Below are 57,671 nucleotides of genomic sequence, written 5' to 3'. Positions count from 1 at the left end.
TTGAGCATATACTATGCCGTCATGAACAAGGGGCTGTTATGGCTGCAATCGGTTATGCAAGAGCAAGTGGTAAGCCGGGGGTCTGTATTGCAACATCAGGGCCCGGCGCGACCAACTTAATCACTGGATTAGCTGATGCTTTGTTGGATTCTGTTCCTGTTGTTGCTATCACTGGTCAGGTGAGTTCTGAATTTATAGGAACGGATGCTTTTCAGGAGATTGATATTTTGGGAATGTCTCTTTCTTGTACAAAACATAGCTTTCTCATTGATTCGCTCGAAAGAATCCCCCAAGTTATGGCTGATGCCTTTACGATTGCCATGAGTGGTCGCCCGGGGCCTGTTCTGGTTGATTTACCGAAAGATATCCAATTAGCTCAAGGTGATTTTCCACCATACCTGGTATCGGAACCCCAAAAATTATCTCTTCCTAAACAAGAGCTTGAACAATCCTATCAACTGCTGGCATCGTCTAGTAAACCCGTTTTGTACGTGGGAGGAGGCGTTGGTATTGCTGGCGCAGTGCCTGAATTGCGTCGTTTTGTTGCGGAAACAGGAATACCCGTTGTTTCCACATTGAAAGGTTTGGGGGCTGCGGATTGTGAACATGATTACTACTTAGGAATGTTGGGAATGCACGGCACCAAAGCCGCCAACTTAGCTGTTCAATCCTGTGATTTATTGATTGCTGTCGGTGCTCGTTTTGATGATCGTGTGACGGGTAAATTGAATACTTTTGCGCCTAATGCCAAAGTTATTCATTTAGATATTGATCCTTCTGAATTCAATAAATTACGTCAGACTCATGTTTCATTATTGGGCGATTTAAAAACCTTGTTACCACATTTACAGCAAACTTTATCGATCCAAAACTGGCAACAAGAAGTAAAACAATTAAAAAGCGAACATGTATGTTGTTACGACTATCAAGGTGAAAAAATTTACGCTCCATTGCTGCTGAAACAAGTTTCTGAGCGTGCGCCATCCAGCACCATAATCACAACCGATGTTGGGCAGCATCAGATGTGGTCTGCTCAGCACATGACATTTAGCCAACCAGAGAATTTCATCACCTCAAGTGGATTGGGCACGATGGGGTTTGGTATTCCAGCCGCAATTGGCGCACAGATGGCTCGTCCGGAAGATATGGTTATCTGCATATCTGGTGACGGCTCTTTTATGATGAATGTTCAGGAGTTAGGCACGATCAAGCGCAAGCAGTTGCCAGTCAAGATGATCTTATTGGATAACCAGCGTCTGGGCATGGTTCGTCAGTGGCAGGAACTATTTTTTGAAGAACGTTATAGCGAAACGATCTTAACGGATAATCCCGATTTTCTGACGTTGGCACGCGCTTTTGATATTCCGGGGCAGCACATTACTGATAAATCACAAGTAGATGATGCCTTGGATGCTTTATTCAGCAGCAGGGGTGCATATTTATTACACGTATCCATTGATGAATTAGAGAATGTCTGGCCGTTGGTTCCACCAGGCGCAAGCAACGCAACCATGCTGGAGAAGTCATTATGATGCAACATCAACTTGCTATTCAGGCGAAATCTTGCCCTGAAATTTTAGAGCGAATTCTGAGAGTTACCCGTCATCGTGGATTTCAGGTATGTGCATTGAATATGGATCGTATAACAGATAGTGATAATGTAAACATTGAACTCACAGTATCCAGCCAGCGTTCTGTCAATTTACTGTTTTCTCAGCTGATGAAATTAGTGGATGTTGCCAGGATCGAGATCAAACACAAAGAATCACAATTAATAAGCGCATAGGGCGCAATGAAAGGAAAACTGAGAATGACAAAGCAAGCTGATTATATTTGGTTCAATGGGGAAATGGTGCCTTGGGCAGATGCGAAAGTTCATGTTATGTCCCACGCCCTGCATTATGGCACTTCAGTGTTTGAAGGAGTTCGTTGCTATGACTCTCACAAGGGACCAGTGGTTTTCCGTCATCGTGAACATATGCAGCGCTTGCATGACTCAGCAAAAATTTACCGTTTCCCTGTGAGCCAGAGTGTTGATGAGTTAATGGAAGCATGTCGTGCGACACTCCGTAAAAATAAATTAGTCAGTGCTTACATTCGCCCATTGGTATTTATTGGTGATGTCGGAATGGGGGTAAATCCTCCCGCAGGCTATAAAACCGATATTATTATTGCGGCTTTCCCTTGGGGAGCATATCTCGGAGAAGAAGCTTTGGATCAGGGCATTGATGCGATGGTTTCTTCATGGAATCGCGTAGCAGCAAATACGATCCCAACAGCTGCAAAAGCGGGGGGTAATTATCTTTCTTCTTTGTTGGTGGGAAGTGAAGCCCGACGTCATGGTTATCAGGAAGGTATTGCACTGGATGTGCATGGTTACATTTCAGAAGGAGCGGGTGAAAACTTATTTGAAGTGAAAGATGGAATTCTATTTACACCTCCATTCACTTCATCTGCCCTGCCTGGGATCACTCGTGATGCCATCATCAAATTGGCGAAAGATCTTGGTTTGGAAGTACGTGAACAGACTCTTTCCCGTGAATCACTCTACTTGGCGGATGAAGTATTCATGACAGGGACAGCAGCGGAGATCACACCGGTTCGTAGTGTTGACGGTATTCAGGTTGGCATTGGCAAATGTGGCCCTATTACCAAAAAAATCCAAAACGCATTTTTTGGCCTGTTTGATGGCACGACAGAAGATAAATGGGGTTGGTTGGATCCAGTTAATCCTTAATAAAAATATAAAATTCCACAGGTGGTCGTTCCCCGCCTGTGCTGATTGCTGAAGTTAATTAGATAAGACAGATATGGGAGTAAAAATAATGCCTAAATACCGTTCTGCCACAACAACACATGGCCGTAATATGGCGGGAGCCCGCGCCTTATGGCGAGCGACAGGTATGACTGATGCTGATTTTGGGAAACCGATCATTGCAGTTGTTAACTCATTCACTCAGTTCGTGCCGGGGCACGTACATCTGCGCGATCTTGGCAAATTGGTGGCAGAAGAGATAGAGGCATCAGGAGGAGTTGCAAAAGAGTTCAATACGATTGCCGTTGATGATGGTATTGCGATGGGGCATGGCGGAATGCTTTATTCACTGCCTTCGCGTGAATTAATCGCTGACTCGGTAGAATATATGGTCAATGCCCACTGTGCTGATGCGATGGTCTGTATTTCTAACTGTGACAAAATTACACCGGGGATGCTGATGGCATCCCTGCGTCTGAACATTCCGGTTATTTTTGTTTCCGGAGGCCCGATGGAAGCGGGTAAAACTCGCCTGTCTGATCAGATCATCAAACTGGATTTAGTTGATGCCATGATTCAGGGAGCCAATCCGAATGTCAGTGATGAACAAAGTGATCAAATTGAGCGTTCGGCTTGCCCGACATGTGGTTCTTGTTCTGGGATGTTTACGGCCAACTCAATGAATTGTCTGACCGAAGCGCTGGGGCTTTCTCAGCCCGGTAATGGTTCATTGCTTGCTACGCACGCGGATCGCAAGACCCTGTTTATCAACGCAGGTAAACGCATTGTTGAACTGACCAAACGTTACTATGAAAAAAATGATGATAGCGCCTTACCACGTAATATTGCGACTAAAGCGGCATTTGAAAATGCGATGATACTGGATATTGCGATGGGCGGCTCAACTAATACCGTTTTACATTTATTGGCAGCAGCTCAGGAAGGAGAAGTCGATTTCACAATGGCAGACATTGATCGTCTGTCTCGTCAGGTGCCTCATTTATGCAAAGTCGCTCCAAGTACCCAAAAATACCATATGGAAGATGTGCATCGTGCTGGTGGTGTGATGGGTATTCTTGGTGAACTGGATCGGGCAGGGCTTTTACACCGCAATGTGAAAAATGTTTTGGGATTGGATTTACTACAAACTTTGTCACAGTACGACATCATGCTAACAGCAGATGAAGGGGTGAAAAGCATGTACTCAGCCGGGCCGGCAGGAATTCGTACAACTCAGGCCTTTTCGCAGAGTTGCCGTTGGTCATCGCTGGATATTGATCGTGAAGAAGGGTGTATTCGTGAATATGCGCATGCTTACAGCCAAGATGGGGGATTGGCGGTTCTGTTTGGCAACATTGCTATGGATGGTTGTATCGTCAAGACTGCGGGTGTGGATGAAGGAAGCCTGACTTTCAGAGGCTTGGCCAAAGTTTATGAGAGTCAGGACGACGCAGTAGACGCAATACTGGGCGGAAAAGTGGTAGCGGGAGATGTAGTTGTCATTCGCTATGAAGGGCCGAAAGGGGGTCCTGGAATGCAGGAAATGCTCTATCCAACGACTTATTTAAAATCGATGGGATTGGGTAAAAGTTGTGCATTGATCACTGATGGCCGTTTTTCAGGAGGAACATCGGGTCTGTCCATTGGTCATGTTTCCCCTGAAGCGGCGAATGGTGGTCTGATCGGGCTGATTCAGGATGGTGATATCATCAATATTGATATCCCAAATCGTAGAATTCAGTTGGAAGTGAATGACACAGAACTTGCTGCGCGTACACAGGCCGAATTATCTCGCGGAGATAAGGCATGGACACCGAATTCCCGTGAACGTCAGGTTTCTTTTGCACTACGCGCCTATGCTTCATTGGCGACCAGTGCTGACAAAGGCGCAGTGCGCGATAAAACCAAGCTGGGGAATTGATTGTGGCGGTTTATCCTCTTAATACAGAACCAAAAGGGGCGGAATATCTCAAAGCCGCATTGAGTGCACCCGTTTATGATGTTGCTCAAGTTACCCCGTTGCAGGAAATGAAAAAAATCTCGGCCCGTTTAGATAATACAATTTTAGTCAAACGGGAAGACCGTCAGGTAGTGCATAGTTTCAAATTGCGTGGTGCATACGCAATGATTGTGGGTTTGACGGAAACTCAAAAATCCAAAGGTGTCATTACGGCTTCTGCCGGCAATCATGCGCAAGGTGTTGCGTTATCAGCCAGTAAGGTTGGTATGAAAGCCATCATTGTAATGCCAATAGCTACAGCGGATATTAAAGTCGATGCCGTGCGTAGCTTTGGCGGAGAAGTGTTGTTACACGGTGCGAATTTTGATGAAGCGAAAGCGAAAGCAATCGAGATGGCAAAAGAGCACGGTTACACTTTTGTACCCCCTTTTGATCATCCTGCCGTGATTGCGGGTCAGGCAACATTGGCGATGGAATTATTACAGCAGGATGTCCACCTTGATCGCATTTTTGTGCCGGTGGGTGGTGGTGGATTAATTGCGGGTGTCGCTGTTCTCATCAAACAACTTGTACCAGAAATGAAGGTTATCGGTGTGGAAGCCGAGGATTCTGCCTGTTTGAAAGCAGCATTGGAAGCGGGGCATCCAGTTGATTTACCCAGAGTTGGGCTATTTGCGGAGGGCGTGGCAGTTAAACGCATTGGCGACGAAACATTCCGTTTATGCCAGCAATATGTTGATGATGTTATTACGGTGGATAGTGATGCGATTTGTGCTGCCATGAAAGATATCTTTGAAGATGTCAGAGCGATTGCGGAACCTTCGGGTGCATTGGCATTGGCGGGCCTGAAAAAATATGTCCAACAACATCAGATTCAGGGAGAAAGACTGGCACATATTCTTTCTGGCGCTAATGTGAATTTTCATGGCTTGCGTTATGTTTCTGAACGCAGTGAACTGGGAGAACAGCGCGAAGCCTTACTGGCAGTCACTATTCCTGAACAAAAGGGCAGTTTCCTGCATTTCTGCCAGATATTGGGTCCTCGTGTTGTGACCGAATTCAGTTATCGCTATTCGGATGTCACGGATCTGAACAAGGCCTGTATTTTTGTGGGTATCCGATTAAGTCGCGGGAATGCTGAGCGTTGTGAAATCATTGAGGCATTAAAAGTATCGGGATATCAGGTGGCTGATTTTACCGATGACGAAATGGCGAAATTACATGTCCGTTACATGATAGGCGGCAGGCCATCAAAGCCATTGCAGGAGCGGTTGTTTAGTTTCGCCTTTCCTGAATCTCCGGGGGCTTTACTGAAATTTTTACAGACTCTGGGCACACATTGGAATATCACTTTATTTCATTATCGTAGTCACGGCACAGATTATGGTCGTGTATTGGCAGCTTTTGAGCTTTCAGAGCCGGAAGTGCGCTTTGAGCGCCATTTGGACATGCTGGGCTATGAATATCATGATGAAACGGATAACCCTTCGTTTAAGTTATTTTTGACTTAAGTCACCAATCGCAAAATAGCTCCTTTGATAAATGGGCTATTTTGCTGATTATCGCGTCGTCAGTATTATTTAACTAACGATTTAGCACAAGAATATCTGGAGAGGTGTTTGATAGTAAACAGTAGACGAAATAATCTGTCATCAAACGGACTGTTTCTGAGTCAAGGTAAGTAATATTTGAATTTTTAATTTGTGTAATAGAAAATGATATAGAGGATGAACTGGATCTACCAGAAAGTTGAAACAGGTTTTATTTTTAGATGTAATCTATGTTTAATATTACTGGCAATAATGAAACCTTTTACTTGTCGAAATTCCCATTCAGTATCAATTTTTAGCTGAGAATAATCAAATGAAACACTTAATTGAATACAAAGATAGCGATGCCATTCTGTTCCCATATTATGAGAAAGCGCTAAATATTGTTTGTGATATTCATAAAACCTGACAGCTTCAAGGTAGCTATTTATTTTGTGTTGCATATAAAGAGAATCTTATTTTCCAATTTACAGTTTCTGAAGTTATAACAGATCCCAAAATGCTTTAACCAAAGGTTCATTCAAGCGCTTGCTTAGTGCACAAACTCCCAATTCAAATGGCTCAACCAACGAAATATTTTCCAGTAATGAGACACGGTTACGTACAGGTTCAGGACTATTTTCGATAACAACCGCAGGTATCAGGGCAATCCCACAGCCCAATGCCACCATAGAAACAATCGCTTCATGGCCGGAAACTGTTGCGTAAATAACAGGATGCAGGATCTTATTCCGGCGAAACCAAAGTTCAATGCGCTTACGTGAAGGCCCATGCTCAGGCAGGATAAACGGAATAGTATTCCAGTCTGGCTGCTCCTGTGTTGCAAGCATTTTCACCGCACAAGGCAGAGAGGGGGCGATTAATACTAATGGTATTTCACCTATTTTGGTAAAGCTGACATTATCAGGTAGTTTCTCTGGCTTTCCTGCAATGCCTAAATCGGCGGTATCGGATTGGATCTTATCAACGGCATCTGCGGCATCTCCTGTTGTCAGTTTAATTTCCACCAAGGGATGCTCTGCCCTGAATTTATCCAACACTTGTGGAAGATGGCTATACGCAGCAGTAACCGAACAGAACAGACGTAATTCCCCCGTCAGTGATGGGCTTTGATGATTTAATGAGTTTTGTAGCTGCTTATATTGCAGGAGCGTTTGTTGGGCAAATTGTTTGAGCTGTTCACCGGCAATAGTGAGTTTGACTGTTCGGTTATCTCGTAGAAAAAGCGGATGTCCCAATAATTCCTCAAGGCGCTGGATTTGGCGTGAAAGCGTGGATGGGCTGACATGCATAGCCTTGGCAGTTCGCCCAAAATGACAACTTTCCGCAAGGTGTAAAAATAGTTTTAACTCACGTAGATCCATCGCTTTTTAGCCTTTTGCCCAGAGATTTTTGCTGTAAGAAGGTCTATTGCATAAACTGCAAGATAGTCTTGTGAATATATCAATTTAAGCAAAGGCTTTCATGTCATATATTGATTTCATACAAATGACCTCACAGACAGGGTCAGGAAAAAATAAAAAATAGTTGCTGCATATAATTAATATGCGAAGCACAAAACTAATATGCGAAGCACAAAACAAATAAGCAAACACACAAATCATATGAAAAATAAATCATATGGAAAAATAAACATCGGAGTCACCATGGCTAATTATTTTGATACGTTGAACTTACGCCAACAATTGGCGCAATTAGGCAAATGTCGTTTTATGGCGCGGGAAGAATTTGCTGACGAGGCGGGATATTTAAAAGGCCAAAAAGTGGTGATCGTCGGTTGTGGTGCGCAAGGGCTGAACCAAGGGCTTAACATGCGTGATTCTGGTTTAGATATTGCCTATGCCCTGCGTAAGGACGCGATTGCAGAAAAACGTGCATCATGGCGCAAAGCAACCGAAAATGGTTTCAAAGTCGGTACTTATGAAGAGTTGATTCCACAGGCCGATCTTGTTATCAACTTGACGCCGGACAAACAGCATTCAGCGGTAGTTCAGGCTGTTCAGCCCTTAATGAAAGAAGGCGCAGCGTTAGGTTATTCCCATGGCTTCAATATTGTCGAAGTGGGCGAGCTGATACGCAAAGATATCACGGTTGTAATGGTTGCTCCTAAATGTCCGGGGACAGAAGTTCGTGAAGAGTATAAGCGTGGATTCGGTGTTCCTACTTTAATTGCCGTGCATCCAGAAAATGATGCCAAAGGTGAAGGAATGGCGATCGCAAAAGCGTGGGCTGCTGCAACAGGTGGTCATCGTGCAGGTGTACTGGAATCTTCTTTCGTAGCGGAAGTGAAATCTGACCTGATGGGTGAGCAGACCATTCTGTGTGGCATGTTACAGGCTGGTTCTTTGTTATGCTATGACCAATTGATTGCTGATGGTGCTGAACCGGGCTATGCAGGGAAGTTAATTCAGTTTGGCTGGGAAACTATCACCGAAGCTTTGAAACAAGGCGGGATTACCCTGATGATGGATCGTCTCTCCAATTTGGCTAAACTGCGTGCTTATGCTCTTTCTGAGCAATTGAAGACGCTCTTGGCTCCGCTGTTCGAAAAACATATGGACGACATTATTTCTGGTAAATTTTCTTCCACAATGATGACTGATTGGGCGAATGACGACAAAAATTTGCTGACTTGGCGTGAAGAAACAGGAAAAACACCATTTGAAAATTATCCTGAGTACAATGGCAACATCGGTGAGCAGGAATACTTTGACCACGGTGTACTGATGATAGCGATGGTCAAGGCTGGCGTGGAACTGGCATTTGAGACGATGGTGGATTCCGGTATTATTGATGAGTCGGCTTATTACGAATCTCTGCATGAATTGCCGCTGATTGCAAATACCATTGCCCGTAAACGCTTATATGAAATGAACGTAGTTATTTCAGATACTGCGGAATATGGTAATTATTTGTTCTCTTACGTTGCCGTTCCATTACTGAAAGAAACATTCATGGCGACGCTGCAAGCCGGGGATTTAGGGAAATCAGTTGCAGATCGTGGTATCGACAATTCCCAGTTACGTGATGTGAATGAAGCGATCCGCAACCATCCGATTGAAGTTATAGGCCGTACTTTACGTGGTTACATGACTGATATGAAACGCATCTCAGTCGGCGGATAATAAGTTATTTATTTTGCCCGGTGAAATAACATCGGGCAGAATATTTCCGACCCTACAAACCAAATCTTGATTTCAATTCATCAATAGCTTGGCGCTGGAACATTTCGAATCTTTCTTTTGGCTGCTGCAATTGAATTGCATTGAGTATAGGATCGTTGACTTCAGTACGAATACCACTTAACTCTTCCATAACGGCTAAACCACAGAAAGGGACATAAGCTTCTGTGTATCCTCCCTCATGAACCATAACCAATTTGCCATGACATAACTCATCTGCTGCCTGTTGTATTTTGTGAGTCATTTCGCGGAAACTGCCACTATGTAGTTGCATTCGAGCCAGAGGATCGTAAGCATTGGCATCATATCCGCAGGCAACAATAATCAATTCAGGTTGGAAACGTTGCAAGGCAGGGAGTACAATCTGCTCCATGGCATAGAGATAACTATTGTGTCCAGCGCCGGCCATCAATGGAATATTGATATTGAAACCTTCTCCCTCACCCGCACCGATATCATCTTCGCCACTGTAACCTTCGGGATAACAGCCATCCTGATGTAGTGAAATAGTCAAAACATCATCACGTTCCCAGAAAATATTCTGAGTTCCGTTACCGTGATGAACATCCCAGTCAATCACAGCAACTTGTCCAACGCCAATTTTTTCCTTTGCGTGCTCAATGGCAAGAGCAATGTTGGCAAGGAAGCAGAAACCCATCGCTCGATCAGGCAGGCAATGGTGACCGGGCGGACGGGAAAGGCTGTAAGCATTATCCAATTCACCATTCAACACGGCTTCTACTGCTGCATAGGTAAGCCCGGCAGATAACTTGGCAATTTCATAGCTGCCTTGTCCCATCGGTGCTTCAGGCCCTAATACTCCTCCGCCATTATCACTCATAGACTTAAAACGCTGTAAATACGCTTCGGTATGAACCAGCTTTAATATTGCATCATCAAGAGGCTCAGCACTACGTAAGTATAGAGAACGACTTAAACCGGAAACATCCATTAAGTTTTTCATTCTGCGTTTAGTCTCGGGGGATTCGGCATGTCCAGCACTATTGGGTGGTTGTACCCACCTACTAACGGGAAAAGTGACGACATGTTGTAATGCAGAATTGTGCCAGAAACAAAGTTCATCAAAGAAAAAGCCTGTCTTACGTTGCATTTATATCCTCCTTATTACTGATTTAAATAGGCTATTCAGAATAGTGATACACACAAATTATGAGGTTCCCTTATTTCTCGCAGCGCGAGGAGTAAGGAAGTGATCTACAATTTTGAATTGCTACTTAACATTAATAAGAATTGTTATAACACTAATGAACTTAAGCAAATGTTATGTATTTCAATTAATAGAAAAAACTGTTTTATTCTGGCGGCTGCATAAAATTTTGCTAAAGAGATAGGCATTTATTTAAGAATTAAGCGTATTTTGGGAAATTATATTTTCCCTTCTTTTTATTAATCCATTAAAAAATAAAAGGCAATTGTAGTAGATATTTAAATTCCCAAAATAGTATAAATGGGTTTTCATCATAGTGATATACTCAAGTTATGAGGATTTCTTATTCCCTCGCGTGGCGAGGAGTAGAAAATGATCTGAAATTTTGGAAGGCTATTTATATTTCCACTTCGATTTATTTTGTCTTGTAATAATTCACTTACGCAAAGAAAACCGCCTCTTAGTCCTGCTTTCTGCTACAATTTCGTTCCCTGAACTTTCATCCTGATATAATTTTCGAAACGATATGCGATTAAATCCAAGCCAACAACAAGCAGTTGAATTTGTTACGGGGCCTTGTCTGGTTCTGGCGGGGGCAGGTTCTGGCAAGACCCGGGTGATTACCAATAAAATTGCCCATTTAATCCGCAATTGCGGTTATTTGCCTCGCCATATTGCAGCGGTCACCTTTACCAATAAGGCGGCCCGCGAGATGAAAGAGCGTGTAGCGCAAACCTTAGGCCGCAAGGAAACGCGAGGGTTGATGATCTCAACTTTCCACACCTTGGGCTTGGAGATCATCAGGCGTGAATATAAGACGCTGGGTATGAAGAGCAATTTTTCGTTGTTCGATGATCACGATCAGATGGTTTTACTGAAAGATCTCACGGCAGATCTGTTGGAAGAAGATAAAGATCTATTGCAAAAGCTTATTTCCAGTATTTCTAACTGGAAGAATGAATTAATGTCACCAGAGCAGGTGATCAGGATGGTTCGTACGGCGCAGGAGCACCAATTTGCAGAGTGTTACCGCCGTTATGATTTACATCTGAACAGCTGTAACGTTCTTGATTTTGATGATCTGATTACTAAACCTACTCTGTTGTTAATGTGTGATGAAGAAGTCAGGGAGCGCTGGCAGAATAAAATTCGTTACCTGCTGGTGGATGAGTATCAGGATACGAATACCAGCCAATACCAATTGGTGAAATTGCTGGTGGATAATCGTGCTCGTTTTACCGTGGTCGGCGATGATGATCAGTCCATATATTCATGGCGTGGTGCCCGCCCACAAAACTTGATCCTGCTGAAAGAAGACTTCCCGCAGTTGAATGTGATCAAACTGGAGCAGAATTATCGTTCATCAGGGCGGATATTGAAATCAGCTAATATCCTGATAGCCAATAATCCCCATGTATTTGAGAAAAAACTCTTTTCAGAATTGGGCTATGGTGATCCTCTCCGAGTGATTGAAGCCAACAATGAAGATCATGAAGCTGAGCGGGTAGTGGGAGAACTGATCGCCCATCACTTTATCAATAAAACAGAATATAAAGATTACGCCATTCTTTATCGTGGCAATCATCAGTCCCGTATCTTCGAAAAAATGTTGATGCAAAACCGGATCCCTTACCGCATTTCGGGAGGGGCATCGTTTTTTTCTCGGCCTGAGATCAAGGACTTACTCTCGTATCTGCGTGTTTTGATTAATCCAGAGGATGACAGCGCGTTTTTACGTATCGTCAATACACCCCGGCGAGAAATCGGGGCGGTGACAATCCAGAAGTTAGGTGTGTGGGCGAATCAACGTAATAAGAGTTTATATCAAGCCAGTTTTGATTTTGGCCTGGAGCAGTATCTGACAGGACGTGGTTTGGCTGCATTGCAGCACTTCACTCACTGGATGGATGAAATATCCCGACAGGCGGAGCGTGAACCGTTATTGGCTGTAAGGGACTTACTGCGTGGTATGGATTACGAAAGCTGGTTATATGAAACTTCCCCCAGCCCGAAAGCAGCTGAAATGAGAATGAAAAATGTCAATCAGCTCTTCACTTGGATGAGCGAAATGCTTGAGGGAAATGATTTGAATGAATCAATGAGCCTTTCTCAGGTAGTGGCGCGCTTTACTCTGCGGGATATGCTGGAGCGTGGGGAAGAAGACGAAGAGCTGGATCAGGTTCAGCTGATGACGTTGCATGCTTCTAAGGGGCTGGAATTCCCTTACGTTTTTCTGGTTGGCATGGAAGAGGGATTGTTACCACATCAGAGCAGTATTGATGAAGATAACATTGAGGAAGAGCGCCGTTTGGCTTATGTCGGCATTACTCGTGCGCAGAGAGAACTATTTTTTACTCTGAGCAAAGAGCGTCGTCAGTATGGTGAATTGATCCGCCCTGAACCAAGCCGATTTTTGCTCGAGCTACCACAAGATGATCTGGATTGGCCACAAGGTAAACGCGTGGTTAGTGCGGAAGAGCGAATGAAACAGGGGCAGTCGCGTCTTGCAGATATTAAATCACGTTTAGGGCTTGGTCAGAAAAACGTGGGTAAGTAAGTATCTGTCCCATGAGTTATTCTGTATTCGTAATGAATACAGAATAACTAAAGTAAAAGCTTAACTTAAATAGCGATTGTTTTGTTCTTCAAGGAACAAAGACCACTGAACATAACTCTGCCATTTTATTTCTTGCTGTAATGCTTCAGCCCTGAGAGGGTGCTGCATCTGCCATTGATAAGGCAAGGTGATAATGAGAGTTTCATTTTCTACATGTAACCGCAAGGCAGGTAAAGCGTCATCGCATCGGCGGCTGGCGAAAATAATTGCTAGGCGCAATAAACGACATAGACGTTGTGCTTGTAGCAGTGGCAGAGCATTTTGCTGACTGAGTGATGCTAAATCGATAGGGCCGCTTTGATTCCTCAACAGAGCCGCCAACAGCCGTTTTTGGGCGGGGGTATAACCGGGCAGATCTAAGTGGCTGATCAGGTAAGCTGAGTGTGCTGTTCCCTGACGAAAATCAATGCATAAACCTATTTCATGGAGCAAACATGCACTGCTCAATAATTCTCGGCAGCGTTCGTCCAAATTCCAAGGTTTGGCGATCTGTTGGCAAAAATATTCAGTCAGTTGTTTGACTCTCTGTGCCTGCTCAGTATCCGATTGAAAACGTTGTTGAATATTATGCAAGGTTCTTGCGCGAATATCTTGTCCAACCGGTAAATTCAGCATCCCGTATACCAGCCCTTCACGCAGTGCTCCACCGGCCAGTATCATGTTTTCGATATTCAATGCTTGAAAAATAGCGATTAAGATTGCTAATCCGCTTGGAAAAACCAATGCCCGTTCAAGTGTCAGTCCATCTATTTCAAGCTCTTCAAGCTTGCTGCATTCAATGGCCCAGTGTTTGAATTGTTGGAGTTTCGGCAGGGTAATCAACTCATCCATGCCCTGAGCAATCATAATTTCCTGCAAGGTCTGTACGGTGCCGGAAGCACCTACACATATTTTCCAGCCTTGTTCAAACAGAACAGGGATAACCGGACTGAGAATATTATGGGCGGCAGATTCTGCTTTGGCAAAATTCTCTTCTGTCAGGCTGCGGTCATTGAAATAGCGTTCCAGCCAAGTAACACAGCCCATTTCAAGGCTGAATAGCTGTGTGGCTTCGGCACCTGTACCTGTTACCAATTCTGTACTGCCCCCACCAATATCTACGACAAGCCGCTTTTCAGATCCGCCAGTAGTATGGGCTACACCTTGATAAATCAGCAGAGCCTCTTCTTCACCGCTGATAATATTAACGGAAATACCCAATATTTCTGAAGCCTTCCCGATAAACTCATCGGAATTTACTGCAAGTCGCAAAGTTGCTGTTGCAACAACACGGATATGTGTGGCAGGAATATCCTGCAAGTATTCGGAAAAGAGTCGAAGACATTGCCATCCGCGCTCCATAGCCTGCTGTGATAAATGGTTGTTCTTATCTAACCCTGTGGCCAGCCTGACCTTGCGCTTGATACGGTTGACCACTTGAACTCTGCCGGATATTTCACGGACAACCAGCATATGGAAACTGTTTGAGCCTAAATCGATAGCAGCATAGAGCGAAGAAGAACCCAGCATAGTATTTATTCCGACATGTGTTATTTCAGCGCCATATTGTATTAACTCGGGCGTTGACGGTTGCGTGTTGGATTTCCACGGCGCGGCATATTAGAGCGGCGTGGGTGTCCCCCTGAGCGTGCGCGGTTACGGCGCTTAGGAACTGGCAGATCTTGTAATAACGCATCACTATTATATTTGCTGACCGGTATTTGGTGCTGGATATACTCTTCAATGGCCGGCAAGTTCAATACATACTCTTCACATGCCAGACTGATAGAATGCCCACTTTCTCCGGCGCGCCCTGTCCGGCCAATACGGTGAACATAATCTTCACAGTCATCCGGCAGATCATAGTTAAATACATGTGTCACCGACGGAATATGCAGTCCACGGGCGGCAACGTCGGTAGCTACCAGAATATCCAGATTACCCAGACTGAATTCCTCGAGAATACGCAGGCGCTTTTTCTGGGCGACATCACCTGTCAGAAGACCGACACGATGACCATCAGCAGCCAGATGGGCCCAAATATCTTCACAGCGGTGTTTGGTATTGGCAAAAATAATGCAGCGATCAGGCCACTCTTCTTCCAGCAACGTCTGTAACAGACGCATTTTTTCTTCATTGGAAGGGTAAAATAGCTCTTCTTGAATACGGTGCCCTGTTTTTTGCAGGGGTTCTACTTCCACATATTCAGGATTATTCATCTGTTCAAAGGCCAGTTCACGCACCCGATAAGACAGCGTTGCAGAAAAGAGCAGATTCATTCTTTCCGTAGCTGCCGGAATACGGCGGAACAGCCAGCGAATATCTTTGATAAAACCCAAATCGTACATGCGATCTGCTTCATCGAGCACGATGACTTGAATCGCACCAAGGTGAATATGACCTTGTTTTGTATAATCGATCAAACGACCTGTTGTGCCAATGACGATATCGACGCCAGATTCCAGCACCTTAAGCTGTTTATCATAGCCGTCGCCGCCGTAGGCAAGACCCATTTTTAATCCAGTAACTTCTGACAGTTCTTCTGCGTCAGAGTATATCTGGACAGCTAATTCGCGGGTAGGTGCCATAATCAGCGCTCTTGGCTGATTGATTTTATGTTCTTTCCCCGCAGGGTGAGTCAATAAGTAATGAAAAGTAGACGCTAAAAATGCCAGCGTCTTGCCTGTTCCGGTTTGTGCTTGTCCCGCAACATCTCGGCCTTCGACAGTAAAAGGCAATGTTAGCGCCTGTATTGGCGTGCAGTTGGAAAACCCTTTTTTATCAAGAGCTACCAAGATCTTGGGGTGCAATGCGAAGTCGGAAAACTTCTTTTCTGTCAAATGTGTTTTGCTCATAGTGTGGTAAGAATATCAGTTAACTATTGCTTTAAGAAAGTGTATCCGCTGAAATAAAGACACCCTAGTGTTGGTTAAGGTACACTTACACTGTAAAAGATTTTACTTTTGGAGCAAAAAATGAATGAAAAAATTGTGAACGATGAAGTTGTGAATGCAGGTATCGTTCATTTGGCTGACAGTGATTTCAACGAAGATAAACTGAATGTAAAAGGTCCTGTCCTCGTTGAATTCTGGGCTGAATGGTGTGGCCCTTGTAAAATGATTGCTCCTATTTTGGATGAAATCTCCTCAGATTATGCTGGTAAACTGAAAGTTGCCAAGCTAAATGTCGATGACCACACTGAAACAGCACCAAAATTCGGTATTCGCGGTATCCCAACAATGATTCTGTTTAAAGATGGTGAGAAGGTTGCGGTAAAAGTGGGCGCACTGTCAAAAACTCAACTGAAAGAGTTTTTGGAACCACACCTTTAATTTAGAGTCAGGTCACAGTAATTACGGGCGTTTAGCATATAGGATGATTTATCTTATTGACCGCTAGACGTCCGCTACGAAGCATGGTAAGTTAGCTATTACATGCTCGTATAAAACATTTCATGAGTGAATTCTTTATTTGATATAAAGGTTTATTGGTGTAAAGAGTTGACATTATGCATGTTGCATACTAAAAAACCTGTAGTATCTGATAAATCTGTTATTTCTGGATCACCTGAAGTATCTGATAGCATATCGCATTTGGTAAATTCGCTGAGTCTATATACAGGATATTTAGTATATGGCTTGGTTCGCTGATAGCGTTCTGATACTGAACATCTCTAAGCAGGATGTTTTTGTAGTTATAATTTTTATAGTTATAAACAGTGCTCATACCAAGATAATGCTTATGCTGAGATAGTTCTTATATTGAAACTAACCACGTTTAGTTATTATCTCAGTCGTGTTTTGACAGTTTGTCAGTCTTATTTTGCAATCAATCTGAGTACTTCAAGCTACTGCCTTGTAATATAAATATGTTAGAAGGTTTTATTCGTTTCTGGTACAAATAAACAGGCACCGATAACGTTGCCATACCATTCACGTTCAGAGTTCGAGATATACCCCGAGTTAAAGAACCCACCATTATGAATCTTACCGAATTAAAGAATACGCCAGTATCTGAGTTGATTACTCTTGGCGAAAATATGGGGCTGGAAAATCTGGCTCGTATGCGTAAGCAAGACATCATTTTCTCTATTCTCAAACAGCACGCAAAAAGTGGAGAGGATATTTTCGGAGATGGTGTGCTGGAGATATTACAGGATGGATTTGGTTTCCTCCGCTCCGCAGACAGTTCTTACCTTGCAGGTCCCGATGATATCTACGTTTCCCCTAGTCAAATCCGCCGTTTCAACCTCCGTACCGGTGATACCATTTCAGGGAAAATCCGCCCACCCAAAGAAGGTGAACGCTATTTTGCCCTGCTGAAAGTTAATGAAGTTAACTTTGACAAACCTGAAAATGCCCGCAGTAAAATCCTGTTTGAAAACCTGACTCCACTTCATGCCAATAACCGCCTGCGCATGGAACGTGGTAATGGTTCTACTGAGGATCTGACCGCTCGTGTGCTGGATTTGGCTGCTCCGATTGGTCGCGGTCAACGTGGTTTGATCGTTGCCCCACCAAAAGCGGGTAAAACCATGCTGCTGCAAAATATTGCAGCTAACATTGCCCATAACTACCCAGACTGTGTTCTGATGGTACTGCTGATTGATGAGCGTCCAGAAGAAGTGACCGAAATGCAGCGTCTGGTAAAAGGCGAAGTCATTGCTTCAACTTTTGATGAACCAGCTTCTCGTCACGTTCAAGTGGCTGAAATGGTGATCGAAAAAGCGAAACGTCTGGTTGAGCATAAAAAAGATGTCATTATCCTGCTGGATTCCATTACCCGTCTGGCTCGTGCATATAACACTGTCGTTCCTGCATCCGGTAAGGTATTGACTGGTGGTGTGGATGCGAATGCCCTGCATCGTCCAAAGCGTTTCTTTGGTGCTGCACGTAATGTTGAAGAAGGCGGTAGCCTGACCATTATCGCCACTGCGCTGGTTGATACTGGTTCCAAAATGGATGAGGTCATCTACGAAGAATTTAAAGGTACAGGTAACATGGAATTACACCTGTCCCGTAAAATCGCTGAAAAACGTGTTTTCCCTGCTATTGATTATAATCGTTCTGGAACACGTAAAGAAGAGCTGCTCACTACACAGGATGAGCTACAGAAAATGTGGATCCTACGTAAAATTATTCACCCAATGGGTGAAATCGATGCGATGGAATTCCTTATCAACAAACTGGCTATGACCAAAACAAACGAAGAATTCTTCGACTTTATGAAACGTTCATAGTTCCTTGAATGAATTAACTGTTTTGTGAATAAATTGATAGCCCTGTAAGGGAATTCATAACACAGCAAAATTAGCTACTTTGTTAAAACGCCACGTTTTTGTGGCGTTTTTTTTATCTGAAGCTACTCTATTCGCCTGAAATGGTACATATTTTGCATGCTTTTCTCGTGATTAAAAGCGTGTTTTATAAACAAACGTTTTATAATTATTCCATAAATAATTATTGGACACGCCCACAGTTAGCATGACCTACTTTATTAATTTTTATAAGTCAGGGTGCCTTGTTTTGTTAACAGGGAACTTATGGATTTGGTGTCAAATGGGACATCCATAAGTCAATGAACAATAGATGTTCCATCATTATTTTTACAGAGAGTTGTTATTGTGAATATCCCTAGCATGAGTATCGAAATTTTCTGCGTATTTATATTCTCATTCTTGTTTTTGTTTGTAGCTCGGAAGGTAGCAAAAAATGTCGGTTTAGTTGATAAGCCGAACTATCGTAAGCGTCACAATGGATTAGTGCCTTTAGTGGGTGGAATATCTGTGTTTTTTGGGTGTTGTTTCGCATTTGTTATAACTAAAGAGTTTATACCTCATAAGTGGTTATATTTGTCTTGTGCCGGAATATTGGTTTTTATCGGAGCATTAGATGACCGTTTTGATATCAGTGTGAAGATTCGGGCAACCATGCAGGCACTGATTGGTATCAGTATGATGTATTTTGCAGGCCTTAAGCTTGAAAGCTTAGGTAATGCTTTCGGTCCATGGGAAATGACACTGGGACCATTCAGCTATGTTGTGACTTTATTCGCTGTCTGGGCCGCTATTAATGCTTTCAACATGGTGGATGGCATTGATGGCCTGTTGGGTGGATTATCCTGTGTTTCTTTCGGTGCGCTAGGCGTTTTGTTGTACGAAAATGGTAATACGGGACTCGCATTTTGGTGTTTCACGTTTATTGCAGGAATTTTACCTTACATTTTTTTCAACCTTGGGTTACTCGGAAAGCGTTTCAAAGTATTTATGGGAGATGCAGGGAGTACCCTAATTGGCTTTACCATTATCTGGTTACTGACGGAAGCGACTCAAGGAGAGAACCGTTCTATTAGCCCTGTGACAGCATTATGGATCATTGCCATCCCATTAATGGATATGGTTGCCATTATGTATCGTCGGTTGCGCAAGGGGATGAGTCCGTTTTCTCCTGATCGCCAGCACATTCATCATTTGATTATGCGTGCTGGTTTCACCTCTCGTCAGGCATTTGTCTTGATTACTTTGGTGGCAGGTTTGTTGGCATCTGTTGGAATTATTGGAGAACGATTAAGTTTTGTCCCTGAATGGGTGATGTTGGCATTATTCTTGCTTGCATTTGTGCTGTATGGTTACTGTATCAAGCGAGCATGGCGGGTAGCCCGTTTTATCAAACGGTGCAAACGTCGCATGCGTCGGGAAGCAAGTCATCATTAATGTATTGACTTATCAAAGAGGTTTTGTGCAGTGATAAACTCAGAAACGAAATCTAAACAGGATCAACCTGCTATAGAGTATGAATTGGATATTCGTACGTTGTGTCATACTCTATGGCTTGGAAAGATATGGATTATTGCACTGGCAATGATTTTCGCTGCCGTCGCTCTGGCTGCATCATATCTGATGCAGCAAAAGTGGAGCGCAACCGCTATTGTGGACTTACCGACAACCAATAATTTGGGTAGTTATTATTCGCAACAACAATTTTTGCGTAATCTGGATACTCACATCAATGCCTCGCCAGAGGCACAATTGCCGACTATTCCGGATGGTGCATATAAAGAATTTATGACACAGGTGGCAGCGTATGACACTCATCGTGAATTTTGGCTTCATTCTGATTATTACAAACAGCGCAAAGAAGGGAGAGCCAAAGCTGATGCTGTACTGCTGGATGAATTGATCAATCATATTCATATCATGCACAGTGACGGCAAAAATGCGCAGAATGACAGTATTAAATTGACAGCGGAAACGGCTGCTGATGCTAATCAGCTTCTACGCAAATATATTGCATTTGCTAATCAGCGGGCGAACGAACACCTGAATAATGAAATAAAAGGTGCATGGGCGACGCGTACCCAATCGATGAAAGCATTGGTCAAACGTCAGGAGATGGTGGCCAAGGCAATGTATACACGCAAATTGAATGTGTTGCAGCAATCACTGAAAGTGGCAGAGAAGCAAGGTATCCACCGTAACCAAACAGACATTCCTATCGAAGAATTGTCAGAATCCAAAATGTTTATGTTGGGTACATCATTGTTACAGTCTCAGATTGAAACGTTGGAAGCTACCGGTGCCAACTACAGCATTGATTATGATCAGAATATAGCGATGCTGGCGACATTGAATGTCGGCCCAACCCTGCAAGACTCTTTCCAAACTTACCGCTATCTCAGAACCCCTGAGGAACCCGTTAGCCGGGATAGTCCCCGCCGTGTTTTCATGATGGTTATGTGGGGCGCTGTTGGCATGTTGTTTGGTGCAGGCTTTGCTTTGGTAAGGCGTCAGCGTTCCATCAGTTCAAATAAATAGCCGCATTTAAATAACTCATAGGTTTTATTTAAGGTAATAGGAAAATAATGACTGTTTCCGGCAGTCTGCATTCTGTCTGCGGATTGATCGGAAGCAGAGATGGAAATGGCAATGGTAATTAACCATGCTTTTTCTTGGAGTTATCTACAATGATTGACAAAATGAGAGAGCCACTGTGAAAGTGTTGACTGTGTTTGGTACTCGGCCGGAAGCCATTAAAATGGCGCCGTTGGTACACGCATTGTCTAGGGATGCTGCCTTTGATGCAAAAGTGTGTGTTACTGCTCAGCATAGAGAGATGCTGGATCAGGTTTTGCATTTGTTTGGGATAACGCCCGATTTTGATCTCAATATCATGCAAAAAGGGCAGGATCTTACGGATATTACATGCCGAATCTTGCAAGGTATAAAGCCTGTACTGGAAGAATTCAAACCAGATGTAGTCTTGGTACATGGTGATACCACGACGACCATGGCAACCAGTCTGGCTGCGTTCTATCAGCATATTCCGGTCGGTCATGTTGAGGCAGGGTTGAGAACGGGAGATTTGTATTCCCCGTGGCCGGAAGAAGCGAACCGCAAGATCGCCGGACACTTGGCAATGTACCATTTTGCCCCGACGGAGAATTCTCGGAATAATCTTTTAAAAGAGTTCATTGCAGAAAACCGAATTTTTGTTACGGGCAATACAGTGATTGATGCTCTGCTCTTGGTACGTGACCGTATCATAAATGATAAAACGATGTATGGTCAGCTTGCGGGACTTTACCCTTTCATTGACCCGAATAAAAAGATCATTTTGGTGACAGGCCACCGTCGTGAGAGCTTTGGTAAGGGGTTTGAGCGGATTTGCGAAGCATTGGCGCAGATTGCCAGAGCACATCCTGATGTTCAGGTTGTGTATCCTGTTCATTTGAACCCGAATGTGAGTGAACCCGTTAAGCGTATTCTGCATGACATTGATAACGTTATTTTGATCAAACCGCAGGATTACCTGCCATTCGTCTATCTGATGAACCATGCTTACATAATCTTGACGGATTCAGGAGGAATTCAGGAAGAAGCTCCTTCTTTGGGAAAACCTGTTCTGGTTATGCGTAATACCACTGAACGACCGGAAGCAGTAGATGCGGGTATTGTGCGATTGGTTGGAACAGAAACCCAGACTATCGTTGCAGAAGTGACTCGTCTATTAAGGGATGACATCGCCTATCAACAAATGAGCCATGCCCATAACCCTTATGGTGATGGCCAGGCTTGCCAGCGAATTCTTGAAGCATTGAAGAAAAATCAGGTGACATTATGAGTTTTGGAATAATTTCTGTGATCGGCCTTGGTTATATTGGCTTGCCCACTGCCGCGGCATTTGCCTCTTGCCAAAAGAGTGTCATCGGTGTTGATGTCAATCAACATGCTGTAGAGACGATTAACCGTGGCGCGATTCATATTGTTGAACCTGATTTAGATAAAGTTGTAAAGGTTGCGGTCGAGGGAGGCTACCTGAGAGCCGTGACTGCACCACAAGCTGCGGATGCTTTCTTGATTGCTGTACCTACTCCCTTCAAAGGAGAGCATGAACCGGATATGGCTTATGTGCGTTCTGCTGCTGAATCAATAGCGCCAGTCTTGAAGAAAGGCGATTTGATTATTCTGGAATCGACTTCGCCGGTTGGAGCGACAGAACAAATGGCTGAATGGTTGGCTGCGGCACGTCCTGATCTCTCATTTCCTCAACTGGCAGGCGAGAACTCAGATATTGATATCGCTTATTGCCCTGAGCGTGTTTTGCCGGGTCAAGTGATGGTGGAATTGATCAAAAATGATCGGGTGGTGGGAGGTATGACTGACAAATCATCCCGCAGGGCAAGCGAACTGTACAAAATATTCCTTGAAGGCGAATGTGTTATCACCAATGCCAAAACGGCGGAGATGTGCAAGTTGACTGAAAACAGCTTCCGTGATGTCAATATTGCCTTTGCCAACGAACTCTCTTTAATCTGTGCTGAGCAGGGAATCAATGTTTGGGAACTGATCAGCTTGGCAAATCGTCATCCACGTGTAAATATCCTGCAACCCGGCCCAGGAGTAGGAGGGCACTGCATCGCAGTCGATCCGTGGTTTATCGTATCCCAGAATCCTGAACAATCCCGCTTGATTCATACTGCTCGTTTAGTGAATGATAGCAAGCCACGTTGGGTTGTTGATCAAGTAAAGGCCGCAGTAGCTGACTGTCTGACAGAGAGTGGCAAACGGGCGAATGAGGTCAAAATCGCCTGTTTCGGATTGGCCTTTAAACCTAATATTGATGATTTACGTGAAAGCCCTGCGGTTCATATCACTGAAATGGTTGCACAGTGGCATGTGGGGCAAACCGTGGCTGTCGAACCTAATGTGCATGAATTGCCCAATTCGCTGAAAGGTTTAGTGGAACTGTTGGATGTGGGGCAGGCATTGGAAGAAGCCGATGTTTTGCTGATGCTGGTAGATCACAGACAGTTTAAAGCCATTGGTGGTGATGCAATAAAACAAAAATGGGTTGTTGATACAAAAGGAGTTTGGCGTTGAAACGAATTCTTATTACAGGTGGTGCAGGTTTCATCGGCTCCGCAGTTGTTCGCCACATAATCAACGAGACTGAAGACAGTGTCATCGTCGTCGATAGTCTGACTTATGCCGGCAATCTTGAGTCATTGGCTCCGGTTGCCGTCCATCCTCGTTATACATTTGAGCAGGTTGATATCTGCCAGCGTGACGAGTTGGATCGCGTGTTTCAGCAATATCAACCGGATGCCGTCATGCATCTGGCAGCAGAAAGCCATGTTGATCGTTCTATTGATGGCCCTGCGGCTTTCATCGAAACCAATATTATTGGTACTTATACTTTGCTGGAAGCGGCGCGTGCATTTTGGCAGCAGCTGGATCAGGAAAAACAGTTGGCATTCCGTTTCCATCATATCTCAACAGATGAAGTCTATGGTGACTTACACGGCGAAGACGGTTTTTTCACTGAAACTACGCCTTATGCTCCGAGCAGCCCTTATTCTGCCTCAAAGGCTTCCAGTGATCATCTGGTCAGGGCATGGCATCGCACCTATAGTTTACCGACTGTAATCACCAATTGTTCGAATAACTACGGGCCTTATCATTTCCCGGAAAAACTGATCCCATTGGTGATTCTGAATGCGCTGGCAGGTCAGCCGTTGCCGGTTTACGGCAAGGGGGAACAAATCCGTGACTGGTTATATGTGGAAGATCACGCCCGGGCGTTGTATTTGGTCGTAACCAGAGCTGAGTCTGGCGAAACCTATAACATCGGTGGGCATAACGAGCGCAGAAATATCGATGTCGTGGAAACGATTTGTGAATTGCTGGAAGAACTTTGTCCTGAAAAAAGATGGCCTGAAAGACCTGAGGGTATTATGTATTACCGGGATCTGATTACTTATGTAGCAGATCGTCCGGGACATGACATGCGTTATGCCATTGATGCAGCAAAAATTGAGCGCGAACTGGGTTGGACGCCACAGGAAACATTCGAATCCGGTATTCGCAAAACTGTACAATGGTATCTGAAACATGAGAACTGGTGGCGCAGGGTGCAAGATGGTTCTTATGCAGGAGAACGTCTTGGGCTGGGAAATGAATAAGCCCGTCAGGGGGAGAACATGAAAGGAATTATACTGGCGGGAGGCTCTGGCACCCGCTTATACCCAATAACCCGCGGTATTTCAAAACAGCTATTGCCCATTTATGACAAGCCGATGATTTATTATCCGCTGTCAGTTTTAATGCTGTCGGGCATACGCGATATCCTGATTATATCCACACCGGAAGATTTATCTGTTTTTAAACGGCTATTGGGCAACGGTGAGCAATTTGGCATCAATCTCAGCTATGTAGAGCAACCTTCTCCTGATGGCTTAGCACAGGCATTTTTGATTGGTGAAGAATTTATTGGTGATGATGCATGCTGTTTAGTTCTTGGAGATAATATCTTTTTTGGTCAGGCATTTAGTCCGAAACTGCGAAGTGTGGCAGCACGCAAGGCCGGGGCTACTGTCTTCGGTTATCAGGTAATGGATCCTGAGCGGTTTGGTGTCGTGGAATTTGATGAGCAATATCGTGTGCTTTCCATTGAAGAAAAACCGGTGCAGCCTAAATCCAACTGGGCGGTGACCGGACTCTATTTTTACGACAACAAAGTGGTGGATTTTGCTAAACAAGTGAAACCTTCCGCCCGTGGTGAACTGGAAATCACCAGCATTAATCAGATGTATCTGGAATGCGGTGAATTGAACGTCGAATTGTTAGGGCGTGGTTTTGCGTGGTTGGATACCGGCACTCATGACAGCCTGATTGAAGCCAGCACTTTTGTTCAGACGGTCGAAAAACGACAAGGCTTCAAAATTGCCTGTCTGGAAGAGATAGCATGGCGCAATGAGTGGTTGAATTCGGATCAGGTCAAAGCGGCTGCCGTAGACTTATCAAAAACAGGTTACGGCAAATATTTAATGGATTTGCTCAATGTCTATTCACGCTAATCTTGAACCACTGGTTTGGGATAGCCAGTTTTTTGGTTTGTCCACCGCCCGCCTGAATTTATCACCGGAAGCGGCAGTGGTAACAACCCCCCATCTGGATAAATATGCACTGGTGCAGGCAAAGGTGCCTGCCCAGCAGACGGCGATTATTGATGAACTGTCTGTTCTGGGCTTTTCTCTGGTAGAAGGTGAGGCAGATTTACTGTTATCGCTTGATGCCGGGGGATTGGCAGGTACTCAAACCGGACAAAATTCAGCATCAGAACTCATTACTGCAAAACCACAAGATATACCTGCATTGAAAGCGGTTGCGGAGAAGGTATTCAAGGCAAGCCGCTTCCGTGCACCGTGGTATCAAACGGGTGACGGCGGCCGGTTCTATGCGATGTGGGTCGAAAAAGCAGTTTTGGGCACATTTGATCACGAATGCCTGATTATTAATGATGAATACGGTCAAATGATGGGATTTGTCACCTTACGAGATATCGGTAGCCATGAAGCGCGTATTGGCTTACTGGCCGCTGTACCAGGCAATCATCATCAAGGGATTGGGAAAAAATTAATGTCGGCGGCGCAGCAGTGGTGTCATCATCATCAGATTCATCGGCTGAGAGTGGCAACACAAATCAGTAACATCGCTGCCTTGCGTCTTTATACACGTCGTGGTGCCATCATCGAGAGCACTGCATATTGGTTATACAGAGGATGAAATGATTCCATTTAACAAACCACCGGTAGTCGGCACTGAACTGGAATACATGAAACAGGCGATGGCCAGTGGTAAATTGTGTGGTGATGGTGAATTTACCAAACGTTGTGAAACGTGGATGGAACAGCGCTTTGGTTGCCCGAAAGTGTTGCTGACACCTTCTTGTACAGCATCACTGGAAATGGCAGCTATTTTGCTGGATATCCAGCCGGGTGATGAAGTCATCATGCCGAGCTATACCTTTGTTTCGACTTCTAACGCTTTCGTCCTGCGTGGCGCAACCATTGTGTTCGTAGATATCCGCCCTGATACCATGAATATTGATGAAACCCACATTGAAGCAGCCATTACAGAAAAAACCCGAGTTATTGTGCCAGTGCATTATGCGGGCGTAGCCTGTGAAATGGATACCATCATGGCATTGGCGGAAAAATATAACCTGTATGTGGTCGAAGATGCGGCACAAGGCGTCATGTCTACCTATAAAGGCCGCGCTTTGGGTACGATTGGGCATATTGGTTGTTTCAGTTTTCATGAAACTAAAAACTACTCAGCGGGTGGTGAAGGCGGTGCGACGTTAATTAATGATAAATCCTTAATAGAACGAGCTGAAATCATTCGCGAGAAAGGCACCAATCGGAGCCAGTTTTTCCGTGGGCAGGTAGATAAATATACTTGGCGCGATATCGGTTCCAGCTATTTGATGTCTGACCTGCAAGCGGCTTACCTGTGGGGACAGCTGGAAATGGCTGAGAAAATCAACCAACGCCGTCTGGCTTTATGGGATAACTATTATCAGTCACTGAAACCACTGGCAGATGCCGGGCATTTGATTCTGCCAATTGTCCCGGAAGGTTTAGAACATAATGCCCATATGTTCTATATCAAGCTGAAAGGTATCGGAGAACGCAGTGAATTCAGTCGTTACATGAAAGAAAACGGAATCTTGAGTGTCTTCCATTACGTTGCATTACACACTAGCCCGGCGGGTGAGAAATGTGGTCGTTTCCACGGTGAAGATCGTTTCACGACCAGCGAAAGTGACCGTTTAGTTCGTTTGCCGATGTTTTATAACATTACCGACGAAGAGCAGCAGGTTGTAATAAACCGCATCAAGGAATTTTTCGCCTGATATGTCACTTGCTAAAGCTTCTGTCTGGACTGCGGGTTCCACACTGATCAAAATCGGTGTGGGATTGCTGGTCATTAAACTGCTCGCAGTGTCTTTTGGCCCAACAGGTGTGGGGCAAGCAGGCAACTTCCGCCAACTTATTACCGTACTGGGCGTATTGTCTGGCGCAGGGATTTTTAATGGTGTTACCAAATACGTTGCGGAATATCATCAGCAACCAGAAAGGCTTAAATCTGTATTGGGTACATCGTCCTCGATCATTCTGGGTTTTTCGACCCTTCTGGCAGTAATTTTTCTCTTGTTCAGTGATGCCATCAGTGCGGGATTGTTTGGTCACAACCGTTACAAAACGGTTGTGCAGGTGCTCGCATTTATTCAGATGGGGATCGCATACGCCAATTATTTTCTGGCAATCTTGAAAGGTTTCAGAGATGCTCAGGGCAATGCACTTGCCATTATTCTTGGCAGCTTAGTGGGTGTCATTGCTTATAGCCTTTGTTATTGGCTGAGAGGTTATGAAGGGGCATTGGCTGGGTTGGCTTTGGTACCTGCGTTGGTGGTTTTGCCTGCGGGGGTGATGATCCTACATCGTAAGGTTATTGCCTTTTCGGCATTGAAACCCATGTGGGATCGCGCTATTGCGAGCCATTTGGGAAAATTTACCCTGATGGCGCTGCTGACTTCCATGACTCTGCCAGTCGCTTATATCATGATGCGGAACCTGCTGGCGGCACGTTATAGCTGGGAAGAGGTTGGAATTTGGCAGGGGGTGAGTAGTATTTCGGATGCTTATTTACAATTTATTACTGCATCTTTTACTGTCTATCTCTTGCCGACACTCGCTCGTTTGGAAAATAAGCAAGAAATCAGCCGCGAAATTGTGAAAGCGCTGAAATTTGTTTTACCTGCTGTTGCGGTGGCCAGCTTCTCAGTCTGGTTGTTGCGTGACTTTGTTATTTGGCTGTTGTTTTCCGATGAATTTACCGCAATGCGGGATTTATTTGTATGGCAGTCGGTAGGCGATATGTTAAAAGTGGGTGCCTATGTTTTTGGTTATTTGGTGATAGCGAAAGCTGCCCTGCGTTTTTATGTACTGGCTGAAATCAGTCAATTTCTTCTGCTGACGGGGTTCTCCCATTGGTTAATACCGATGAACGGCGCATTGGGGGCGGCTCAGTCATATATGGCAACTTACATTGTTTATTTCATTCTTTGTTGTAGCGTATTTATTATTTATCGCAGGCGAGCATGACAACCCTAATTCACGTTTTGGGATCGGATATCCCGCATCATAATCAAACGTTACTGAATTTTTTTAATGACGTTTTGACCCGAAAAATGAACTTCCCAGTCAAACCGTGTTTTATGGTGGTATCTAAAGACCACACATGGCTATCAAATTATCCTAACTTGGCAATCTCGGTGTATGACAGCAAATCTGCTCTGTCACGGGCAGTGATCGAGACAGCACAAGGAAACAGAACAACCCGTTTCTTTTTCCATGGTCAGTTTAATGCTGCTTTATGGATAGCCCTATTGATGGGTAAAATTAAGCGACATCAATTTTTGTGGCATATATGGGGAGCTGATTTATATGAAGAGTCCCGCCAACTGAAATTCCGTTTGTTCTATTTGTTTCGTCGTTTGGCACAAAAGCGGGTAGGGCATATTTTTGCCACGCGCGGTGATCTTCAGCATTTTTTCCAGCATGTTTCCCGTTATTCTGAGCAGTCAAAACCAGATACGCCATCATCATTACTCTATTTCCCAACTCGCATGGACTCTGCGCTCACGGTAACGGAAAAAATACTCTCTCCTGAAGGGGTCACTATCTTATTAGGAAATTCAGGAGATCAATCCAACCGCCATATTGACGCCTTACATAAGATCCAACGCCAGTTTGGTGATGAGGCGCGGGTCATCATGCCAATGGGCTATCCCGATAATAACCAAGTTTATATCCACCGTGTGGAGCAAGCCGCATTGTCACTGTTTCCAGAACAAAATGTCCGTATCCTGAAAAATCAAATGGCGTTTGGCGAATATTTATCATTATTGCACCAATGCGATTTGGGTTATTTCATTTTCAACCGCCAGCAGGGTATTGGAACACTCTGTTTGTTAATTCAATTTGGTATTCCGTTTGTTTTGAGCCGCCAGAATCCATTCTGGCATGATTTAATGGAACAGCAGGTTCCTGTTCTGTTTGATGGTGATGAACTGAGTAAACCCTGGGTGCAGGAAGCACAGCGTCAGATGCTGTCCCTCGATAAAAAGGCGATAGCTTTTTTTGATCCCAATTTTATTGAGGGGTGGCAAGCTGCCCTATCGGCTGCATCTGGAGAGTATCAATGACCTTGACACAATTCGGTGGGCTATTTGTCGTTTACGTGATCTCGTTGGTCTTTATCCTGACTTTGACGTATCAAGAATTTCGGCGTGTCCGCTTTAACTTTAATATTTTCTTTTCCTTGTTGTATTTGCTGACATTTTATTTTGGCTTCCCGCTGACGAGCATGTTGGTTTTCAAGTTTGATGTACAAGTTGTGCCAGTGGATTCTTTGCTGCAGGCAATGTTAGCGTCAGGCTGCTTTTATGCCATTTACTATGTGGCTTACAAGACCCGTATTTCTTACAAGAAGCGTATAGTTTATAAAACTGGCAGAAATAGTGATATAGAATCAGAAACATCATCAGTATCTGGGTTGCGTAAGCCTCTGTTCACTATGAATCGGGTGGAAACTAATCTGACTTGGCTGTTACTTGCTGGTATTGCTATCGTTACAGTGGGTTCGTTCTTTATGCAGAATGGTTTTTTGCTGTTCAAATTGCAGTCTTACAGCCAGATATTTTCCAGCCAAGTTTCCGGCGTAGCACTCAAGCGATTCTTCTATTTTTTCATCCCTGCCATGTTGGTGGTATTTTTCCTGAAACCGACCAAAATTCGTTGGTTGTGTTTTCTGGTAGGAACGGTGGGGTTTGGGATTCTGACTTATGTGATAGTCGGGGGAACACGGGCTAACATTATTATCGCGTTTGCACTGTTCTTGTTTATTGGCATTGTCCGTGGTTGGATCACGCTGTGGATGTTGCTTGCAGCAGGTGTTATGGGGGTCGTTGGCATGTTCTGGCTGGCCTTGAAACGTTATAGCTTGGACGTGAGTGGCGCAGAAGCCTTTTATACTTTCCTGTACCTCACCCGGGATACTTTTTCGCCGTGGGAAAACTTGGCGCTGTTACTGGACAATTACAACAAAATAGATTTTCAGGGGCTGGCACCGATTGTCCGTGATTTTTATGTCTTTATTCCCAGCTGGGTATGGCCAGAGCGGCCTGGTTTGGTCTGGAATACGGCTAATTACTTTACGTGGGATGTGCTGAATAATCATTCTGGCCTTGCTATTTCACCAACGCTGATTGGCTCGCTTGTAGTTATGGGGGGAGTATTTTTTATCCCTCTGGGGGCGATTGTTGTCGGTTTTATTATCAAATGGTTTGATTGGGTCTATGAAACAGGAAAACAGGAAAGTAATCGCTATAAGGCGGCGATTTTACAAGCCTTCTGTTTTGGTGCAATTTTTAACATGATCGTTCTTGCCCGAGAAGGTGTGGATTCTTTTTTTTCTCGTGCCGTGTTCTTTTGTATTGTCTTTGGCCTCTGTCTGGTTATGGCTAAATTGCTGTATTGGTTATTTGAAAGCGCCGGGCTGATTCGCAAGTTGGTTGTCAGTAATTTGACTACTCCACAAAAAACATCTGTTGTTTTGGATGTAAGGAAGAGAAATGGTGTTGAATAACATTCCTAAATATCGCATTCGTGGCCTCAATATCTGGGGATTTCACAATATGTCGAATTTCCTTGATCATCTTTTTCAGGATGGGCAGGTAAAAACAGGCACATTGGTTGCGATCAATGCAGAAAAAGTCCTCACAGCAGAACAAGATAATGCACTGAATATGTTGCTGGATGAGGCTGAATACCTATATGCAGACGGAATTAGCATTGTCCGTGCTATTCGTCGTAAATACCCTGATGCAGATGTATCTCGTATTGCAGGTGCGGACTTGTGGGAAGCCTTGCTGGAACGGGCGGGTCATGAAGGAACCCCCGTTTTTCTGGTCGGCGGGAAACCGGATATCTTGGCTCAAACTGAAAGCAAATTACGTACTCAGTGGAATGTCAATATTGTGGGTAGTCAGGATGGTTATTTTACGTCAGAGACGCGTGACGCGGTATTTGAACGAATCCATGCCAGTGGTGCAGCAATTATTACTGTGGCCATGGGATCACCTAAACAGGAAATCTTCATGCGTGATTGCCGCAGGATACATCATGATGCTCTGTATATGGGCGTTGGTGGGACGTATGACGTTTTCACCGGACATATCAAACGTGCCCCGAAAGTTTGGCAGAATTTAGGCCTGGAGTGGCTGTATCGTTTGCTTTCACAACCAAGCCGTATCCGCAGGCAGATTAACTTATTAAGATTCCTCGGTTATTATTACGGTGGGAAGCTCTAGTCCAGTAATACTTCTGTTTTAATCCTGCTGCTTCAATGATGTGTTATTCATATGCAGCAGGTTTTCATCTCATTTTTCATTTTTTGTTCGGTCGGCCTCTTTGTATTTGTCAAAACGAAATTTGGCAAAAACGTGAAATAACCACCTTGTTGGCAGATCAAAAAATCACCATGATTGAGTTATTCTTTCCGATCACGATGCCGAATCAAGCAGGCATTGTTCCAATTTTATAATTTTTTATTTCACTGATCGGCAAAACGTGTTTTGATCCCAGCCTTTTTTACAATGATTGATTATCAATGCCTGTATTTTTTCTGTTTGCAAATATAAACATCATAAAAGTGGATAGGGAGTTTTATGAGTGATTCAAAACAGAGCCTGCAAAGGGGACTTGAGGCACGTCATATTGAGTTGATTGCGCTGGGTGGCACCATCGGTGTAGGGCTGTTCATGGGTTCAGCAAGTACTTTGAAATGGGCTGGTCCTTCTGTTTTGCTGGCCTACATTATTGCCGGGCTTTTCGTCTTTTTCATCATGCGTTCAATGGGAGAAATGCTGTTTATTGAACCTGTGACGGGTTCATTTGCTTCGTTTGGACATAAGTATCTCAGCCCGTATTGGGGATGTCTGACCGCATGGGGATACTGGTTTATGTGGGTCTCAGTGGGGATCTCGGAAATCACAGCCATAGGAGTATATGCCGAATTCTGGTTCCCAGAACTGCCTCAGTGGGTTTCTGCGCTGGTGGCGGTAGGGTTAGTTGCCTTAGCTAACTTAGCGGCTGTGCGACTGTATGGTGAATTGGAATTCTGGTTCGCCATGATCAAGGTCACGACGATTATTGTGATGATCCTGATTGGTCTTGGTTTGATTTTTTTCGGTTTGGGTAATGACTGGCAACCTCTTGGTTTGGGTAACTTGACCTCACATGGTGGTTTTTTCTCTGGGGGCTGGAAAGGGTTCTTATTTGCGCTTTGTATTGTTGTCGCCTCTTATCAGGGCGTTGAATTGGTAGGTATTACTGCTGGTGAGGCGAAAAACCCACAGGTGACTATCAAAAAAGCGATCAACAATATCCTATGGCGTATTTTGATTTTCTATGTTGGTGCTATCTTCATTGTTGTGACGCTGTTCCCATGGACAGAAGTGGGTTCGCACGGTAGCCCGTTTGTGATGACTTTTGCTAAAGTTGGTATTGTTTCTGCGGCGGCAGTCATTAACTTTGTTGTTCTGACGGCAGCACTTTCGGGATGTAACAGTGGAATGTACAGTGGTGGCAGGATGTTGTATGCCCTGGCGCAAAACCGTCAATTGCCAGCATCATTGCTGAAATTGTCAAAAAATGGGGTACCGGTGAAATGTGTAGCAATCACTATCGGTTTTTTGATCGCGGGTTCCAGCCTGAATTATATAATCCCAAATCCACAGTCGGTTTTTGTTTACGTTTATAGTGCCAGCGTATTGCCCGGTATGGTGCCATGGTTTGTCATTCTGGTGAGCCAGTTACGTTTCCGTAAGCATCATGAAGAAGCTCTGAAGCAGCATCAGTTTAAATCGATTCTATTTCCTTACGTCAATTATCTGACGTTGATTTTTCTGTGTTGTGTATTGGTAGGAATGGCGATTAATCCAGATACACGTTTCTCACTCATGGTCGGGGGCGCATTTTTGTTGCTTGTATCGTCAGCCTATTGGTTTATGAAATTAATTTGCAGAAAAAATTAAATGAATTTTTAAGGCTGATTATTAACCAGTAAAATCAGTTGCGGTGGAAAATGATGCCTTTATCAGCTAAATGAACAAAGCGTAATCAATCGCATCATTTCTTTAAAAAAGCACTGGACAGTACGACATTAAATCCGTACTATCCTCCACCGCAACGGCGTTAAGCGCCCGTAGCTCAGCTGGATAGAGCGCTGCCCTCCGGAGGCAGAGGTCTCAGGTTCGAATCCTGTCGGGCGCGCCATTTAAAGCGTGCAAGAGCAGTGGCAATGAGTTATCGTGGTAAGATTACGTTGTAAAATAAGTAGTATTTAAAAAGAAGTACTATTTAAAAAGATAGTAGTTATGGTGGCTATAGCTCAGTTGGTAGAGCCCTGGATTGTGATTCCAGTCGTCGCGAGTTCGAGTCTCGTTAGCCACCCCATCTTTTTTATGAAACGCGAGGGTGGCGGAATTGGTAGACGCGCTAGCTTCAGGTGTTAGTGTTCTTACGGACGTGGGGGTTCAAGTCCCCCCCTTCGCACCATAAAAAAGAGATTTAAAAGATATATTTCGGCGAGTAGCGCAGCTTGGTAGCGCAACTGGTTTGGGACCAGTGGGTCGGAGGTTCGAATCCTCTCTCGCCGACCAGATTCTGAGGAAGCCCCGCAATAGCGGGGCTTTTTCTTATTTCTTCTTCTGTATTTTTTCCTGCCTATAAAACGTTTTATTTTCTCTTCTGTTCCCCTTCGATTTCTTTATATTGTTTCAAATGTGAAGTTGAATATCATCATTTTTGTTAATCCATTAACGGTTTGTTTTAAAGGTTATATTTAAGTGATGTTGTGTTTCGACGACAAACTATATTCCAAATGTCTCAAATAGAAGACATTTAACTGATTGTTTTTAAATGTATATTATCAATGGGCTTGCATAGCGTCTCAAATGAGAGACGGTGTTTTTGTTACGCCCTAGTGAAAGCAAAATGTTGATAACGGAAAGTCAGTTACTGCCTGGATAGGAAGGATTTATTTTGAGTGAAAAAGTTGGCATGTTAAATGCATTACTAAAACTTGTAGATGCTCATCCTACTCCTTATGACAGTATTCACTTCATAAACCTCGGGATGATGTAGAGCTGATTATCGGTGCCTATGGTCCACGTTATAGATGAGTAAGTATCACTGTCTTTTCATCACAAACCGGACACAACGTTGAGTGAGGCACTATCCGTCTGTAGACCTGATTGTATTTATACACCTGTCTTTTTGATAGGTGTTTTTTTTGTCTATAGGAAAGTGGAGATTGATTTTCAACCAGATTATGGTGGTGAAACCTCAGCTAACGATTCAATGCGAATCTGAATATTTATCGTTAGCCGAAGGATAAATAACACGTCTTATGCTTCTGCGTTGCTATCGCGTTTCAGGGTCAGCATAAAGCCTTTGCTACGTGTTTGGGTGGCTTCTTCGCGTTTCTGCAATTTATCGAGTGCATCGGCAAGCCATGCGTAATCATGGGCATCTGGTCGCTGAGCAAGGGCTGCCTTAAACGCTGTTTCAGCACTGACCCATTCACCATGATGTAGTGCAACTTGTCCCATAGTACTGTTGAGCAAAGGTATTGTACCATGTTGTTTGAACAGGTGAACGAGGGTTTTTTGCACGGCTTCGGTATCATTCGCCTTAAGATGTGGAATTAATAGCAGGAGGCGCTCGTCATATTGCTGCTTTAATCCATCCAGAATGATTTGTTGGGCAGTATCGTGCTCATTGCATTCAATTAAATGTTCTGCCATAGAGACTTGCAGCACGATATCATGTCGGATTTTCCGACTTTGGTCTTTCCACCAGACTTTCAGTCCTGCGCAGCCTTTTTCGGCGATGGTTTTATTCATTAATCCAACATAGGCCTGCTGCCGTATTTCATGAATTTTGTCTTCATTATGCAGTTTGGCCTTCATCATTGAAGGCAAGATATCAATCAGCGATTGATAAGCCCCTGAAAGTGAATAAGCCTGCTCAGCTAATCGCAATACTTCAGGATGACGGGGAGCGTGATTCAGTAGTTTATCCACACCATTGCGTGCCGCATGAACGTCACCTTGTGCCAATTGGATACGTACACGGGAAATATCGACAGGAAGCTGATCTTTTGCAGCAACTTCTGCGGCTCGCTCAATATATTGGTTGGTACGGAAATAATCCCCGCGCTGCTGGGCGGCTTCTGCTGCCAGTAAATAGTTCACGACAGGATATTCGGAATGGTCAATATTGCGTGTCATCAGATGTTCAGCCTGCTTGAAGTCACCTTCAGCGAATTTCAGCAGTGCTTGTCTGGTTTGTGAACGAGCCCGATTACGTTTATATCCACCAAAGATCCAACTATGCGTGGATGAGCTGGTACGTTTTAATCGACGATAGCTCCAACCGATGAAAATCAGCAGGAACTGTAACAGGAGGAACATAATTACCAGAGCAGTAATGCTGGTGGTAATATTGCGACTGTCCGTCTGGATCAAAACATATCCTTGATGCCCGGACATTACAGGACCAAGAACGATACCCACAATGAGGATAATGAAAAGTAATAATACTTTCAGCATGATCAACTCTCCTCAACGGATATTTCTGCCTGACCAGATTTTTCTATAATGGTCGGCTGTTGCGGCGGCATTTCTGGTTTAGCATGAGGTTTATCTTCTGATTTTTTCTGTACAGAATGCGGTAAATTATAGATACGCTTACGCACTAAATCCGCCAGTATCGGCTGGCTGCTCAGTTGCTCAGGCACCTCAATAGAAAGTGGTCGTTGTACCAGTAAATTAACATTTTCTAAGAAAGCTATTGCATCTGGAGTTGAGGTATCAAAATAAGCCGTTACCCATTTTCCAACGTGTTCTAATGCGTCCTTATAAATTTTACTCTGATGACGGGGAACTGATTGTGCTGCGATTAGCAGCTTAGAACGGATGTTTTCACGCAGATAAATATCCTGATTAGGTGCCAGCAACGGTTCTTTACTGTTATCACGAGGCGTGATAGTAATGAAGTTATCCATAAAGCTGTGCCAGCTATTCGTCAGATTTTCACGCCAGTCAGAAAGTGAAGATGTGACATCACGGTTGTTGCCCACTTCTGGCCCGGTTTTTTTCACTTCATCAGCCAGACGTAAGTGATCAACTTGGTTGGATAATTGATTCAGAGTCAGGATAATGCCATCCAGATCAAGCTGTTTGATTTTGGTCAGATCATCAATATCAACTCTGATCGCTGTGCGGGCGTAATTTAGGCTGGGATCATTCATTTCAGCAAGATTCTGGTCAGCATCTTTCAGCAAGGCAATGGCTGTAGGGACATCTTGTTCACTCCATATTTTTCGACCCGCCATTTTAACCAGAGCACTTGCTTGAGCCAGTCGCCAGTTTTCGATATCTGTATTTGAAATTGCCGAAACACGGGTTTGAAGCGTGGCTATATGGTTATCTAGCTGCTGGTTTTTATCTTTGGCTTGTTGTAAGGAAGTTTTTAACTCTTCTAGATCAGTGTCAAAATTTTGTTTATCGGCAGATTGCTGCTGTGCCATAGAGGTTAATTGCTGCTGCAAAGCGGCATTTTCTGTGCTCAAGGTCACATTCTGTTGTTTATTGTGATAATAAATATAAAAACCACCAACACCGATTGCCAAAGAAATAGCGATTGAGAGAGTATGACCCACCCATCCATAGCGTTTGGGTTTATGGGGAGCCGTTTCAGGCTGCTGAGGGTGTTTTGTCTCAACCGCATCGGTGGATTGCTTTTGTTCCGTCATAATGGACATCCCATCTTGGTTTATTCCAGCGCCTGCATTAAGGCGTCATTATCTGCACTTTTGGCTATTTTTATCACTTGCCAGCCCAATGAGCGGGCGATACCAGCAAGGCGTTCGCTTACCACAATCAGGCAGCAACCCAATAACCACGCTTTTCCATCGCTATCAGTTACTAAGTTATATAACAGTTGCAGCATTTCGCCACTTGTTACGACGATGGTTTTTATACCATATTGCTGCCAGTGACGACTGAAATTGGCAGCATGGTATTTGACTGGTTGTCGTGAATAACATTCACAGTAATCTACGTCTCCCCCCCGCATTCTTAATGTAGAGGCAATCACTTCGCGGCCACCATTGCCCCGGAGCAATAGCACCTTTTTATTGCTCATTTGCTGTAATGAAGGGAGTTGCAGTAAATCTTCGCTGGTTTCACCTTTCTCAGACCAAAAAATTTCCAGTCCGGTTTGTCGCTGAAACAGCAGGGAAGTTGATTTGCCGATACCATAATAAGATAGCTTATCGGGCCATGACTGGTCTTCTTGGATAAGCTGCTCATTGGCATAATGAACGGCATTTTTTGATAACAGGAAAACCAGATCTCCCGCCGATAGCCATTGCATTTTTTGTGACAGCGATGGCAAATCCACCCCCGGATAAATTTCAATGAGCGGCACACTGAAGGCTGTTTTCCCCACAGTTTGCAATCGCTTGACCAACTCATCTCCTGAGGGGGCAGGGCGGGTGATCAGAATACTCATTCAGGTAAATTCCTCTGATATACGCAGGTCAGAATCTGACGCGCGCCTTTTTCCAATAATTCCTCTGCCAATTCCACTCCAGCCTGACGGGACTCTTCTGGTGATACTACTCTTTCACCACGTACTATCACTGAGCCATCAGGTGCACCAACTAGCGCACGCAGCCAGATTTTATCTTCCTGCCAGATGGCATAACTGCCAATCGGGACCTGACAGCCTCCTTCAAGGCGGGTATTCATGGCTCGTTCAGCCAGAACACAGATTTCCGTTCTGGCGTGATTCAAAGGTTCCAGTAGCTCGCGGGTTTGCTGATCATCAAGCCGACACTCAATGCCTACCGCACCCTGACCAACAGCTGGCAGCAATAATTCCGGTGCCAATGGCATGCGGATTCGTTCTTCCAGCCCCAGCCTTTTCAGACCAGCAGTTGCAAGGATAATGGCATCATAATCGCCGTTATCGAGTTTACCCAGACGAGTACCGACATTACCGCGCAAGTCGTGGATCACAAGATCTGGGCGTAACTGACGGATTTGGCACTGGCGGCGTAAACTGGATGTACCAACAATACTGCCTGCGGGCAGGTCATCGAGAGAAGCGTATTCTACTGAAACAAAAGCATCCCGTGGATCATCCCGTTCGCAGATTGTGACCAACCCCAAACCGTCGGGAAATTCGACAGGGACATCTTTCATGGAGTGGACGGCAATATCAGCCCGTTTTTCAAGCAGTGCCAGTTCCAGTTCTTTAACAAACAGCCCCTTGCCACCTACTTTTGCTAATGGTGTATCGAGGATAATGTCACCGCGGGTGACCATCGGTATTAGCTCGACTTTCAGTTCGGGATGAAAATGTTCCAGTTGCTTTTGAACATAGTGGGCTTGCCACATAGCCAATGGGCTTTGGCGAGTAGCGATGCGAATGGTTTTCATTGTCATAGATAAGTATATTAAGCATGGCGGATTTTTAGCCGCCAGTTAGCCACTAATAAGTGAGAAAATAGTGTCAGTTTTAACATTTCAATGACTTTTTTTCCAGTGATGCGAACGCCAGAAAAAAGCTAAATAGTATACGGATATACAGTTTATAAGATAAAAAGAATTTTAAATATTAAAATAATATTTTATTTAAATAGAGAAAATAAACAAACAGATTGATTTAAAAGCAAATCATTATTTAGAGTTTAGCTTGATGATAAAGAACTGCGGATAATATTTAACAATAAAAAATATTATTTGAGGGGATATTTATAGAAGCCTGATGATTTACAAAGCCTTGCATCCTTTATATGAAAAACCATTAACTATAATGCCTATTCTAAAAAAACAAATTACTGTATCTATTTCGTGATTAACTTAATATTTTACAATGAGTTAATTGTATTTCGGCTATTGCAGTGGAGGCGAAAAGATGGTATTGCGTACTTTACGCTTCGACTGCAAGGTGTTAAATTGATCACGTTTCCGACAATAAGTTTGTAAAAATAATTTTAAATAATCTTGCTTTGACAAGTTATTGGAAACAGGGGACCACTGTGGGCACTGGAACAGATATCAGGCGAAACTCTTGTATCTCTATATTGAAACGCTGAAACAGCGACTGGATGCAATTAACCAACTTAGGCTAGAGCGCGCTACTAACTCAATGAGTGCTGCTTTTAAGCAAGTTTATAGTTTAATTCCAGTATTATTACATTATCATCATCAAATGATGCCAGGATATATCAAAAACAACGTTCCTCATGGAGTTTGTTTTTTTACGCCTGATGAATCACAACAGTTTTGGATTAATGATCTGGAAGGCCCGCTTTCTGGTGTCTTATCATATGCTTCCAATGGTGAATTGCCGATTACGGGAATTTATTCAATGGGCAGCACCTCCTCAATCGGGCAAAGTTGTTCCTCTGATATTGATGTTTGGGTTTGTCACCAATCTTGGCTGGATCATGATGAAAAAGCACTACTGGAACAAAAATGCTCTTTGATAGAACAATGGGCCGCTTCGCTCGGTATTGAAGTCACTTTTTTTCTGATTGATGAAAACCGCTTTCGCCATAATGCCAGTGGCAGCCTTAATGGTGAAGATTGTGGTTCCACCCAACATATCCTTTTACTTGATGAATTTTATCGCACAGCGGTCTGTATGGCTGGTAAACGTTTGCTGTGGGCGATGGTTCCGGTGGAAGAAGAAGCACACTATGATGAATATGTTCTTTCCCTCTATGCCCAAGGTGTTCTGACACCAAATGAGTGGCTGGATCTGGGGGGCTTGGGTGAACTGTCAGCAGAAGAATATTTTGGGGCGAGTCTTTGGCAGCTTTATAAAAGCGTAGACTCGCCTTATAAAGCGGTATTGAAAAGCCTGTTGCTGGAAGCCTATTCATGGGAATACCCTAACGGCAAACTGTTGGCAATGGAAATGAAACAATATTTCCATGATGGCGCGATTGTTTCCTTTGGTCTTGATGCTTATAGCATGATGCTGGAGCGTGTCACACGTTACCTTACTGCTACGAATGATCTCACCCGCTTGGATTTGGCGCGCCGCTGTTTTTACCTGAAAGTGTGTGAAAAATTGCTGGAAAGCAGTGATGACAAAGGTTGTACAGGATGGCGTCGTCAGATTATATTTCAGTTAGTAAGTGACTGGGGTTGGGATGACAGTAAATTGGCTATGCTGGATAACCGTAATTCATGGAAAATTGAGCGGGTGCGTGAAGCCCATAATGAATTGCTCGATACCATGATGCAAAGTTATCGCAACCTGATCCGTTTTGCCCGCCGTAACAATTTAAGCGTCAGTGCCAGCCCACAGGATATTGGCGTATTGACCCGCAAATTGTATGCGGCTTTTGAAGCCTTGCCCGGTAAAGTGACGCTGGTGAATCCACAAATATCCCCGGATTTGTCAGAACAAGATCTGACTTTCATTTATGTTCCTCCGGGGCGTGTAAACCGCAGTGGCTGGTATCTTTACAATCATGCCCCCACGATAGAATCGATCATCGGTCATCAACCGCTGGAATATAACCGTTATCTGAATAAGTTAGTGTCCTGGACATATTTTAATGGTCTATTAACTAAAGAGACCCAGATTTATATGCATCACGGGGAAACTCAGTGTGACAGGTATAAACTGTGTGATTTGGTGAATGATATTGCTACCCATTTTCCGATCCGTTTACCTGCACCTACGCCAAAAGCGTTATACAGTCCTTGTGAAATTCGCCATTTGGCGATCATCGTTAATTTAGAAAAAGATCCAACAGTCGAATTTTCCAACCAAGTCGTTCATTTTGATTTAAGGAAGCTGAATGTTTTCAGTTTTGGTGAATCACAGCAATGTTTGGTGGGTAGTATTGACTTGTTGTATCGCAATTCATGGAATGAAGTGAGAACTCTGCATTTCAGTGGTGAGCAATCGGTATTGGAAGCACTGAAGACAATATTGGGCAAAATGCATCGGGATGCTGCGCCTCCGTCTGGTGTCGAAGTTTTCTGTTATAGCAGACATTTGCGCGGGCTTATCTGTACCCGTATCCAGCAATTAGTATCAGAATGTATAGAGTTACGCCTGTCCAGTAATCGCCAAGATCCCAATCGTTTTAAGGCGTTGCGTATTTCAGGCCAAACATGGGGTTTATTCTTCGAGCGGTTAAACGTTTCGGTACAAAAATTGGAAAATGCAGTGGAGTTCTATGGTGCAATTTCCAATACCAAGCTACATGGTTTGCCTGTAAAGATTGATACCAAGGAAAAACACTTGCCGCCTGTGATAGACGGATTTGCTTGTGAAGGTATTATCCAGTTTTTTTTCGAAGACATTGAACAGAAACAAGGGTTCAATATTTATATTCTTGATGAGTCAAACCGAGTGGAAATTTACTCGCATTGTGAAGGCAGCAAAGAAGAGTTGGTGCGTGATATCAGCCGTTTTTATTCCTCTTCGCACGATCGCTTTACTTATGGTTCCAGCTTTATCAATTTCAACTTACCGCAGTTCTATCAAATTCTTAAGAAGGGCGAGCGTACCCATGTAACTCCATTCGTGGATGGTACATTCCCATTGGATGATTCGGAAGCCAAGGATACAAGGTTCAATATTGATGGGCACCTGGAAGAGGCTTGTGGGGCACATGATCCTTACCGTTCTTTGTATCACTATTGATATTAAGAATAGTTAATAAACATAAAGTGATATATACCCGTCGTCTTTCAAGTTGTTGCTTCCTTGCTCTCGCGTTGCATCCCGAAATTCATTGGGTATAACGTGATACGGCTCTTCCAGAGTAAGGAATTAAGCGCCTTATTTTTCAGGCGCTTGTCTTGTGAAAATAAAAGGCAATCACGAAAACTGGAATGACTCGCCACTTTGTTCTGTAATGGCTTGAGCCAGCACAGAGATAAAGCCATTACTGCTGCGGTCACAAACCCACTGGTTATCCCGATAGTCAAAATGATAACCGCCATTCTTGGTTGCCAGCCAGATCTGATGGAAAGGTTCTTGGCGGTTAATGATGATTTTGCTACCGTTTTCAAAACTGAGAGTCATCACGCCACCGTTGGTTTCACAGTCAATATCTGCATCCCCATCGTAATTATCCAGTTGTTCTTCAATATGAAACATCAATTGATCGGCCAATTGATGAAATTCGCTATCGTTCATGTTTATTTCCTATTTGCTTTTCAGGGCCTAGCTGCGATTATAGAGAGTATTGGCGCATGAATCACAGGCATTAATATGATGAAAAAACAACTCCGTTGGTCACTGGCCATCATAACATTACTCTCTCTGGTTGGTTGTGGCTTGAAAGGCCCCCTATATTTTCCACCTGTTGAGACATCAGACGCACACTCCTCTGTCAAAAAGGTGGATACAGCACAACCAGCAGATGCGAAGCAACCTATTATAGGTGCCCAATAATAATGAGTCAGTAATGTGATTGAGCTTGGGGTCGTATATGCAGTTCTCCAAAATGCATGGTCTTGGCAATGACTTTATGGTCGTTGATGCAGTAACCCAGAATGTTTATTTTTCTCCAGAGTTAATCTGCCGTCTGGCCGATAGGAATACGGGGATAGGCTTTGATCAGCTTTTGGTTGTTGAAGCTCCCTATGATCCTGACTTAGACTTCCACTATCGCATTTTTAATGCTGATGGCAGGGAAGTTTCCCAATGTGGCAATGGGGCGCGTTGTTTTGCTCGTTTTGTTCGTCTTAAGGGGCTGACGAATAAACGCGATATCAAGGTTAGTACGCAAGCCGGTCAGATGGTATTGAGCATCACAAATGATGATCAAATCTGTGTCAACATGGGAGAACCAAATTTTGAACCGCAGCGCGTTCCCTTTCGTGCCAATAAGGCTGAGAAAACTTATATTATTCGTGTAGCTGAACGTACGGTGCTTTGTGGTGTAGTGACAATGGGAAATCCCCACTGCGTCATACAGGTTGAAGATGTGGACACAGCCGAAGTGGACGTTTTGGGACCGGTGTTGGAAAGCCATGAACGTTTTCCTGAGCGGACGAATGTTGGTTTCATGCAGATAATGAGCCGTGGCCATATTCGATTGCGTGTTTTCGAACGTGGTGCTGGTGAGACTCAGGCCTGTGGCAGTGGTGCATGTGCGGCAGTGGCTGTAGGTATCCAGCAAGACCTGCTGGATAATCAGGTACGGGTTGATCTTCCGGGCGGTTCCCTGCAAATTCACTGGGATGGGCCGGGTAAACCGCTCTTTATGACAGGGCCTGCAACCCACGTTTATGACGGTATGATTCATTTGTGATTGATTCAGTATTTATTGAGTCATTCTTGAAATATGGGGCATTGGAAAATGGGTGAAAAAAACGATCCATTGCATATTGAAAACAGGGTGAATGATCAAACAGTAGTGGATTATTTGCTGAGTAATCCCGATTTTTTCATCCGCAATGCCAATATGGTCGAGAGGATACGCGTTCCCCATCCAGTGCGGGAGTCCATCTCTTTGATGGAATGGCACATGAATCGTCAGAGGAAACGTATCCGTTATCTGGAAGACGATCTTATTCATTTGGTGGAGCAGGCTAAACAGAATGAAGTGCTGTTTAGTCATCTATTGCAATTACTGTCAGACCTCTCTGGTGCCAAGAGTTTGCAGGGTTTTATTTCCTGTCTGAGTTCATGGTCAAAAACATTGGGGTTAAGTAACAGTTACATTCGGCTGTTCAGTGATAGATGGTATCTCGGCGCACCACTGAACTCTCCAGAATTGGCAATTTCCCGCTATGCTTTTGAACCTGTACGCATTAAGCGATTCGGGGATAGTAATCATTATCTTGGGTCATTGCACGGCCCAGAAATTTTGTTGTTGATGCCACAGGCGCGTCATGTTGGCTCGGTGGCGATTTCCCTTTTAGGATCACAAGGGGATTTGGGCATGGTAATTTTCAATAGCCATGATAAACAACATTATCACGATGGCATGGGAACTGACCTTCTCGATCAATTGGCGAAGCTGTTGCCAGGATTATTGTCCCGATGGATTGAACGCACATGACTCAGCTAATCGATCTTCTGTTAGAGCCAGTGGATGCTTTCTTACACTACTTGCGGGTTGAGCGGCGCTTAAGTCCCTTGACGATCACCAATTATCGTCGCCACTTGGCGGTTATGGCGGAAATGTCATTAGAAATGGGGATACGTGAATGGCAGGGACTTGATCCGGCTAAAGTCCGGATATTTGCTTCCCGCAGTCGTCGGGCAGGATTGGAATCTGCCAGTCTTGCCTTGCGTCTTTCTGCTTTGCGTAGCTTCCTTGATTGGATGGTTATGCAGGGAAAACTGGGTGCCAATCCCGCTAAAGCGGTCAGTGCACCCCGTAAGAAACGCCACTTGCCTAAAAATATGGACGTGGATGAAGTAAACCAACTCCTGAACATCAATTTTAATGATCCTTTATCAGTCCGTGACAGAACTATGCTTGAAGTAATGTATGGGGCGGGGTTACGTTTATCTGAGCTGGTTGGTCTTGATTGTCACCATTTAGATTTGGAAAGCGGGGAAGTCTGGGTACACGGCAAGGGCAGTAAAGAACGTAAAGTGCCTTTCGGTCGTGTGGCGCAGGAATGGCTTCAGCGTTGGTTGGAAATGCGTGAGTTGTTTGAACCGGAAAGTGACGCGGTTTTCATTTCCAGCAAGAGCGGGAAACGGATCTCTGCCCGTAATGTACAGAAACGATTTGAACAGTGGGGTATCCGGCAAGGTGTTAACAGCCATATCAATCCCCATAAATTGCGTCACTCTTTTGCCACGCATATTCTGGAGTCCAGTGGCGATCTGCGTGCGGTACAGGAATTGCTTGGTCATGCTGACCTGTCAACGACACAGATCTATACGCATCTGGATTTTCAGCATTTAACCAAAGTTTATGATGTGGCGCACCCCAGAGCCAAACGAGGGAAACCATAATGCGTTTTTATCGGCCTCTCGCGCCGTTTTTTGCGATGACATTCGATTTGGATGATACACTTTACGATAATCATCCTGTAATCGATAAAACCGAAAAAGAAGTGTTGTGTTTTATCCAGCAGTACAATACCAAGTTCCGTCACTTTGAGCGCGAAGATTTGCATATATATCGTCAGGCGGTTCTTGAACGGGAACCTGATATTTACCATGACGTCACATCATGGCGCAGACAATCTGCGGAACTCATGTTCAGTCATCATGGTTTCGATCATCAAGAAACGATCCGGGGCACGGATGAGATTATGGCGTGTTTTATGTACTGGCGTAATCAAATTGCCGTGCCGGAATCGACCCACGACACCTTGTCTGCACTGGCGAAAAAAATGCCGTTGGTTGCGATCACCAATGGAAATGCAGAACCCGCAGCATGTGGTCTCTCCCCTTATTTCGAATTTGTATTGAAGGCGGGAGTGGATGGGCGTTCCAAACCTTGTCCGGACATGTACCATCTGGCGGCAGAACGACTGAATCTGCCCATTAATCAGATCCTGCATATAGGAGATAATCTGAAAACGGATGTAGAAGGTGCGCTTTACAGCGGAATGCAGGCTTGTTGGCTCAACATTGAAAATAAAAATCTGATGCAAGAGCCTGAGGGGCGTTTAGTTCCACATGTAGAGATTTCTGATTTGGCTTCTTTGATAGCACTGTTATAATTTCAGATTGTAATCTGTATAAAAAAACAGTGCCACTTACACAACTGATGGTAATTATGGACGTTTCTTATCTGCTCGAAAGCCTGAATGATAAACAACGCGAAGCGATCGCGGCATCCCGTATTAATATGCTGGTGCTGGCCGGGGCTGGCAGCGGTAAAACGCGCGTATTGGTTCACAGGATCGCTTGGTTACTGTCAGTTGAAAATACTTCCCCGTTTTCCATCATGGCAGTCACGTTTACTAACAAAGCTGCCGCAGAGATGCGTCATCGCATTGAAAACCTGATTGGTACCAGTCAGGGAGGTATGTGGATTGGTACGTTCCATAGTCTTGCTCACCGTTTACTGCGTGCACACCACCTTGATGCGAACCTGCCGCAGGATTTTCAGATCCTTGATAGTGAAGATCAGCACCGCCTGATCAAACGCATTATCAAGGCCATGAATTTGGATGACAAACAGTGGCCAGCCCGTCAGGGCATGTGGTACATCAATGGTAAAAAAGATGAAGGTTTACGTCCGCAGCATATCGAAAGTTATGGCAATCCAGTGGAAGCGACATGGCTGAAAATCTATCAGGCCTATCAAGAAGCGTGTGATCGCGCAGGGTTGGTAGATTTTGCTGAGCTGCTGCTTCGCGCACATGAACTATGGTTAAATAAGCCGCAGATTTTACAACACTACCGCGAACGTTTTACCAATATTCTGGTCGATGAGTTTCAGGATACCAACAGTATCCAATATGCGTGGATCCGCCTGTTAGCGGGTGATAGCGGTAAAGTGATGATTGTCGGAGATGATGACCAGTCTATTTATGGCTGGCGTGGTGCTCAGGTAGAAAATATCCAGCGGTTCCTCAACGATTTCCCTGGAGCGGAAACCATCCGTTTGGAGCAGAATTACCGTTCCACCAGCAATATCCTCAAGGCAGCCAACGCCCTAATCTCCCATAACAGTGATCGCCTGGGCAAAAATTTGTGGACAGAAGGGAGTGAAGGCGAGCCTATTTCACTGTACTGCGCTTTCAATGAATTGGACGAATCCCGCTATGTTGTTGGTCGTATCAAGCATTGGTTGGATAATGGCGGGGCTTTGAAAGAGTGCGCTATCCTGTACCGCAGCAATGCTCAGTCCCGTGTTCTGGAAGAAGCCTTGTTACAGGCTTCTATGCCTTACCGCATTTATGGTGGTCAACGCTTCTTCGAACGTCAGGAAATCAAAGATGCTTTATCCTACCTGAGATTAGTGGCAAACCGTCATGATGATACCGCTTTTGAACGCGTGGTGAATACACCGACACGCGGCATCGGTGACAGAACGCTTGATGTTGTGCGTCAAATGGCACGTGATCAGCAAAAAACTTTATGGGAAAGCAGCCTGTTACTGATTCAGGAGAAAGTACTGGCAGGGCGGGCAGCATCGGCATTACAACGTTTTATTGAATTGATTGAAGCGCTGGAGACAGAAACTCAGGAAATGCCGTTGCATGCGCAGACCGATCGCATTATCCGCGATTCTGGACTGTGGGCGATGTATCAGCAGGAAAAAGGCGAAAAGGCGCAGGCGCGTATCGAAAACCTTGAAGAATTAGTCACGGCGACCCGTCAATTCAGTTATCAGGATGAAGATGAAAATCTACTGCCATTGCAGGCGTTTTTGTCTCATGCAGCGCTTGAATCCGGGGAAGGTCAGGCAGATGCCTATCAGGATGCCGTTCAATTGATGACGTTGCACTCAGCAAAAGGTCTGGAATTCCCACAAGTCTTCATTGTGGGAGTGGAAGAAGGAATGTTCCCGAGCCAAATGTCCATTGAAGAAGGTGGAAGATTGGAAGAAGAGCGTCGACTGGCCTATGTAGGTGTCACAAGAGCGATGGAAAAATTGACACTCACCTATGCTGAAAGTCGTCGCTTATACGGAAAGGAAGTGTATCATCGTCCATCTCGTTTTATTGGGGAGCTGCCGACAGAATGTGTGACAGAGGTTCGTCTGCGGGCAACAGTGTCCCGCCCTGTCAGCCACAAGCGGCTTGGTACACCCATCAGCGCCAATGATAGTGGTTATGCACTTGGGCAACGTGTACGTCACCCCAAATTTGGTGAAGGGACGATTATCAATATAGAAGGCGATAAGGAACATTGCCGCTTACAAATCGCGTTTCAGGGAGAAGGCATCAAATGGCTGGTAGCCGCCTATGCCAGACTTGAAACCGGCCAATAATCCGGTCGAATGTTGACAGGCTTTTTCTTCTAAGCGTAACATTCGCGCCTTACGATAAACGTAGGGAGTTTCAGGAGACTTATGGTACATGCTGAACGCATTTAAATTAGAGAATAATCGCCTGCTCCGCCTTGAATTTGAAGAAGGTGATAAGTTATCCGACTCCATGTGGGTAGATTTGGTTGGATTGGGGGATGATGATCGTCTCCGTGTCCAAAATGAACTTGGGCAAGTTCTGGCAACCCGCACTGAATTGGATGACATCGAAGCATCGGCACGTTTTTTTGAAGATGAAGATGGTATGCACGTCCACTCATTCTTCTACTTTGAAGATGCCGAAGATCATGCTGGTAACTCGACAGTCGCCTTTACCATTCGTGACGGTCGTCTCTACACATTGCGAGAGCGTGAACTCCCTGCATTTCGATTATACCGAATGCGCGCCCGTAACCAGACCATGGTTGACGGGAATGCCTATGAATTGCTGATGGACTTGTTCGAAACCAAAATCGAACAGTTAGCTGACGTTATTGAAAACATTTACAGCGTACTTGAATCCCTGAGCCGGGTCATTATGGAAGGTAAGCAAGGGGATGAATTCGACTCCGCTCTCTCTAACTTGGCAGAGCAGGAAGACATCGGCTGGAAAGTTCGCTTGTGTCTGATGGATAGTCAGCGTGCTTTGAACTTCCTTGTACGCCGTGCCCGTTTGCCTGCAAATCAGCTTGAACAGGCCCGTGAAATCCTGCGAGATATCGAATCTCTGCTGCCGCACAATGAATCCTTGTTCCAGAAAGTTAACTTTCTGATGCAAGCGGCGATGGGCTTTATCAACATCGAACAGAGCCGCATTATCAAAATTTTCTCCGTTGTTTCCGTGGTATTCCTGCCTCCTACGCTGGTGGCATCCAGCTATGGGATGAACTTCGAATTTATGCCGGAACTAAACTGGACATTCGGCTACCCTGCGGCCATCGGGTTGATGATAGCTGCGGGACTGGCACCTTATCTCTATTTCAAACGGAAAAATTGGCTGTAATAAACCCCTCAATTACAGTATAGAACGGTGTAGATACATACGCCCACAGAAGGGCGTATTAGCTTTACTTATTTCCGCAAGCGGCGCTGAGTATAAAGCGCATCCAGTGTAAACAGGATCAATGCCGCCCAGATAAACCCAAACGTCACCAAACGATCTGGACCGATCTTTTCTCCATAAACCAATGTTGCCAGCAAGAACATCAGAGTAGGGGCAAGATATTGGAAAAATCCGAGTGTGGACAAACGCAGATGACCAGCGGCAACGGTGAAAAATAACAACGGCACTGTAGTAATGATACCCGCAGCAATCAATAACAGATTCAGGGATAGGGGATTATTCAGCATATTGCTGGTTGGTGTATGTGTGAAAAACAGGAGGTAAACCAACGCAACAGGAAACACCCAGATTGTTTCAATCAACATACCGGTTTGTGCATCTACTCCCAGTTTTTTACGAATCAATCCATAAAGCGCAAAAGTTGTTGCTAAATACAGACCAATCACCGGTATAGAGCCAAACTGCCATATCTGGATAAATACTCCCGTAAATGCCAACCCCACGGCGATCCACTGCATACGACGGAATCGTTCACCAAGGAATATCATGGCGAACAGCACACTGACCAACGGATTGATGAAATACCCAAGGCTTGCTTCCAGCATATGATTATTATTAACTGCCCAAATATAAGTCAGCCAGTTACTGGCAATCGTAAAGGCCGTGATACCTAACAGTAACAGGATCTTCGGCTGTTTGATGGCAGTCAAAACCTGACGCCAGTGACGGGTTACCGTCAGCATCAGCACCATAAAGAAAACTGACCATATAACACGATGCGACACGATTTCATCGGGTGGCACGTGCCGTATTTCCTTGAAGTAGATGGGAGCCAACCCCCAAATAATATAGGCGCCCAAGGCATACAGGATACCTTTGACAGTCTGTTGGTTACTCATAATATCCTTGAATGTTTAGATAGTTAAGAAGAGATGCAGGGGTATTAGGCCCATGAACCTATACAATTTGGCATCGGCTAGCATGATTTACAAGTGGTTAATAGCATGAGTAATAAATTAAATTATCCCACGTATCTAAATAGCATTTTTTGCTAAATTGCTATGCTCAGGAAAGAAAGAGTTATCTATGTTTATATAATCTACCTCTGCTTCATATTTTCCTGTTCCGTCAGTAGCGTCGCTCCTTAAATATGATCTTGTCTGGGTGAACTGGCTCAGGCATTTGAATTTCATGATTCCTGCTGGCGATACAGTTAATATAATTAATACAAGACATTATGGAAGGAATAGCTGGAAGTGCATGCTCTTTATCTGCAAATGGTAATTTGGGTTAGGGTATCCCAACGAAATGCTGTTGTTAAAGTCCTTTTATATAGTAAAGGTTCACTTGCATAAGTTTTTCCATACCTTATCTTTTTTTAAGAAAACATACTATTAAATTCCTTTTTTCATAAGGAGTTATACTCAAGGAATTTCAATATACAGCGCTTATGTCTTGGGATGAATCCCATAGAATATAGATAATTTTATATTTATCGAAGGCCTATCAATGTCTTAAACGATGATTCCAGTTTATCAGGACAATCCGTACTCTTTACTTTTACCGCTTTATCATTATTTCTTAACTCATTACATAGCTGAGCTATATCTTTAGGTGTCCAATATATATTTTTTGCATAACCTATTCTTTGAACTAGGTTCAGCAAATTTTCCACACCACCAGCTTTCAGTATTCTCGCAACCATTGTTGAGCAATTTTTATAAATACCATTATAAGTGGGAGCAAAACGTAAGTTCCCATACATTTTTCCATTATACATTTCATTCTTCTTTCTTTGCATTGCTGGAACATCTAAGTCCAACAGGTAATATTCCAAATGGGGTGACTGGACGAAATCATCGTAAAGATGGCTAAAAACACCAGCAAAAGATAAATTTCCCCGGAAGATGCCGCTATCAGCCAAAAAACTCACATAATTATCATCTTTTGGACGTATTCGATTATTGGGTAATGTTGAGCGGGTTCTTACTTCACTTGGTGCGGCAGGGAAGGCAGAGGTACCTGCCTCGCTCGAAGAGAGACGAAGGGGTGTGTCTGGAGGCAGAGATGTATCATGGGCTGGGGTGGGTAAATCGTCTAATGAGCGGAAAACCGGCCAAGGAAATTGAGGGACGCCGCCAATATAAACCGAGGAATGTCCTATACGGAATTTCTGGCAGGGATACCAAATATATACCGTGGCGTCGACGGGCTTGCCAGCTAAGATTTCGGACTCTGCTTTGGTTCTTTTGTTCATAACCTGTTCTCATGTTGATTGGCTAATTAATTTTGAAAGCAAAGCGTTTTGAAAATAAATCATCTTGGAAATAAAACCCTATGAGATTTTTAATTGTTTGCTAAGAAAAATTTCCAATAAAGGAAAATAGGTGAGTGTATTTACTGCTGGAAATTTGCTTGTTGTTATTGTGCAGCATATACGCAAATTGGCGGGATGTGAATAATGATGAAGGTGTGTAAGAAACGAAAAATGAAATTTTGCGTTTTCATCAACACCTTCAATATTTAAGGCCAAAAGATTTAGCCAACTAAATAAGTGCCCGTCGCGCTGGCAATATGTATCCGTTGTTCATTGTGTAGTTCGATTCTGGTAACTGATACTTTATTGCCAGCTCGGATTATATTACTGCTTGCTGTAAATACCTCACCGCGTCCGGGGCGCAGGTAATCGACTCGCAAATCAATAGTGCCCAGTGTCGACAGTCGCTTTTGTATCTCTGGGATTGTGAGAGTTTCCAACGTTGTCAGAGCATGGCTTGCACAAATCAATCCTCCAGCAACATCCAGTATAGAGGCGATTGCTCCACCGTGTAGGATCTTCTGAGCCATATTACCGACCAGCTTTTCTTCCTTGCGAAATTGCAGTTCTGCGTAGTCTTGTTCGAAACGAAGCAGTTCAAGCCCCAGAAGCTGGTTAAATGGCATCTGATAGATAAAAATTTCACCAATGAGTTTACGGGCTTCCTCTGGTGTTAATGCATTGTCTGCTCGCGATATATTTTCCATGAGTGTGTTTCCTGATAATAAAAAGTAAATATTCTGATGTTTAATGAATCTTTATAGTTAATAACTTGTTGAGTCTATGCTTTTATTATCAGCCTTACCAGTCTGTGAAGCATTCCGAAAAACAGCTCATTGAAAAAAAAACAGACTACAAAAAATAACCATCTAGTGTGTAAAATAAGCGATGATTTTCACTTTATAACTATAAGAATCGCTCCGACGGTAAGATAGCATGGGGTGGTATAACATGGGTTGGTATAACATGGTATGAGATATCGCAATGTACAGGCGTTTAGATCGTGTCTGTATTTTTTACGGCCTTTTTTAAGGTTTTTTCTAAAGATTGGGGAAAGGCGTGTCTACCGCAGAACTCATCAGCACGGCATCGATGGCTGAACAAACATTAAGAAAAACATTCGGATACCAGCAATTCCGCCCGGGACAGCAGCAGGTTATCGACGCCGTTCTTGACGGGCGTGACTGTCTGGTAGTTATGCCAACGGGAGGCGGCAAATCGCTGTGCTACCAAATTCCCGCACTGGTTAAAAATGGGCTGACGCTGGTTGTTTCCCCCTTGATTTCACTGATGAAAGATCAGGTTGATCAGTTACGGGCGAATGGAGTGGAAGCAGAATGCCTGAATTCAACTCAAAGCCGCGAACAGCAATTTGATATTATTCAGCGTTGTCGTCAGGGGAGCATTAAACTGCTCTATATTGCCCCTGAACGGCTGGTGACAGATAACTTCCTTGAACATCTTCACGATTGGCAGCCTGTTTTACTGGCTGTCGATGAAGCTCACTGCATTTCCCAGTGGGGACATGATTTCCGCCCAGAATACCGGGCGCTGGGGCAGCTTCGTCGCCGATTCACCAATCTTCCCGTGATTGCATTGACAGCTACGGCGGATAAAACTACCCGTCAGGATATTGTGCGTTTACTGGAACTGCATGAGCCAATTATCCATATCAGCAGCTTTGACCGTCCCAATATTCGCTATACGTTAGTGGAGAAATATAAACCGCTCGATCAGCTTTGGTCATTTGTTCGTGGTCAGCAAGGAAAAAGTGGGATTATTTACTGCAACAGCCGCACTAAAGTAGAAGAAACAGCGGAGCGCCTGCAAAAGCGGGGGCTTAGCGTCGCATCTTACCATGCGGGATTGGAGAACAACCAACGTGCATGGGTACAAGATGCGTTTCAACGGGACGATTTACAGGTAGTTGTGGCGACCGTTGCATTTGGTATGGGAATTAATAAACCCAATGTGCGTTTTGTCGTGCATTTTGATATTCCCCGTAATATCGAATCCTATTATCAGGAAACCGGCCGGGCCGGACGGGATGGTTTACCCGCTGAAGCGGTGTTGTTTTACGATCCTGCGGATATAGCTTGGTTGCGCCGCTGTCTGGAAGAAAAGCAGGCTGGTGAGCAACAAGATATCGAACGGCATAAACTCAACGCCATGGGCGCATTTGCGGAGGCGCAGACTTGCCGGCGTCTGGTACTGCTGAATTATTTCGGGGAGAGTCACCAGACAGCTTGTGGTAACTGTGATATCTGCCTTGATCCTCCCAAGCGTTACGATGGTCTGGTCGAGGCGCAAAAAGCGCTATCTTGTATTTATCGCGTTGGACAACGTTTTGGGATTGGCTATATTGTAGAAGTACTTCGCGGTGCGAATAATCAACGCATTAGAGACTTCGGGCACGACAAACTGCCTGTGTATGGTATTGGCAAAGAGCAGAGTCAAGAACATTGGATGAGCGTCTTGCGTCAGCTTATTCATCTGGGGTTGATTAGCCAAAACATTGCCAATTATTCTGCATTGCAACTGACAGAGGCTTCGCGGCCAGTGTTGCGGGGAGACGTTCAATTGCAGCTTGCGGTGCCACGCATCCAAAACTTGAAAAGCCGCAATCAGCAAAACAAATCTTACAGCGGGAACTATGATCGCAAATTATTCGCCAAATTGCGGAAATTGCGTAAATCCATTGCTGATGAAAACAACATTCCACCTTTTGTTGTTTTCAATGACGTTACATTGATTGAGATGGCAGAGCAGTGCCCGATAACGCCGGATGAACTTTTGCTGATTAATGGTGTTGGGCAACGTAAGCTGGAGCGTTTTGGGGACACATTTATGGCACTTATACGTGATCATTTTGAAGAATTTGAATAACCGAAGGGTACTGATATCCAATAGATTTTGAGTCGCTTGCGGCGGCAAGGGAAATAATCCCATCCACACAGCTAACTATGTGGTTGGGATGAATGAGTGCCGCCAAAGAGGCAACTTGAAAGATGAAGGAGATAATAAAGGAAGATGAATGGCACCTGAGATATTGAAAGAAAGCTGGTTAAACCGCGAACCTCAGTTCTCTGCTTTTACAAATGGATTATTGCTGGATTTCTGGCAAACGAGGAAAGAACGCCAATTTATGGGTGTTGATGATGTACCGATCCATTATGTCTCCTTTTGTTCCCCTCATCATGACAAAACATTGGTGATCTTACCTGGTCGCAGCGAAAGCTACGTAAAATACCCTGAAGTGGCCTATGATTTTTACCATCTGGGTTATGACGTTTTCATTATTGACCATCGTGGTCAGGGGCGTTCAGGGCGTCTGTTGGATGATAGACAAAAAGGCCATGTCGAAGCGTTTGATCATTATGTGGATGATTTTGCCAAATTTGTTGAACTGGAAGTGATATCTCGTCTGCCTCATCGCTGTTATGCTCTTGCCCATTCGATGGGAGGGGCGATCCTGAGCCGTTTCCTGTTGCGTCATAAAGAACCCATTTTTCGTGCAGTGGCATTATGTGCTCCCATGTTTGGAATCAATTTACCGATGCCCCGCTGGCTGGCTAATTTTCTGGTTAATCAAGCTGAACCTAATGTTAAAACACGCAACGCATATGCATTATCAACCGGGCAATGGCGGCCATTACCTTATTTGATCAATATATTAACCCACAGTTATGCGCGTTATCAGCGATACTTACGCTATTATGCTGATTATCCTGAATTGCGCCTTGGCGGGCCGACCTACCATTGGATGCGTGAAAGTATGTTGATGGGCGATTATTTGGTTGAGAATGCGGAGAAAATTCAACTTCCACTCATCGTGTTGGAAGCGAGTGAAGATAAGGTAGTTAGTAATCGGGAGTTACTGGCTTTTTGCAGATCACGCCAAAAAGCGGGAATGGGAAAAGAAAAACAAAAGTTTCTGGTTATCCAAGGGGCTCATCACGAAATCCTGTTCGAAAAAGATATATTGCGGGCGAAGGCTCTCAATGCAATTTGTGATTTTTTTGATCAAAACTGATTTAGTTTAGGAACTATAACTATGTATCATGTTGTTGCTTCAGATTTAGATGGCACTTTGTTGTCTCCCGACCATAAATTAACGCCATATACCAAGGAAACGCTGAACTTGCTGACAAAACAAGGGGTTCATTTTATTTTTGCGACAGGGCGCCATCATGTTGATGTGGGGCAAATCCGGGATGGGGTGGGTATTGATGCTTATATGATCACCTCCAATGGAGCAAGGGTTCATAATACTCAGGATGAACTAGTATTCAGCCACAATTTAGATCCTGAGATAGCTCATGATTTATGCCTATTGGAATTTGATAATCCTGATGTTCTGACTAACTACTTTAACAATGATGATTGGCTGATGAATCGTGAAGAGCCTGAGCAAGAAGAGTTTTTTCAGGAATCAGTTTTCCATTACCAACTGTTCCAACGTGATAACTTCACGACAGATGGTGTATGCAAGGTTTATTACACCAGTGACGACCATGATTATTTAGTGGACTTGGAAGAGAGAATCAAAGCACGTTGGGGGGAAAGGGTAAATGTCAGTTTTTCACTGAGAAATTGCCTGGAAGTCATGGCGGGTAGTGTTTCCAAAGGCCATGCTCTGGAACAGGTTTGTCTATCTCTCGGGTATCAATTAACCGACTGCATTGCTTTTGGTGATGGTATGAATGATAAAGAAATGCTAAGTGTGGCAGGCAAGGGGTGCATTATGCAGGGCGCTCATCAGCGGCTGAAAGATATTTTACCGGATATGGAAGTTATTGGTTCCAATGCTGATGATGCAGTTTCTCGTTATCTGCGGAAAATGTACCAAGTTTGATGTTGATAAATTGAATTTACCCAATAAATTTCAGCATCAGTGAGAATACAACGCAATAGCTTGAAAAATTAAGGGAATAATCGATTGAAAACAGTATCCGACAGGATGCTGTTTCTTTTATTTGTGACAATAACGGCAACAGACGTCAACTTTGGCCATGTTTCACCCTTAAAAAGCCGGAGGCATATCATAGCAACTAACTATTTAATACATGACCGAATTTAGAGCTAGTCTGCAAAAATAACAGGATAAAATATCAGTAAAGGGCTTCATCAAAGCCCTTATTTAGCTATTTCGTTGCGCGTAAAATAATAACGCCTGGTTTAGAACTCATATATTTAATAAAAGGTGTATCTACGACTTTGTTATTTTTAGACAAAGATGAAGCATTACGATACAAAACTTGATTATCTTTTTTAATAACAATACCCGTATGAGAAACATCTAATCCATTTATTGGAGAATAAACACCTGCAAAATCTCCATCTTGCATATTATCAAGAACCTTTTGGTTTATTGCTTCCCCCGGAATATACGTTACCATACGAGGAGTGACCCCTAATCCTTTGATATATTCACTACCATCTGATTTTTGATTTAACAGTTTTTCTACTGTAATAGCATCAGGACTGAGCGTTGACGTAACATCAATTGCATTTCGTGGGGATACCGCATACCAATCTGTGAAAAAATGTTTTCGCTTATAATAGCTGACATCCGAATTCTTATAGCGCGTATTGACCAATGAATTAAGAAAAGAGGTTTCATTTGCTGATTTTGTCAGAGCGACGACATAATCAAGATATGTGAAACAA

Annotated in this window: 47 protein-coding genes and 4 tRNA genes (2 of these 51 cut by a window edge); 37 read left to right on the top strand and 14 right to left on the bottom strand. The window is 44.1% G+C overall.

Going from position 1 to position 57,671, the window contains the following annotated elements:
• From ilvG to ilvA, 5 genes are all read left to right on the top strand, one after another.
• Positions 1-1,532: the 3' portion of an acetolactate synthase 2 catalytic subunit gene (gene ilvG, locus AACQ81_RS15310; RefSeq protein ID WP_237385636.1), read on the top strand. The gene continues 115 nt to the left of window position 1, outside the view; 1,532 of the gene's 1,647 nt are visible here — the last part of the coding sequence; its start codon lies off the left edge, out of view; it ends in the stop codon at positions 1,530-1,532.
• Positions 1,529-1,786, top strand: coding sequence for an acetolactate synthase 2 small subunit (ilvM, locus tag AACQ81_RS15305; protein WP_237385635.1), 258 nt, complete (start codon positions 1,529-1,531; stop codon positions 1,784-1,786). Before ilvG ends, ilvM begins: the two co-directional genes overlap by 4 nt.
• Positions 1,787-1,810: 24 nt before the next feature.
• Entirely contained in the window at positions 1,811-2,737 is a 927-nt protein-coding gene (locus AACQ81_RS15300) for a branched-chain amino acid transaminase (protein ID WP_237385634.1), read from the top strand.
• An 88-nt stretch (positions 2,738-2,825) separates the two neighbouring features.
• The gene (ilvD, locus tag AACQ81_RS15295; RefSeq protein ID WP_237385633.1) at positions 2,826-4,676 is read left to right on the top strand and encodes a dihydroxy-acid dehydratase; all 1,851 of its coding nucleotides are present in this window, start codon (positions 2,826-2,828) and stop codon (positions 4,674-4,676) included.
• A 2-nt stretch (positions 4,677-4,678) separates the two neighbouring features.
• Positions 4,679-6,226, top strand: coding sequence for a threonine ammonia-lyase, biosynthetic (gene ilvA, locus AACQ81_RS15290; protein ID WP_443089515.1), 1,548 nt, complete (start codon positions 4,679-4,681; stop codon positions 6,224-6,226).
• A 227-nt stretch (positions 6,227-6,453) separates the two neighbouring features.
• On the opposite strand, the gene AACQ81_RS15285 is transcribed toward ilvA, so the two are convergent.
• Together AACQ81_RS15285 and ilvY are read right to left on the bottom strand one after the other, a co-directional pair.
• Entirely contained in the window at positions 6,454-6,708 is a 255-nt protein-coding gene (locus AACQ81_RS15285) for a hypothetical protein (protein WP_237385632.1), read from the bottom strand.
• Positions 6,709-6,747: 39 nt separating this feature from the next.
• Positions 6,748-7,629, bottom strand: coding sequence for an HTH-type transcriptional activator IlvY (ilvY, locus tag AACQ81_RS15280; protein ID WP_237385631.1), 882 nt, complete (start codon positions 7,627-7,629; stop codon positions 6,748-6,750).
• A 282-nt stretch (positions 7,630-7,911) separates the two neighbouring features.
• Here ilvY and ilvC point away from each other — a divergent pair, with 282 nt between their 5' ends.
• Positions 7,912-9,390: a ketol-acid reductoisomerase gene (gene ilvC, locus AACQ81_RS15275; protein WP_237385630.1), complete on the top strand. Its 1,479-nt coding sequence runs from the start codon at positions 7,912-7,914 to the stop codon at positions 9,388-9,390.
• A gap of 52 nt (positions 9,391-9,442) precedes the next feature.
• Here ilvC and AACQ81_RS15270 read toward each other — a convergent pair whose 3' ends face one another.
• Positions 9,443-10,558: a class II histone deacetylase gene (locus AACQ81_RS15270; RefSeq protein WP_237385629.1), complete on the bottom strand. Its 1,116-nt coding sequence runs from the start codon at positions 10,556-10,558 to the stop codon at positions 9,443-9,445.
• Between the two features lie 583 nt (positions 10,559-11,141).
• On the opposite strand from AACQ81_RS15270, the gene rep reads away from it, so the two are divergent.
• The gene (rep, locus tag AACQ81_RS15265) at positions 11,142-13,172 is read left to right on the top strand and encodes a DNA helicase Rep (RefSeq protein WP_237385628.1); all 2,031 of its coding nucleotides are present in this window, start codon (positions 11,142-11,144) and stop codon (positions 13,170-13,172) included.
• Positions 13,173-13,232: 60 nt separating this feature from the next.
• On the opposite strand, the gene gppA is transcribed toward rep, so the two are convergent.
• Both gppA and rhlB read right to left on the bottom strand, forming a co-directional pair.
• Positions 13,233-14,741, bottom strand: coding sequence for a guanosine-5'-triphosphate,3'-diphosphate diphosphatase (gppA, locus tag AACQ81_RS15260; RefSeq protein WP_237385627.1), 1,509 nt, complete (start codon positions 14,739-14,741; stop codon positions 13,233-13,235).
• A gap of 41 nt (positions 14,742-14,782) precedes the next feature.
• Positions 14,783-16,066, bottom strand: a complete 1,284-nt coding sequence (gene rhlB, locus AACQ81_RS15255; protein WP_237385626.1) for an ATP-dependent RNA helicase RhlB — start codon at positions 16,064-16,066, stop codon at positions 14,783-14,785.
• 150 nt (positions 16,067-16,216) lie between these two features.
• Between rhlB and trxA the strand changes: the two genes are divergently transcribed.
• The 19 genes from trxA (at position 16,217) to AACQ81_RS15160 (ending at position 34,279) form a co-directional block, all read left to right on the top strand.
• Positions 16,217-16,543 (top strand): thioredoxin TrxA, encoded by a 327-nt coding sequence (gene trxA, locus AACQ81_RS15250; RefSeq protein WP_237385641.1) that lies wholly within the window; start codon positions 16,217-16,219, stop codon positions 16,541-16,543.
• 647 nt (positions 16,544-17,190) lie between these two features.
• On the top strand, positions 17,191-18,450 hold the full coding sequence (gene rho, locus AACQ81_RS15245; RefSeq protein WP_010845326.1) for a transcription termination factor Rho: 1,260 nt from the start codon (positions 17,191-17,193) through the stop codon (positions 18,448-18,450).
• A gap of 384 nt (positions 18,451-18,834) precedes the next feature.
• Positions 18,835-19,923: a UDP-N-acetylglucosamine--undecaprenyl-phosphate N-acetylglucosaminephosphotransferase gene (wecA, locus tag AACQ81_RS15240; protein ID WP_237385625.1), complete on the top strand. Its 1,089-nt coding sequence runs from the start codon at positions 18,835-18,837 to the stop codon at positions 19,921-19,923.
• Between the two features lie 30 nt (positions 19,924-19,953).
• Positions 19,954-21,024 (top strand): ECA polysaccharide chain length modulation protein, encoded by a 1,071-nt coding sequence (gene wzzE, locus AACQ81_RS15235; RefSeq protein ID WP_237385624.1) that lies wholly within the window; start codon positions 19,954-19,956, stop codon positions 21,022-21,024.
• Between the two features lie 175 nt (positions 21,025-21,199).
• Positions 21,200-22,330 (top strand): non-hydrolyzing UDP-N-acetylglucosamine 2-epimerase, encoded by a 1,131-nt coding sequence (gene wecB, locus AACQ81_RS15230; RefSeq protein ID WP_237385623.1) that lies wholly within the window; start codon positions 21,200-21,202, stop codon positions 22,328-22,330.
• The gene (wecC, locus tag AACQ81_RS15225; protein ID WP_237385622.1) at positions 22,327-23,589 is read left to right on the top strand and encodes a UDP-N-acetyl-D-mannosamine dehydrogenase; all 1,263 of its coding nucleotides are present in this window, start codon (positions 22,327-22,329) and stop codon (positions 23,587-23,589) included. Before wecB ends, wecC begins: the two co-directional genes overlap by 4 nt.
• Complete coding sequence (gene rffG / locus AACQ81_RS15220) at positions 23,586-24,671, top strand: dTDP-glucose 4,6-dehydratase (RefSeq protein ID WP_237385621.1); 1,086 nt, start codon at positions 23,586-23,588, stop codon at positions 24,669-24,671. The genes wecC and rffG overlap by 4 nt, the downstream gene beginning before the upstream one ends.
• Positions 24,672-24,689: 18 nt before the next feature.
• Positions 24,690-25,565, top strand: a complete 876-nt coding sequence (gene rfbA / locus AACQ81_RS15215) for a glucose-1-phosphate thymidylyltransferase RfbA (protein WP_237385620.1) — start codon at positions 24,690-24,692, stop codon at positions 25,563-25,565.
• Positions 25,549-26,274 carry a dTDP-4-amino-4,6-dideoxy-D-galactose acyltransferase gene (gene rffC, locus AACQ81_RS15210; RefSeq protein WP_237385619.1) on the top strand — a complete coding sequence of 242 codons (726 nt, stop codon included), beginning with the start codon at positions 25,549-25,551 and terminating at the stop codon, positions 26,272-26,274. Before rfbA ends, rffC begins: the two co-directional genes overlap by 17 nt.
• Position 26,275: 1 nt before the next feature.
• Positions 26,276-27,406 carry a dTDP-4-amino-4,6-dideoxygalactose transaminase gene (gene rffA, locus AACQ81_RS15205; protein ID WP_237385618.1) on the top strand — a complete coding sequence of 377 codons (1,131 nt, stop codon included), beginning with the start codon at positions 26,276-26,278 and terminating at the stop codon, positions 27,404-27,406.
• A 1-nt stretch (position 27,407) separates the two neighbouring features.
• Positions 27,408-28,658, top strand: coding sequence for a lipid III flippase WzxE (gene wzxE, locus AACQ81_RS15200; RefSeq protein WP_237385617.1), 1,251 nt, complete (start codon positions 27,408-27,410; stop codon positions 28,656-28,658).
• The gene (locus tag AACQ81_RS15195) at positions 28,655-29,761 is read left to right on the top strand and encodes a TDP-N-acetylfucosamine:lipid II N-acetylfucosaminyltransferase (RefSeq protein WP_237385616.1); all 1,107 of its coding nucleotides are present in this window, start codon (positions 28,655-28,657) and stop codon (positions 29,759-29,761) included. Before wzxE ends, AACQ81_RS15195 begins: the two co-directional genes overlap by 4 nt.
• Positions 29,758-31,203, top strand: coding sequence for an ECA oligosaccharide polymerase (gene wzyE / locus AACQ81_RS15190; protein ID WP_237385615.1), 1,446 nt, complete (start codon positions 29,758-29,760; stop codon positions 31,201-31,203). Before AACQ81_RS15195 ends, wzyE begins: the two co-directional genes overlap by 4 nt.
• On the top strand, positions 31,190-31,927 hold the full coding sequence (gene wecG, locus AACQ81_RS15185) for a lipopolysaccharide N-acetylmannosaminouronosyltransferase (protein WP_237385614.1): 738 nt from the start codon (positions 31,190-31,192) through the stop codon (positions 31,925-31,927). The genes wzyE and wecG overlap by 14 nt, the downstream gene beginning before the upstream one ends.
• Before the next feature lie 357 nt (positions 31,928-32,284).
• Positions 32,285-33,652, top strand: a complete 1,368-nt coding sequence (thrP, locus tag AACQ81_RS15180; RefSeq protein WP_237385613.1) for a bifunctional threonine/serine APC transporter ThrP — start codon at positions 32,285-32,287, stop codon at positions 33,650-33,652.
• Positions 33,653-33,816: 164 nt separating this feature from the next.
• Positions 33,817-33,893 (top strand) — tRNA-Arg (locus AACQ81_RS15175).
• Positions 33,894-33,997: 104 nt separating this feature from the next.
• Positions 33,998-34,073 (top strand) — tRNA-His (locus tag AACQ81_RS15170).
• A gap of 15 nt (positions 34,074-34,088) precedes the next feature.
• Positions 34,089-34,175 (top strand) — tRNA-Leu (locus AACQ81_RS15165).
• Positions 34,176-34,202: 27 nt separating this feature from the next.
• Positions 34,203-34,279: transfer RNA gene (locus AACQ81_RS15160), tRNA-Pro, on the top strand.
• Between the two features lie 747 nt (positions 34,280-35,026).
• Here the strand turns inward: AACQ81_RS15160 and hemY are convergent.
• The 4 genes from hemY to hemC are packed head-to-tail and all read right to left on the bottom strand — an operon-like array spanning position 35,027 to position 39,136.
• Entirely contained in the window at positions 35,027-36,232 is a 1,206-nt protein-coding gene (gene hemY, locus AACQ81_RS15155) for a protoheme IX biogenesis protein HemY (protein WP_237385612.1), read from the bottom strand.
• A gap of 2 nt (positions 36,233-36,234) precedes the next feature.
• Entirely contained in the window at positions 36,235-37,437 is a 1,203-nt protein-coding gene (gene hemX, locus AACQ81_RS15150; protein WP_237385611.1) for a uroporphyrinogen-III C-methyltransferase, read from the bottom strand.
• Between the two features lie 20 nt (positions 37,438-37,457).
• Complete coding sequence (gene hemD, locus AACQ81_RS15145; RefSeq protein ID WP_237385610.1) at positions 37,458-38,198, bottom strand: uroporphyrinogen-III synthase; 741 nt, start codon at positions 38,196-38,198, stop codon at positions 37,458-37,460.
• On the bottom strand, positions 38,195-39,136 hold the full coding sequence (gene hemC / locus AACQ81_RS15140) for a hydroxymethylbilane synthase (protein ID WP_237385609.1): 942 nt from the start codon (positions 39,134-39,136) through the stop codon (positions 38,195-38,197). The genes hemD and hemC overlap by 4 nt, the downstream gene beginning before the upstream one ends.
• A 628-nt stretch (positions 39,137-39,764) precedes the next feature.
• Between hemC and AACQ81_RS15135 the strand changes: the two genes are divergently transcribed.
• Positions 39,765-42,365 (top strand): class I adenylate cyclase, encoded by a 2,601-nt coding sequence (locus AACQ81_RS15135; protein WP_237385608.1) that lies wholly within the window; start codon positions 39,765-39,767, stop codon positions 42,363-42,365.
• Positions 42,366-42,542: 177 nt separating this feature from the next.
• On the opposite strand, the gene cyaY is transcribed toward AACQ81_RS15135, so the two are convergent.
• On the bottom strand, positions 42,543-42,863 hold the full coding sequence (gene cyaY, locus AACQ81_RS15130; protein ID WP_237385607.1) for an iron donor protein CyaY: 321 nt from the start codon (positions 42,861-42,863) through the stop codon (positions 42,543-42,545).
• Between the two features lie 78 nt (positions 42,864-42,941).
• Here cyaY and lptM point away from each other — a divergent pair, with 78 nt between their 5' ends.
• From lptM to corA, 7 genes are all read left to right on the top strand, one after another.
• Complete coding sequence (lptM, locus tag AACQ81_RS15125; RefSeq protein WP_237385606.1) at positions 42,942-43,121, top strand: LPS translocon maturation chaperone LptM; 180 nt, start codon at positions 42,942-42,944, stop codon at positions 43,119-43,121.
• 37 nt (positions 43,122-43,158) lie between these two features.
• The gene (dapF, locus tag AACQ81_RS15120) at positions 43,159-43,983 is read left to right on the top strand and encodes a diaminopimelate epimerase (RefSeq protein ID WP_237385605.1); all 825 of its coding nucleotides are present in this window, start codon (positions 43,159-43,161) and stop codon (positions 43,981-43,983) included.
• 48 nt (positions 43,984-44,031) lie between these two features.
• Positions 44,032-44,736, top strand: coding sequence for a DUF484 domain-containing protein (locus AACQ81_RS15115; protein WP_237385604.1), 705 nt, complete (start codon positions 44,032-44,034; stop codon positions 44,734-44,736).
• Positions 44,733-45,647 carry a tyrosine recombinase XerC gene (gene xerC, locus AACQ81_RS15110; protein ID WP_237385603.1) on the top strand — a complete coding sequence of 305 codons (915 nt, stop codon included), beginning with the start codon at positions 44,733-44,735 and terminating at the stop codon, positions 45,645-45,647. Before AACQ81_RS15115 ends, xerC begins: the two co-directional genes overlap by 4 nt.
• Positions 45,647-46,363: a 5-amino-6-(5-phospho-D-ribitylamino)uracil phosphatase YigB gene (yigB, locus tag AACQ81_RS15105; protein WP_237385602.1), complete on the top strand. Its 717-nt coding sequence runs from the start codon at positions 45,647-45,649 to the stop codon at positions 46,361-46,363. The genes xerC and yigB overlap by 1 nt, the downstream gene beginning before the upstream one ends.
• A gap of 56 nt (positions 46,364-46,419) precedes the next feature.
• A complete protein-coding gene (uvrD, locus tag AACQ81_RS15100) occupies positions 46,420-48,585 on the top strand; it encodes a DNA helicase II (protein WP_237385601.1) in 2,166 nt (721 codons plus the stop codon).
• 88 nt (positions 48,586-48,673) lie between these two features.
• Positions 48,674-49,624: a magnesium/cobalt transporter CorA gene (gene corA, locus AACQ81_RS15095; protein WP_237385600.1), complete on the top strand. Its 951-nt coding sequence runs from the start codon at positions 48,674-48,676 to the stop codon at positions 49,622-49,624.
• Positions 49,625-49,692: 68 nt separating this feature from the next.
• On the opposite strand, the gene rarD is transcribed toward corA, so the two are convergent.
• The 3 genes from rarD to AACQ81_RS15080 form a co-directional block, all read right to left on the bottom strand.
• Positions 49,693-50,583 (bottom strand): EamA family transporter RarD, encoded by an 891-nt coding sequence (gene rarD, locus AACQ81_RS15090; RefSeq protein ID WP_237385599.1) that lies wholly within the window; start codon positions 50,581-50,583, stop codon positions 49,693-49,695.
• Between the two features lie 593 nt (positions 50,584-51,176).
• Entirely contained in the window at positions 51,177-51,941 is a 765-nt protein-coding gene (locus AACQ81_RS15085) for a hypothetical protein (protein WP_237385598.1), read from the bottom strand.
• A gap of 281 nt (positions 51,942-52,222) precedes the next feature.
• Positions 52,223-52,708: a thioesterase family protein gene (locus tag AACQ81_RS15080; protein WP_237385597.1), complete on the bottom strand. Its 486-nt coding sequence runs from the start codon at positions 52,706-52,708 to the stop codon at positions 52,223-52,225.
• 352 nt (positions 52,709-53,060) lie between these two features.
• Between AACQ81_RS15080 and recQ the strand changes: the two genes are divergently transcribed.
• The 3 genes from recQ (at position 53,061) to yigL (ending at position 56,856) form a co-directional block, all read left to right on the top strand.
• The gene (gene recQ, locus AACQ81_RS15075; protein WP_237385596.1) at positions 53,061-54,887 is read left to right on the top strand and encodes an ATP-dependent DNA helicase RecQ; all 1,827 of its coding nucleotides are present in this window, start codon (positions 53,061-53,063) and stop codon (positions 54,885-54,887) included.
• A 148-nt stretch (positions 54,888-55,035) separates the two neighbouring features.
• Positions 55,036-56,034, top strand: a complete 999-nt coding sequence (gene pldB, locus AACQ81_RS15070; protein ID WP_237385595.1) for a lysophospholipase L2 — start codon at positions 55,036-55,038, stop codon at positions 56,032-56,034.
• Between the two features lie 21 nt (positions 56,035-56,055).
• A complete protein-coding gene (gene yigL / locus AACQ81_RS15065) occupies positions 56,056-56,856 on the top strand; it encodes a sugar/pyridoxal phosphate phosphatase YigL (protein ID WP_237385594.1) in 801 nt (266 codons plus the stop codon).
• A gap of 289 nt (positions 56,857-57,145) precedes the next feature.
• On the opposite strand, the gene AACQ81_RS15060 is transcribed toward yigL, so the two are convergent.
• Positions 57,146-57,671, bottom strand: partial view of a DUF1460 domain-containing protein gene (locus AACQ81_RS15060; RefSeq protein WP_443089514.1) — the 3' portion only. The gene runs 275 nt beyond the window's last position; the window shows 526 of its 801 coding nt (coding positions 276-801); its start codon lies off the right edge, out of view; its stop codon occupies positions 57,146-57,148.

The sequence above is a fragment of the Xenorhabdus sp. Sc-CR9 genome (assembly GCF_963897815.1).
In the GTDB taxonomy this organism is placed as follows: Bacteria; Pseudomonadota; Gammaproteobacteria; order Enterobacterales; family Enterobacteriaceae; genus Xenorhabdus.
Note: the sequence above shows the minus strand (reverse complement) of the source record. Positions and strands in the feature narration are given on the sequence as shown.

Bases quoted from the DNA above. Each gene is read 5' to 3' on its own strand.
- ilvM (WP_237385635.1), top strand. From the start codon at position 1,529: ATGATGCAACATCAACTTGCTATTCAGGCGAAATCTTGCCCTGAAATT.
- AACQ81_RS15300 (WP_237385634.1), top strand. From the start codon at position 1,811: ATGACAAAGCAAGCTGATTATATTTGGTTCAATGGGGAAATGGTGCCT.
- ilvD (WP_237385633.1), top strand. From the start codon at position 2,826: ATGCCTAAATACCGTTCTGCCACAACAACACATGGCCGTAATATGGCG.
- AACQ81_RS15285 (WP_237385632.1), bottom strand. From the start codon at position 6,708: ATGCAACACAAAATAAATAGCTACCTTGAAGCTGTCAGGTTTTATGAA.
- ilvY (WP_237385631.1), bottom strand. From the start codon at position 7,629: ATGGATCTACGTGAGTTAAAACTATTTTTACACCTTGCGGAAAGTTGT.
- ilvC (WP_237385630.1), top strand. From the start codon at position 7,912: ATGGCTAATTATTTTGATACGTTGAACTTACGCCAACAATTGGCGCAA.
- AACQ81_RS15270 (WP_237385629.1), bottom strand. From the start codon at position 10,558: ATGCAACGTAAGACAGGCTTTTTCTTTGATGAACTTTGTTTCTGGCAC.
- rep (WP_237385628.1), top strand. From the start codon at position 11,142: ATGCGATTAAATCCAAGCCAACAACAAGCAGTTGAATTTGTTACGGGG.
- gppA (WP_237385627.1), bottom strand. From the start codon at position 14,741: ATGCTGGGTTCTTCTTCGCTCTATGCTGCTATCGATTTAGGCTCAAAC.
- rhlB (WP_237385626.1), bottom strand. From the start codon at position 16,066: ATGAGCAAAACACATTTGACAGAAAAGAAGTTTTCCGACTTCGCATTG.
- rho (WP_010845326.1), top strand. From the start codon at position 17,191: ATGAATCTTACCGAATTAAAGAATACGCCAGTATCTGAGTTGATTACT.
- wecC (WP_237385622.1), top strand. From the start codon at position 22,327: ATGAGTTTTGGAATAATTTCTGTGATCGGCCTTGGTTATATTGGCTTG.
- rfbA (WP_237385620.1), top strand. From the start codon at position 24,690: ATGAAAGGAATTATACTGGCGGGAGGCTCTGGCACCCGCTTATACCCA.
- rffC (WP_237385619.1), top strand. From the start codon at position 25,549: ATGTCTATTCACGCTAATCTTGAACCACTGGTTTGGGATAGCCAGTTT.
- rffA (WP_237385618.1), top strand. From the start codon at position 26,276: ATGATTCCATTTAACAAACCACCGGTAGTCGGCACTGAACTGGAATAC.
- wzxE (WP_237385617.1), top strand. From the start codon at position 27,408: ATGTCACTTGCTAAAGCTTCTGTCTGGACTGCGGGTTCCACACTGATC.
- AACQ81_RS15195 (WP_237385616.1), top strand. From the start codon at position 28,655: ATGACAACCCTAATTCACGTTTTGGGATCGGATATCCCGCATCATAAT.
- wzyE (WP_237385615.1), top strand. From the start codon at position 29,758: ATGACCTTGACACAATTCGGTGGGCTATTTGTCGTTTACGTGATCTCG.
- wecG (WP_237385614.1), top strand. From the start codon at position 31,190: ATGGTGTTGAATAACATTCCTAAATATCGCATTCGTGGCCTCAATATC.
- thrP (WP_237385613.1), top strand. From the start codon at position 32,285: ATGAGTGATTCAAAACAGAGCCTGCAAAGGGGACTTGAGGCACGTCAT.
- hemY (WP_237385612.1), bottom strand. From the start codon at position 36,232: ATGCTGAAAGTATTATTACTTTTCATTATCCTCATTGTGGGTATCGTT.
- hemX (WP_237385611.1), bottom strand. From the start codon at position 37,437: ATGACGGAACAAAAGCAATCCACCGATGCGGTTGAGACAAAACACCCT.
- hemD (WP_237385610.1), bottom strand. From the start codon at position 38,198: ATGAGTATTCTGATCACCCGCCCTGCCCCCTCAGGAGATGAGTTGGTC.
- hemC (WP_237385609.1), bottom strand. From the start codon at position 39,136: ATGACAATGAAAACCATTCGCATCGCTACTCGCCAAAGCCCATTGGCT.
- cyaY (WP_237385607.1), bottom strand. From the start codon at position 42,863: ATGAACGATAGCGAATTTCATCAATTGGCCGATCAATTGATGTTTCAT.
- lptM (WP_237385606.1), top strand. From the start codon at position 42,942: ATGAAAAAACAACTCCGTTGGTCACTGGCCATCATAACATTACTCTCT.
- dapF (WP_237385605.1), top strand. From the start codon at position 43,159: ATGCAGTTCTCCAAAATGCATGGTCTTGGCAATGACTTTATGGTCGTT.
- AACQ81_RS15115 (WP_237385604.1), top strand. From the start codon at position 44,032: ATGGGTGAAAAAAACGATCCATTGCATATTGAAAACAGGGTGAATGAT.
- xerC (WP_237385603.1), top strand. From the start codon at position 44,733: ATGACTCAGCTAATCGATCTTCTGTTAGAGCCAGTGGATGCTTTCTTA.
- yigB (WP_237385602.1), top strand. From the start codon at position 45,647: ATGCGTTTTTATCGGCCTCTCGCGCCGTTTTTTGCGATGACATTCGAT.
- uvrD (WP_237385601.1), top strand. From the start codon at position 46,420: ATGGACGTTTCTTATCTGCTCGAAAGCCTGAATGATAAACAACGCGAA.
- corA (WP_237385600.1), top strand. From the start codon at position 48,674: ATGCTGAACGCATTTAAATTAGAGAATAATCGCCTGCTCCGCCTTGAA.
- rarD (WP_237385599.1), bottom strand. From the start codon at position 50,583: ATGAGTAACCAACAGACTGTCAAAGGTATCCTGTATGCCTTGGGCGCC.
- AACQ81_RS15085 (WP_237385598.1), bottom strand. From the start codon at position 51,941: ATGAACAAAAGAACCAAAGCAGAGTCCGAAATCTTAGCTGGCAAGCCC.
- AACQ81_RS15080 (WP_237385597.1), bottom strand. From the start codon at position 52,708: ATGGAAAATATATCGCGAGCAGACAATGCATTAACACCAGAGGAAGCC.
- pldB (WP_237385595.1), top strand. From the start codon at position 55,036: ATGGCACCTGAGATATTGAAAGAAAGCTGGTTAAACCGCGAACCTCAG.
- yigL (WP_237385594.1), top strand. From the start codon at position 56,056: ATGTATCATGTTGTTGCTTCAGATTTAGATGGCACTTTGTTGTCTCCC.